Annotated in this window: 36 protein-coding genes; 14 read left to right on the forward strand and 22 right to left on the reverse strand. The window is 55.7% G+C overall.

Features of this window, described 5'->3' with window-relative positions; genetic code table 11:
* Positions 1 to 379: 379 nt before the first annotated feature.
* The 13 genes from cas4 to rlmN form a co-directional block, all read right to left on the reverse strand.
* Positions 380 to 988 (reverse strand): CRISPR-associated protein Cas4, encoded by a 609-nt coding sequence (cas4, locus tag VAE57_RS12660; RefSeq protein ID WP_322822236.1) that lies wholly within the window; start codon positions 986 to 988, stop codon positions 380 to 382.
* On the reverse strand, positions 975 to 1,232 hold the full coding sequence (cas2, locus tag VAE57_RS12665; protein ID WP_322822237.1) for a CRISPR-associated endonuclease Cas2: 258 nt from the start codon (positions 1,230 to 1,232) through the stop codon (positions 975 to 977). The genes cas4 and cas2 overlap by 14 nt, the downstream gene beginning before the upstream one ends.
* 11 nt (positions 1,233 to 1,243) lie before the next feature.
* The gene (gene cas1, locus VAE57_RS12670; RefSeq protein WP_322822238.1) at positions 1,244 to 2,257 is read right to left on the reverse strand and encodes a CRISPR-associated endonuclease Cas1; all 1,014 of its coding nucleotides are present in this window, start codon (positions 2,255 to 2,257) and stop codon (positions 1,244 to 1,246) included.
* A gap of 324 nt (positions 2,258 to 2,581) precedes the next feature.
* On the reverse strand, positions 2,582 to 3,583 hold the full coding sequence (gene cas6 / locus VAE57_RS12675; RefSeq protein WP_322822239.1) for a CRISPR system precrRNA processing endoribonuclease RAMP protein Cas6: 1,002 nt from the start codon (positions 3,581 to 3,583) through the stop codon (positions 2,582 to 2,584).
* A gap of 2 nt (positions 3,584 to 3,585) precedes the next feature.
* Positions 3,586 to 6,018, reverse strand: a complete 2,433-nt coding sequence (gene cas3, locus VAE57_RS12680; RefSeq protein ID WP_322822240.1) for a CRISPR-associated helicase Cas3' — start codon at positions 6,016 to 6,018, stop codon at positions 3,586 to 3,588.
* Positions 5,996 to 6,733 (reverse strand): type I-B CRISPR-associated protein Cas5b, encoded by a 738-nt coding sequence (gene cas5b, locus VAE57_RS12685; RefSeq protein WP_416208453.1) that lies wholly within the window; start codon positions 6,731 to 6,733, stop codon positions 5,996 to 5,998. The genes cas3 and cas5b overlap by 23 nt, the downstream gene beginning before the upstream one ends.
* A 10-nt stretch (positions 6,734 to 6,743) precedes the next feature.
* Positions 6,744 to 7,835 (reverse strand): type I-B CRISPR-associated protein Cas7/Cst2/DevR, encoded by a 1,092-nt coding sequence (cas7i, locus tag VAE57_RS12690; protein ID WP_322822242.1) that lies wholly within the window; start codon positions 7,833 to 7,835, stop codon positions 6,744 to 6,746.
* 23 nt (positions 7,836 to 7,858) lie between these two features.
* Positions 7,859 to 9,346 carry a type I-B CRISPR-associated protein Cas8b1/Cst1 gene (locus VAE57_RS12695; protein WP_322822243.1) on the reverse strand — a complete coding sequence of 496 codons (1,488 nt, stop codon included), beginning with the start codon at positions 9,344 to 9,346 and terminating at the stop codon, positions 7,859 to 7,861.
* Positions 9,347 to 9,417: 71 nt separating this feature from the next.
* Positions 9,418 to 10,380: a WYL domain-containing protein gene (locus VAE57_RS12700; RefSeq protein ID WP_322822244.1), complete on the reverse strand. Its 963-nt coding sequence runs from the start codon at positions 10,378 to 10,380 to the stop codon at positions 9,418 to 9,420.
* Between the two features lie 62 nt (positions 10,381 to 10,442).
* Entirely contained in the window at positions 10,443 to 11,492 is a 1,050-nt protein-coding gene (locus VAE57_RS12705; RefSeq protein ID WP_322822245.1) for a DUF4352 domain-containing protein, read from the reverse strand.
* A gap of 112 nt (positions 11,493 to 11,604) precedes the next feature.
* Positions 11,605 to 11,814 carry a helix-turn-helix domain-containing protein gene (locus tag VAE57_RS12710; protein WP_012258795.1) on the reverse strand — a complete coding sequence of 70 codons (210 nt, stop codon included), beginning with the start codon at positions 11,812 to 11,814 and terminating at the stop codon, positions 11,605 to 11,607.
* Positions 11,815 to 12,294: 480 nt separating this feature from the next.
* The gene (gene hisS / locus VAE57_RS12715) at positions 12,295 to 13,611 is read right to left on the reverse strand and encodes a histidine--tRNA ligase (RefSeq protein ID WP_322822246.1); all 1,317 of its coding nucleotides are present in this window, start codon (positions 13,609 to 13,611) and stop codon (positions 12,295 to 12,297) included.
* Positions 13,612 to 13,656: 45 nt separating this feature from the next.
* The gene (gene rlmN, locus VAE57_RS12720) at positions 13,657 to 14,787 is read right to left on the reverse strand and encodes a 23S rRNA (adenine(2503)-C(2))-methyltransferase RlmN (protein ID WP_322822247.1); all 1,131 of its coding nucleotides are present in this window, start codon (positions 14,785 to 14,787) and stop codon (positions 13,657 to 13,659) included.
* A gap of 108 nt (positions 14,788 to 14,895) precedes the next feature.
* On the opposite strand from rlmN, the gene VAE57_RS12725 reads away from it, so the two are divergent.
* Positions 14,896 to 15,273 carry a hypothetical protein gene (locus VAE57_RS12725; protein ID WP_322822248.1) on the forward strand — a complete coding sequence of 126 codons (378 nt, stop codon included), beginning with the start codon at positions 14,896 to 14,898 and terminating at the stop codon, positions 15,271 to 15,273.
* 80 nt (positions 15,274 to 15,353) lie between these two features.
* On the opposite strand, the gene rocF is transcribed toward VAE57_RS12725, so the two are convergent.
* Positions 15,354 to 16,262: an arginase gene (rocF, locus tag VAE57_RS12730; protein ID WP_322822249.1), complete on the reverse strand. Its 909-nt coding sequence runs from the start codon at positions 16,260 to 16,262 to the stop codon at positions 15,354 to 15,356.
* Complete coding sequence (locus VAE57_RS12735; RefSeq protein ID WP_322822250.1) at positions 16,259 to 17,464, reverse strand: ArsA family ATPase; 1,206 nt, start codon at positions 17,462 to 17,464, stop codon at positions 16,259 to 16,261. Before VAE57_RS12735 ends, rocF begins: the two co-directional genes overlap by 4 nt.
* Positions 17,465 to 17,636: 172 nt before the next feature.
* Between VAE57_RS12735 and VAE57_RS12740 the strand changes: the two genes are divergently transcribed.
* Both VAE57_RS12740 and VAE57_RS12745 read left to right on the forward strand, forming a co-directional pair.
* Positions 17,637 to 18,152, forward strand: coding sequence for a histidine phosphatase family protein (locus VAE57_RS12740; RefSeq protein ID WP_322822251.1), 516 nt, complete (start codon positions 17,637 to 17,639; stop codon positions 18,150 to 18,152).
* An 18-nt stretch (positions 18,153 to 18,170) separates the two neighbouring features.
* Entirely contained in the window at positions 18,171 to 18,935 is a 765-nt protein-coding gene (locus VAE57_RS12745; protein WP_322822252.1) for an NAD-dependent deacylase, read from the forward strand.
* Between the two features lie 382 nt (positions 18,936 to 19,317).
* Here the strand turns inward: VAE57_RS12745 and VAE57_RS12750 are convergent, their stop codons facing one another.
* A complete protein-coding gene (locus VAE57_RS12750; protein WP_322822253.1) occupies positions 19,318 to 19,983 on the reverse strand; it encodes a hypothetical protein in 666 nt (221 codons plus the stop codon).
* 198 nt (positions 19,984 to 20,181) lie between these two features.
* On the opposite strand from VAE57_RS12750, the gene VAE57_RS12755 reads away from it, so the two are divergent.
* From VAE57_RS12755 to VAE57_RS12770, 4 genes are all read left to right on the forward strand, one after another.
* The gene (locus VAE57_RS12755) at positions 20,182 to 20,445 is read left to right on the forward strand and encodes a PspC domain-containing protein (RefSeq protein WP_322822254.1); all 264 of its coding nucleotides are present in this window, start codon (positions 20,182 to 20,184) and stop codon (positions 20,443 to 20,445) included.
* Positions 20,446 to 20,564: 119 nt separating this feature from the next.
* Positions 20,565 to 21,449 (forward strand): fructosamine kinase family protein, encoded by an 885-nt coding sequence (locus VAE57_RS12760; protein WP_322822255.1) that lies wholly within the window; start codon positions 20,565 to 20,567, stop codon positions 21,447 to 21,449.
* Positions 21,450 to 21,563: 114 nt separating this feature from the next.
* Positions 21,564 to 21,983, forward strand: coding sequence for an NUDIX hydrolase (locus VAE57_RS12765; protein WP_322822256.1), 420 nt, complete (start codon positions 21,564 to 21,566; stop codon positions 21,981 to 21,983).
* Positions 21,984 to 22,092: 109 nt separating this feature from the next.
* Positions 22,093 to 22,584 carry a hypothetical protein gene (locus VAE57_RS12770; RefSeq protein ID WP_322822257.1) on the forward strand — a complete coding sequence of 164 codons (492 nt, stop codon included), beginning with the start codon at positions 22,093 to 22,095 and terminating at the stop codon, positions 22,582 to 22,584.
* 180 nt (positions 22,585 to 22,764) lie between these two features.
* Here VAE57_RS12770 and VAE57_RS12775 read toward each other — a convergent pair whose 3' ends face one another.
* The 5 genes from VAE57_RS12775 to recO form a co-directional block, all read right to left on the reverse strand.
* The gene (locus VAE57_RS12775) at positions 22,765 to 23,004 is read right to left on the reverse strand and encodes a hypothetical protein (RefSeq protein ID WP_322822258.1); all 240 of its coding nucleotides are present in this window, start codon (positions 23,002 to 23,004) and stop codon (positions 22,765 to 22,767) included.
* 943 nt (positions 23,005 to 23,947) lie between these two features.
* Positions 23,948 to 26,746, reverse strand: a complete 2,799-nt coding sequence (locus VAE57_RS12780) for a C1 family peptidase (protein ID WP_322822259.1) — start codon at positions 26,744 to 26,746, stop codon at positions 23,948 to 23,950.
* A gap of 74 nt (positions 26,747 to 26,820) precedes the next feature.
* The gene (locus VAE57_RS12785; RefSeq protein ID WP_322822260.1) at positions 26,821 to 27,642 is read right to left on the reverse strand and encodes a purine-nucleoside phosphorylase; all 822 of its coding nucleotides are present in this window, start codon (positions 27,640 to 27,642) and stop codon (positions 26,821 to 26,823) included.
* A 56-nt stretch (positions 27,643 to 27,698) separates the two neighbouring features.
* The gene (locus tag VAE57_RS12790; protein WP_322822261.1) at positions 27,699 to 28,388 is read right to left on the reverse strand and encodes a PH domain-containing protein; all 690 of its coding nucleotides are present in this window, start codon (positions 28,386 to 28,388) and stop codon (positions 27,699 to 27,701) included.
* Positions 28,389 to 28,433: 45 nt separating this feature from the next.
* Positions 28,434 to 29,189 carry a DNA repair protein RecO gene (gene recO / locus VAE57_RS12795; RefSeq protein ID WP_322822262.1) on the reverse strand — a complete coding sequence of 252 codons (756 nt, stop codon included), beginning with the start codon at positions 29,187 to 29,189 and terminating at the stop codon, positions 28,434 to 28,436.
* Positions 29,190 to 29,473: 284 nt separating this feature from the next.
* On the opposite strand from recO, the gene smc reads away from it, so the two are divergent.
* From smc to VAE57_RS12815, 4 genes are all read left to right on the forward strand, one after another.
* Positions 29,474 to 33,034 carry a chromosome segregation protein SMC gene (gene smc, locus VAE57_RS12800; protein ID WP_322822263.1) on the forward strand — a complete coding sequence of 1,187 codons (3,561 nt, stop codon included), beginning with the start codon at positions 29,474 to 29,476 and terminating at the stop codon, positions 33,032 to 33,034.
* Positions 33,031 to 33,651: a hypothetical protein gene (locus VAE57_RS12805; RefSeq protein WP_322822264.1), complete on the forward strand. Its 621-nt coding sequence runs from the start codon at positions 33,031 to 33,033 to the stop codon at positions 33,649 to 33,651. The genes smc and VAE57_RS12805 overlap by 4 nt, the downstream gene beginning before the upstream one ends.
* A gap of 457 nt (positions 33,652 to 34,108) precedes the next feature.
* Entirely contained in the window at positions 34,109 to 35,506 is a 1,398-nt protein-coding gene (locus tag VAE57_RS12810) for a hypothetical protein (RefSeq protein WP_322822265.1), read from the forward strand.
* Between the two features lie 21 nt (positions 35,507 to 35,527).
* Positions 35,528 to 36,133, forward strand: coding sequence for an Eco29kI family restriction endonuclease (locus tag VAE57_RS12815; RefSeq protein WP_322822266.1), 606 nt, complete (start codon positions 35,528 to 35,530; stop codon positions 36,131 to 36,133).
* Positions 36,134 to 36,206: 73 nt separating this feature from the next.
* Here VAE57_RS12815 and VAE57_RS12820 read toward each other — a convergent pair whose 3' ends face one another.
* Positions 36,207 to 36,473 carry a hypothetical protein gene (locus tag VAE57_RS12820; RefSeq protein WP_322822267.1) on the reverse strand — a complete coding sequence of 89 codons (267 nt, stop codon included), beginning with the start codon at positions 36,471 to 36,473 and terminating at the stop codon, positions 36,207 to 36,209.
* A gap of 296 nt (positions 36,474 to 36,769) precedes the next feature.
* On the opposite strand from VAE57_RS12820, the gene VAE57_RS12825 reads away from it, so the two are divergent.
* From VAE57_RS12825 to dnaG, 3 genes are all read left to right on the forward strand, one after another.
* Positions 36,770 to 38,797, forward strand: coding sequence for a PQQ-binding-like beta-propeller repeat protein (locus tag VAE57_RS12825; RefSeq protein WP_322822268.1), 2,028 nt, complete (start codon positions 36,770 to 36,772; stop codon positions 38,795 to 38,797).
* A 1,754-nt stretch (positions 38,798 to 40,551) separates the two neighbouring features.
* A complete protein-coding gene (locus VAE57_RS12830) occupies positions 40,552 to 41,622 on the forward strand; it encodes a deoxyguanosinetriphosphate triphosphohydrolase (protein ID WP_322822269.1) in 1,071 nt (356 codons plus the stop codon).
* A gap of 37 nt (positions 41,623 to 41,659) precedes the next feature.
* Positions 41,660 to 43,627, forward strand: coding sequence for a DNA primase (dnaG, locus tag VAE57_RS12835; RefSeq protein WP_322822270.1), 1,968 nt, complete (start codon positions 41,660 to 41,662; stop codon positions 43,625 to 43,627).
* The last annotated feature ends 497 nt before the right edge of the window (positions 43,628 to 44,124 follow it).

Consider the following 44,124-nt stretch of genomic DNA (forward strand, 5'->3'; position numbering starts at 1 on the left):
TTAAATCAAGTTATTCCTTCTTCATAGCCAGAAAATACGTTTCAGTGCTCTACCGTGAGCCGAAATTGTTGAAAAACCAACCTCTCTATTCCCTCCTATGCGCTGTGATCACTCTCGTTGGACGTTGTACGCATCTCTGGAGCCTTCCTATACATTCATTATATCTGTTCTGGCCGGTTGCGCAAGGGCTTGGTTGGGTCTGTCTTCGCAACTCCAGATTTGTTCTAAATTCCGTTTGGGTTGCGAAGTATATCGATCCGTTTCTGATGCGCTATCTGCTTATTGGACGTGGTGCAACTGAGTACCAATGCGCTGTTGGTGATAGCTTCCGATACTCAGTTGCGAAGCGATTGCGTATATGACTATTTTTTGGGTCGATCTATACGACGTCGTTGCAGAAGCGGCGAAATTCGCAATTGACGCAGAGTGCCCGGCTTGTCGGTGGCGGTGGTAGCGCTTCGGTTTGAATGGCTTTTTGCACCGCAGCAATCGTTTCGATCACGTTTTTGCGTAACTGAGGGCTGATTGGGACTTTTTCCGCTTTCCGTAACGGAATGTGGTATATCCACCCGGTTTCTACCGGTAGTCCCCACGCCTCTTCAATGAGGAGTGCATAGGTGCCTACCTGAAGTTTGAAGTGCGGCCCGGCAGGCTGCTCGCTGTCCTTGTAGTCGACAACAATTACTTTTGCCACCGGGTCTGACCGGTTGGGTACTGCAATCGCCAGATCCAGGATTCCTCTGACGCCAAGTCGCTCTGACCGCAGGTAGACATGGAAGAAACGCTCGCCGTTTTTCAAACCATATGTGCGGAGTGAACGCCGCTCTTCCCGGTCTTCCTCTGCACGGTGACTCGCGGCTCCCTGGCGCATGAGATCTGTCTGTGGGCGAATGGCCGGCAAGCAGTAGGTGTACCATACAACCCGTGGACAATAACGCCACTGTTTGATATCGCTAACTTCAATCGTATCAAGATCAGGCATCGTCATATTGCTGCTCCAGTATGCGTCGATCACCCCAGGTTTTGCTATCGAAGACGAAGAGTTGGACGTTTGCAGTATGACCCTTGACCCGGCGAGTTATTTCGCCAAACAGTGCCCGTTGATGCGTCCGGCTGAGATTCCCGGCGAAAGCACTGTATTGAATGCGTTGTAGTCCATAGTCGAGGCAGGCATCAGCAACTCGCTGTCTTGCCCGATCATTGGGAATGTCGTAGATGACAAGACATTGCATCGCTGTTCTCCTCACCATCCCATGATGAATGGGGTGTAGGATTCACGCTCACCCCGCACATACGTCGCAATGTGGCGCGCCTGACACTGGAGAATATGACGTAGCGGTTGGCGTTTGCCTTCATACGGCTCTGTCGTTTCAAGTCGCTCTAAGACCTTAGTGGCAATGCGTTCACGGGTTGGCTGGTCAAGTCTCCCATCTTCCTCACGCCCGATCTGCCAGCCACGAGTGACCTGGCCGAGGAGTGTCCGATCCACGACTGCTTGCCGGAATTCTTCGATCAGGTCGAGGACCAGGCTGGGCTTGCCTGGACGATCCGCATGGAGAAGGCCGGCATAGGGGTCAAGGCCGGCTAGCACTATCGCATGTTCAATTTGACCATAGAGAACGCCATATCCGTAGTTGAGGACTTGATTGAACGGATCGCTCGCGCCTCTTGTTTCCCGTCCTGGCCAGTTCAGTGCCGGTGGTATCAGTGCTCCAATCGCCTGCCAGTAACGGGCGGCATAACGTCCTTCGATACCCATTAATGCGTCACGAATCTCATCAACGGTCTCGCCATGCAACCGCTCAACGGCAACCTGATAATCGACAACTTCTGCCGCGGTCGCCATGAGCAGTTCATAGATTTCTGGTGCGGTTCCCTTACGGTTCTTCGCGACGTAGCGGAGAAGGTTTGCTTGATTGCCGAGTTTGCCCAATGTGAATGCACGGGCGAGGGCGACACCAGCCGGGCCGTCATACGCACGCAATTGTGCCCGCCGGGTCAGAACGGTTCCGGTGAGGCCGGCACTGTACAGGCTGGCTCGCGGTGTGCCGTTGCTGCTAATGAAGTGAATTGGTATACCCTCTTCACTACACGCCCGGATTGCATCACTACTGATTGCAATGCCGCTGCCGGCGATAATCACCTGACGTAGGTGCATGATCGGCACTTCTTTTTGCCGTTCGTTGTCCTTTGTGACCCGTAAACGGCCTTGATGCTTGCCAATGAAGCTACCTCGTTCGTCGACGATGAGTTCCATGGTGTAACCTTCCTTTCAGGATAGAGTGCTGGTGTCGCCCCAAAAAGGCAATCGAGATCGATTGTTAAGGTTCAGGTGCTCTTTTTCAATATACACATGTTTGCGCATGATGCAAGGAGATACGATACGAATATCTTTGTGCCATCGTGCAATACGTAGACAATACCCCCACCGGAACGTTTCCTGGCGCAGGGTGGTGGTGAGCGTCACTGCCCCAACGTGCAACACGTAGATGCTGATCCCAACGGAACGTTTTTTAATTGTTAAGGTGCAGAAGCAACAAACGCAGGTCAGGCCGGGTTGTCGCCGTTGCCACTGTTGGGGCTACGGCCAGACCGGCATGCCCTGGAGAGTGTACCAGCCATCACCCTTGACTGCATTGCGCCCGACATGGATCAGGCTGCCCCATACGATGAGTTCACGCAATTCCGCCAATGGCCCGCGAAAGGTTGCGCTGCCGATCAGGCCACCAACCGGTGTCCGCCGTTGCTGGCGCGACGAAACGCTAACTACGTCGATCCAGCGCGTTTTGTCGGCGGTGACGGTCACCTGTTCGGCCAGGGCCAGTAATCCGCGAAAATCGATGGCCAGTGGGCCATCACCGTAAGCACGCGACAGATCATCGAGCCGACGCATCAGGCGCTGGATAAGTGGCCGTAAGGCAATGGTTTTGACCAGACGGTCTTGATCGATGAGCCGCATGGGTGTATGGAAGAAGAAGGTGATTTCTTCAGTCGGCAACCGCGCCGCGTAGTCACGTACTGCTGCTACGTCAATCGGCAGACCAGGGAAATACACGGTTCCACCGGGTAATGGGTAGAGCGTTTGTCTGGCTCCACTCAGAGGATGGTACGCCTCAATCGAGCGGAGAGCAATGCGGCCCCGCCGTCGGCGTAATTCGTCTAGTTTGATCCCAATGCCATCACGTTCCAGTTCCCGCACTGCCATCACGATGAAAGGAAACAGATTTTCGGCATGCCCAAATAAGGCCAGGCCAAACCGGATGGTATCGCCGGGCTGGAAATGCATGCTCTGACTCTGCCGGGCGTGCTGATCATCGGCGAGCGGCGGACGAACGACATACGGACGGGGCCGCTGATCACTACCTTTTTCATCTTCACTCCGCATCGGGGCGACCAACGCGGCAACCGGGCAACGACTGTAGAGGGGGCAATCGGCACACGTTGGTGCTTCTTTGTTGGCACAAAAGCGTGTCCACAGTGCATTGGAAACGGCACCGCGTACCGCCGGCCCACTTTGTGCCGCCAAAACAACCGGGGTTTCCGCCGTCGCGGTGAAGATGAGGTGATGTACGATAAGTGTCATACCTAACTCCAATCTGGATCAATGACCATATCGCCAAATGAGAGGCCATTACGCGAGTCGTAAGGTGTTTGCACAACCCAGACCCGTCGCTGACCGGTCTCTTCCGCAGGTCTCACTTTGCCCTGGCTGCGTAAGATGGCAAACCGCTGTTTGCTGATGCTGACCAGATAGTCATTCGCCTCGATAAAGCGCTCTTCGACCAGTAGATTGACGTAGTCGCGCTCGAAGCATGCCGGCACCACGTCTACACCATCAAACATCTGCTCGAACTCGTCTTCACGCTGGGCATCGCTCTGGAATGGGCAGAGGCCATTGACGATCTGTTCGACCTGCCGGCTCATGTTCTGATACGCTGTCAGCCATTGCTGGCGCAGCAACGAGTCGTCATAGATGGTATCCAGCCAGGTCTGTACTGCGGACTCATCGATTATGTCACCATGATGACGTGCGAGTTCGGCCAGCGTGACCCGCACGATGTGACCGGCCTGTTCGGGATCACGATGGCGACCATAAACCCCCTGGCCATCGTTGGGCTGACGGAAGATGTAGACGGGACAGATTCCCTTCACTGCCCGTCGATTAACTCGCCCGAAGCGTTGCAAGAGGGCTTCCAGCGGTGCCGGATCACTGTAGAGAGTGTCCAAATCGATATCGAGGCTGACTTCGACCACCTGGGTTGCCACTAACGCTAACGGTGGCCGCCTGGCGCTATCGCTGCGACAGCGCTCAACGATTGTCTGCTCCAGCCGATTGCGATCACCATAGGTGAAGCGACTGTGGATCAGGATGAGTTGCTCGTCGCTCAAACCAGCCTGCATCAGCAGATCACGCACCATTTGCGCCCGTGCAACCGTGTTGACACAGACCAGAACCTGTTTCCCATCACGTACTGCGGCGACAATCTCGGTGATAATTGCAGGATCGGTCAGCTCGCCATCACGCAGGTACAACTGATGACGACGGAAGCGGGCAAAGATGTCTGGTGTGGCCTGAATGATGGTTGGCGTATCCAGCACATCGCTGAGCTGTTCAAGAATGAGCGTTGGGAAGGTAGCTGACATCACGAAGAAGCGGGCCGCAAAATGCTGGCGCAAATAGCGTATCAAGCCGGTGATGAGAGCCAGCCGCTCTGGTTCATAGGCGTGAATCTCGTCGAAGATAAAACTCGCCCGCGCATAGTCGGTCAGCATGGCCTCGAAGCCGCGCAGTTGAAAGAGAGCTTTGAGCAGTTGATAGGGGCTGAGTACTTTGAGAGGACGGGCATGCAGGAGGTTAAGATTCCTCTCCCACTGTACCTTTCGCACCGTCGTTACCGACCATTCCTCACCATCCCGGAAACGGGCGTAGAGTGCCTGGGCAGCACGCCCGTGTTGAAGACCAACAACATTATTCCCGAAAAGTCCGCGCAGTCGGTCGTCTGGATGCGACTCGCTGCGTTGTGGCTCACAATAGCATCCAACAACATTATTCTCGAAAAGTCCGCGCAGTCGGTCGTACATCGCATTCATGCTGGCCTGGTAAGGAAGTGTGTAGAAGATACGCGCCGGTGGGTTGCTGCCATCACCCAATGCCCAGGCCAGCGCGGCTTCGGTTTTGCCACTACCGGTTGGCGCCATCAACAACACATGCTGTGTACCTGTACCGGCGCTTGCAACCTGATGAGGATATGTCTCCCATCCGGCGGGAATAACCGCTTGCCACGGGTTACGTATCGGCCCCGGTAGCTGCTGGAGATGCGCCGATGCCATGTGATCGGCGGTTGTGATCAGGCCGCGCAACAGAATACCGGGAATGCGGGCAGTTGTGGTGGTACCCGCAGCAGTCAACGAATCGACCCACTGGTGATAGATCGACAGCCAGTGACGGAGGCGTCCGGCATCAATCGGATGTGATTGCGGGTTGATTTTCACAACCACATCTGCCATCCCCAGCCCGATACGCCAGGGATTCGCACACTCGCCAAGCCAGCGATGCAGAAGATCAGCAGTAGCCGGTTGCAGTTCAGCGCAAAGATCGCTTAACGGATCCTTGCGCAACCCGGCAGGGTACAGCTCACGAATTTCCGGCGCATCACGGTGGTGCGACACAATCGCCGCTACGACCCAGCACTGTTCTACATCACTCAGGCCGTGCGCAATTGCATCAACAAAGGCCAGCGAGAGCACTTCGTGACGATGCGACCATGCCGGGCCTCCACGCAACCGTCGCTGAAAACCTGCTGCCGCCTTACCGAAATCGTGGAGAAAGGTGGCCCAGTACAGACAATGCCACAGCCGCACATCGCCTGCCAGGTCTGCGAGGTGCGGTCGTAACCGATAGAGATCGGATAGTCGGCAAAGGACATCCCACGTATGACTCGCTAACGTCTCGCCACCGTACTGCTGGCTCTTAGCCAACAGATCATCCAGCCAATCAGGCCATGGCAAAGGCTTCATCGTCTGCTCCTACGAAGGTGTGAAACCACAAACCGAGTGGCAATCCATCAACAACCGGTGCCGTTGGGTCGCTCCAGAATGTTGCCGATTGCTGACCGAAGCGCAACATCTGCCTGGTTGTAATCCGTTCGGTCAAGACAAGATAGCGGGCAAAGCTGGGCTGCCGACGCTGACGATAGTTAATCCAGCGCGGCATCAGCGTGACGACACCCGCTGGGGCCTGAGTAGCCATGGCAAAGGGCAACAGGGTATGCTCAAAATAGACCTGATCGGCCTGCTGGAGATCGACAATCTCAATATGGGTATAGGCTGCCAGGTCTTGTGAACGACCCAGAACCACCGGGTAGCGCGGAAAACGAAAGGCATCAATCCACTCCGGTCGGTTGAGATAGAGAGTCAACCGCGGGAAGAGCAGGAGCTGGCGCTTGAAGGGATTGATATTCCCTTCAAGCACCTTGGGTTCGCCACCGGGCAATTTTCCCGCTGACGTCGAGAGCACATGAATATGCTCAAGGTCGTGCCCTTCACCGGCAGCGGTGAAATGGTAGGCAAACGCCAGTCCTGCTGGATCGACCCAGTCGCCCAATGCGCTACAGATGTGCCCATAAATGGTTGCCGGCGGTGGCAATGGAAAGCTCGGCTGTACCCCCAACATAAAGTGAGGATAGCGAAAGGACGTTGTCAGGGCTTCGAGCACAATCTTGAGCGCCTGCATAATTCCCCCCCTAATCCAGCCACTCAGGATGTGCATCACACTCCTGAATGAAGGTGGCAAAAGCCTCACGTGGATGGCTCAGGATGATACGTGGCAAACCCTGGGACGAATCTTGTTCATTATGCTGAGCAACAAATTGCTCAAAAGTATCCCGTGCCTCATCGAGATACCCCTTCACCCATCCCACATAGATCGGCGAAAGGATACCATCGGCGAAGACACGCATGGCTTCCCGTAAAGCGTCAATCTTAATCTCTGGTAGACCATTCCGCTGCGCACCGACGGTATGGTGGAAAATGTGATTACCACCCGTGGTAACGGCAAAGATCACGAGCGCCGGGCTGACATCGGTGTAGTGCAGGGCTTGTTTCGCACCACCCTCCAATTGCGCCATCCCGGCGAAGAGAGCCTTCACGCGGGCCAGGCGTTCTTGCTTCGGCAAGCGGTACGACTTCTCGCTTTCGAGATGCTCGACTCCAGCCACGTCCTTCACCAGACGCACCCGCTCATCGTCAAGGTTGCGAAAACCGGTACGATTACGGTACGAGAAGGTACCACATGCCCACAGGTCAAGCGAGAAGAGACCCTTCAGCGTGGTACGATAGAATTGATGCTCATGAGGCACCGGATTCCCTTCGTGACGCGACATCACACCAAAATCACTGGTCGGATTGACCGGTGCAATTGAGACCAGTGTACTCACCCGGAATGGTGAAGCGCGGGTAACTGTATCGGTCACCGGGGTAGATTCTTCCAGAAAACTCATCTGCTCCCGACTCTTCTTCGCCGTCTCACCTTTGCCCGGTGCACGCATATACCCGAACAGATCATCGTCCCAGTAACGAATCGGGTTGGCATCGGTGTAGGCAATCTTCTCCTCGCGGAAGATCAGCGATGAACGCCATTCCGGTACCCGCCGTTCGAGCGTTGTGCGTAGCCAGTAGCGAAACGCCTGTGCCGACACATAGGGAAAATTGCCGGCTTTGGTGGTAATGACTTTGACGCCGACCGTGTTCTCTTCGCGTTCACCTGGAATCGAGCCGAGATTGTTGAGCGCCGACGCCGGAGCATCAATCAAGAATAAACCGGTTACGAAGGCCATGGTTGTTCCTCTCCTTTCTTTAGTTATTCGCTAACAACAACTTCCGCATCATCTGGAACAGCGTCAGGATTACCGGCAATCCAGTCGCGCAACTGTTCGACCATACGGATCAACACCAGATCACGCATCAAACGCCAATCGCTGCGCAACACCTCCTCTCCCTCCATAAAGACGGTCAGAAAACTATCAAGAGTGAAGAGCGTTTCCCGACCCTGCGTATAGCGCGTGTAGTCGATATTCGTCCTGTTGAGCAGGCTCAGAAAATGGTCACTCCGCTGCACCGTGAAGAACTGACGGAAAAAGCGCTTCCCGCCTTGCTTACGGGTGTAGTCGGCGAGTTTATCGCCCAATTCCTTCAACATCGCCACTCGATCATCGGTCATAAGCATTACCTCCTGCACAAAGAGTTCAACCAGCAGCCACAAAACAAGGTCTATCTCACGACGGAGCGAATAGTCGTGACGGGGATCATCGGTAGATCGCTTCACCTCAGGGATACGGAGAAAATAGGTACGCACAAAGCGCGCTGCCTGTGCCGGAAGGGTGAACAAGTCCTCGTATAGATAGTTCACCCGCGGTTCAGCCGGTTCGGCTGCCTTCCCGCGCTTCCCGGTCGGCGTCACGCGCTGCCAGCTTCGGGCAACCAGCTCATTCCAGAGGTTGCGATAGGTCGGCGTGTACACTGCAAGCAGAAAACCGGTAATCTGGAGCGGCAGATGATACAGCTCCAGAAATGGTGATTGACCATTGCTGAAATAGTAGGCCGTGATCGTTGTCCGTCGCATCCCTTCGAGTTGCTGGCGCATAATATCGGCCAGCGTTTCAATCAGCAATGTCCGCAAGCTACGCGGTGAACCGGGAAGTTTCTCTTCACCCGCAGCCTGCGCTTTCGCCACATCGCTCAGATTACGCTGCAAAAACCGATTGGCAAACGCAATGGTCAACCGCTCATCATCACAATGGACGGCAAGCAGACCGCCACCGACCTTGGCACAACCTAACGGCATCGTCTGCAAAGCCAGTATCGCCTCCGGTGCCATTGGCAGACCGGGGTCACCGTTGATGAAGAAATTGATCGAATCATCACCTTGCAACAATGGCATCTGTGCCCGCCCGACCCGTCCAGGTTGCAGTTTGCCCGACAACTCAAATGCCGCCGCCGGCAAACCGGTAAAGAGACAGGTTTCAAGCGCTCTGGCCGACTCTACCCACTGTCGCAGATGACGGTTAGCCCAGTACTCACGTTTTTGACGCGCTTCAGCCTGCTTGTCAGACGACAACCCGGGACGGTCTGGATTAAATGCCGATTGAGCAAACCATGCGTTACTGGTAAATGCCACCGTCAGAAAGCTCCGTAACGGTTGTCGCACATAATTTGCCTCAATGTAATCGGCAATACGCCGAAAATCATCGGCATTGAGATCGGCAACACGTTGCTTCCTGACAAAGGCCGTCATTGTGGCAAAACCGACATCAACGAACGGATGGCCGGTGTAGCGTATCTGATTCATGCATACCCTCGCTATTCAAATCTGCTGCCTCAAGACAAAGTCTATCATCCCAGCCTGCACTATAGTTGCAGTTACGTGTACAGTACTGCGGCTTTTCGCAACTCATCGGCGACCATGTGCATCAGTTCGGGTGGAGATAGCACCCGTGCGTGCGAGCCATAGCCCAACACCCAGCGCTTGATCTCGCCGAGGGCAGCACTCTGAAAGCGCAGGATTACCCCACCATCAGGTTGATCTTCAAGCTGCTGGGTTGCATGCCATTGTCGTTCTCGAATATACGGTGCCTGCTCACGATCAAACGCAATCTCGATCGGCAATGGCTGGGTACCACCTTCAACCATAAAACCGTTGCGAAGATACGCTGCAATGTCAACTTTTGGATCGCGAACAAACCGTTCGTGTCGGCGAACCTGCCATTGTCTGATGCGGTAGAGTGCAAACTGGCGCAGTTCACCACGGAGATGGTCGAAGGCAATTACATGCAGATCGCCACGCGCCAGAAAGAGATGGTACGGCTCTATCAGACGGTGAGTCAGTTCCTGCCGGCTGGCGGTGAAATAAGTAATCTCCACCGGATAGCACTCACAAATACATTCGTGCAACACCTGCACCAGTTCGGGCTCAACCGCAGCCAGTGCACCGGGCTGGAACGTGAGATGAGCCAGCAATGCATCAGGATGAACCGCTATTTGCTCTGTGATATAGGCTTCCATTCGCTGCAAAAGACGACGGAGTAGCACTGCAAATGGGGTTCCCAGATACCGCCGGCTCAATTCGGTGCTGATCAGAAACGCCAGTAATTCACCCTCGCTGACCTGCAACGCCGGCATGACCCATGTCGGATCGCGATAGTAGTAACCACCCTTGCGACGACTGTAGGCTAGCGGTGCCCCAACCCGATCGCGCAGATAGGATAGGTCAGCGAAGATAGCCCGCTCGCTCAGCTCAAAGCGAGTACAGAAATCAGCTACCGACGGGTAGGTGCCGGCTCGGATGAGCGCGTCCATCGTAACCAGTCGTTCCAATCGCGACATTCACACACTCCTTCGACAGGAGAAGAGGGTGGATGCCTCTTCACCTGCCATCGGCACATCAGCTACGGTAAGCGGATTGATACTGGTGTACCACCGATCAGATCAGGATCGAAAACGAAGCGTAGTTCAGATGCATCAGCCGGCACTTCAAAACCGATCTGACCACGCACCGTCTGACCAGCAGGGAGTTCGCCATCAATCCTGCCACCCGTCGCCAGCGAAGTTGCCGTAATATCCCCGGTATAGCGATACCCTTGCGCATCTTTGATCGAGGTTTGAATTGAAGAAAGGAACCGGGAACGATCACCACGATTCTCAATCGTTACGTCAACCAACACAAACCGGTAGCCATCGTCTGGCTGACTGAAGCGGTCACCAGGAGGTGATGTGACCTCATTGACCGTTACGACCAGATCACCGACCTGAACCGATTCACCGACATTGAAGACAGGGATTGGCTGCTCACCAGGATTGGTTGCCGGCGGCTCTTGCGAGACCGGATCATCACCAAGGACAACCGAAACCGTGCCACCGCTGAGCAGGTTGCTATCAAAGGTTAATGTCAGCCCACGTGCATCCTCCGGGATAGAAAATCCTGTCCACCCTCGTAAACGCTCACCAGGAACCAGCACACCACCGAGCTGACGATCACCGATTGCAACCGTCGCACTGAAATCGGGAGTATACTTACGAAACTCAGCATCCTTGAGCGACAACTGCCATACGCCGGAAACCGATTTTGGCGAATCACCCTGATTAACGATCACCATCTCAACGGCAATGAACCGCTGTCCGGGATCAGGCTGAGCAAAGCTGTTTCCCTCCACCACCTGCCAGCCGAGAACAATCAGATTCAGGCCATCAATACCGATAACGTCACCTATGTTGAAGACCTGCGGTTGCGCCGCATCCGCAACAGCGGTTGCCTGTGATGTAGGTTGCACGACATCCGTAACGGCAGTGGCCTGTGACACAGGTGCTGATTGATCTCCCTGGGCGGGTGATGTGGCAACGAGTGTTGGTGCCGCCGCACCGCCACCACAGGCCAGAACTATCATCAGCATTCCCACTGCAAACCCAACGACAGGCCATGAACGGTACCAGGATTTCATTGTCTGCTTCCTTTCCGACTGTGATCCATTATGTTCTCTGATGTGAGTTATAGCACCCGACTCTCCAAAAAATGGCAACAGTATCTGTGTGTTGTTGCAAATACCAGTACAGTCACCACCAGCGTCGAAACATATGCAACCGTCCCTCCTCATCCTCACTCAACAATAATCCTCGTTCTTCGAGTAGCGGCAGATCACGGATCACGGTTGAGCGTGGCACACCCAGGCGATACGCCAGTTCAGCCGCAGTGAGTGGTGTTTCGGCCAGCAATGCTTCATATTGATCGAGACGTTGCTGTTTTCCCTGTTTACTCCCAAACATCGTCATCCTCCGGCGTAAAGTTCATGTCAGCCTGTGATGACCGGAGTTTGTCAGCGACGTGTTGCAAGTACTGCAACAATCGTCGCTTCTATCATAGCAAAATGTCTGTTCACAAATGTGGATTTTAACCTGATAAATTAAAGCATTTTTGGCAAGAGAGGTTGAGACAGGTGAGAGGGTTTCTCACTCAAACTCTACAGAGGCTTCGTTCTGGAGAATAGGACATGCGGGCTGAAGCCCTACCCGACAGCATAGAAGTGCCGACAGGGCTGGCGGCACCGCTCCGCGCCGTCAGGCCAGCCCCGGCGGGGCTTTCACGCATTGAGGCAGGGTTTTACCCCGCCGGGGCATACAGGCTAAAGTCATACCTGACAGCATAGAAGCGCCGGTGGGGTTGGCGGCACTTCTCTGCGCCGCCAGACCAACCCTACCGGCCTTCCATGCATTGAGGCGGGGTTTTAACCCGCCGAGATGTGACACTTACTTACCCTCATTCAATGCCTCAGCCAGCAGACTGATAGCCGCTGCCCGCGGCAGCGAGCGTTGTTCACCGCGTTGTAAATCTTTGATCACAACCTCACCACGAGCCAGTTCGTCGGGGCCGAGGACCAGAGCAAACCGCACCCCACGCCGGTCAGCCTCCTTGAACTGTTTACCGATGTTCCCTGGTTCAAGTGCGATCAGGGCATTGATACCTGCTGCCCGCAGCTCAGCCGCCAGCCTCAGACTCTCGGCAACCTGTTCTGCGCCGAACAACGTCACAAATGCGAGAGCCGTTGTCTGCGGGCGCGGGCCGAGGTTTAGCTCGATCATCACATCGTGCAGGCGGTCAATACCGAAGGCCAGACCAACGGTGGGAATGTTGCGACCGGCAAACAACCCGATCAGGTGATCGTAGCGACCACCCCCAAGCAGTGAACCCTCCGGCCAGTGCGGGGTAATCGCTTCAAAGACGACTCCTGTGTAGTACGAAAGACCGCGTGCCAGACGAGGAGCCACCCGGTACTGTTCTGCCGGAACACCCATCGCCATCAGACCGTCCAGGACGGCACGCAGATTGGCAATCGCTGCCACCGCTCGCTCATCGGCGGCCAGTTTTTGGGCAAGTGCATCCAGAACTTCATCTGCCGTACCATCAATTTGTACCAGCTCCAGAATCTGGTCAGCCGCGGCAGGAGTCACACCAGACTTGATCAACTCAGCCCGTACACCATCAGCGCCAATCTTATCGAACTTATCGATGGCACGATAGACACCACCAGCGGCCTCCTCGGACAAACCGCTCACACGGGCAATACCACCGATGATCTGACGGTGATTTAACAGCGTGACAAAACCGGGAAAACCAAGCGCAGTCAGGGCTTCACACAAAATCGCCACAATCTCGGCATCAGCCAATGGCGAGGCACTCCCGACGATATCGAGATCAAACTGGTAAAACTCTCGATACCGACCACGGGCGGGGCGTTCACCGCGATAGCTCGGCCCATACGCATACCGGCGCCAGGGTAATGTCAATTGCCCGGCGTATTGAGCAGTCACACGCGCTAGCGGTACCGTCTGATCGTAGCGCAGAGCCAGACGACGGCCACCGTGGTCTTCAAACCGATAAATCAGCTTTTCTTCATCACCCAGTTTACCTTCCAGCGTCTCGGCATACTCAATGATCGGGGTTTGTAAAGGCTCGAAGCCGTGACTTTCACTAATGCGCGTCAGCGTATTGACGATGTATTGCCGTAGCATCATATCTACCGGCAGATGATCGCGCATGCCCTTAACATTTTGAATTGGCGCCATACAACTCTCGTCTGTGTACAAAGAGGAATATCGAACTCGCAGGTATCATCCGGTAAGGTTTCGTGTCGGTGTTTCTGGTTCTACCGTGTTCAGTGGCACACCGTGCCGACCGGCCAACTGACCACACGCCGCAGCAATTTCTACCCCTCGCTCAACCCGCACGGTACACGGAATGTCGTAATCGGTCAAAATCTGCTGAAACGTCGTCACACGCTCCCACTCTGAACGGCCAAGTGGTGTACCGGGAACCGGGTTCCACGGTATCAGATTGACATGAAAGAGGAGAGGACCACGTGGTGCTGAACGGCGGAGCAGGCGGGCTAGTGCGATAGCCTGATGCGGATGGTCGTTTTTGCCTTGCAGCAACACATACTCGAAAGAGACTCGCCGGCGCGTTTTGGCAATGTAGTTGCGAGTGGCAGCCATCAGATCGGCGATTGGATAGCGGCGATTGACCGGCATCAATTCGCTGCGCAGAGCGTCATCGGGCGCATGCAGCGAAATCGCCAGATTGATCGGTAAACGCTCATTGGCCAATCGTTCAATCCCCTTGACCAGCCCAACGGTAGAGACGGTCATACTGCGAGCACCGAGATTAAACCCCTGCGGATCGTGCAATCGCTCTACCGCCTGCCACCAGCGGTCGTAGTTGGCGAACGGTTCACCCATCCCCATAAAAACAAGGTTACTGACGCGACCCGTCGGACCGGCCATACCCATCGCACGAAGCTCTTGTGAAGCCCAAATTGCCTGAGCAACGATTTCGCCACTGCTCAGGTTGCGCAGAAGACCGAGCTGACCGGTGGCACAGAAGACGCAGCCCATGCCACAACCGGCCTGCGTTGACACACACACCGTTGAGCGGTCGGGATAGACCATCAATACCGTTTCAACGACAGCACCATCGGGCAAGCGGAAGAGAGCCTTACGAGTCATCCCGTTGTCACCGATCTGCACCTGCTCGCAGCGTAGGGTCGAGAACGGAATCTCGGCGAGCCGGCTACGCAGAGCGAGTGGCAGATCGGTCATCTGATCAACCTGGCGGGCAAGATTGACATACAGATGCCGGTACAGTTGACGGGCACGAAAGGCCGGCTCTCCCCAGCTTTGCAGGAGTTCGGTCAATTCAGACAGGTTGTAATCATACAAACAGCGTTGTTCCATAGCATAGTGCATTGTACCACGTTGCCGTAAGGCGAGCGCAGTAGTTTGTTGCCAATGGGAACCAAATCGCACGTGCCGGCGTTTCAGAGTCGGTAGTTGTTTAGTGAAAGAGGAAAACAAATGTTACGTCGAATCATCTTACTCATTATCGCCGGACTGATGTTGATCCTTACTGCCTGTACCACGGCAACCCCGACACCACGAGCAGGGATCGTAACTATTGAGCGGGTGAATTTTGCAGTGCTCGAATCTAATCCACCCCAGGTGCAGGCACATATTGTCGGGTACCTGGGAGATGGCTGTACGACGTTTGCCGGAATCAATCAACAGCGTGAGGGTAACGTCATCACAATTACGGTCAATGCCGCTCACAGCGGCGCCGAAGTTTGCCCGGCGATTGCGCCGTTGCTCGATCAGCGGATCATGCTGGAAGGGCCTTTTACAGCCGGTCAGTACACCGTAATCGTGAATGGGGTCGAGTATCAGGTGACGATCTAGTGCCTAGACAAATAACATCGGGCGGGTTGGACACCCGCCCGACATTCACCATTGCGACAGTATACACCGGCTCTACAGCACTACAAAATACGTTTACCTAACGCCGACAAAACCAGATCAACGGCCAACTGCGCAGTCGCGTTACGCTCATCGAGGATCGGGTTAACTTCGACCACATCCAGACTACGCAGAGCACCACTCTCGGCAATCAGTTCCATCGCCAGATGAGACTCGCGGGCCGAAATCCCACTGCTTACCGGTGTACCCACACCGGGCGCCTCGCGCGGATCGACAACATCGAGATCAAAACTGAGATGAAATCCTTCAGTGCCGGTCGTGGCAATTGCCAGCGCCCGCTCCACCACAGTTGCCATTCCACAGCGATCAATCTCATGCATGGTAAAGACGGTGATCGATGAAGCACGCAACGCTTCCCGCTCCAGTGGATCGAGATCACGCACAGCAATCAATACGACGTGCGCCGGATCGAAAGCCGGTATGCGACCGGCAAAACCGGTGAGCGTTGGATGCCCGCGTCCGGTTAACACAGCCAGCGGCATACCGTGAATATTGCCACTCGGCGTCGTGTGTTCATCGTTAAAATCAGCGTGGGCATCGATCCAGATCAGGCCAAGTCGTCGCTGCCGCGCACTCCCACTGGCTGACCCGATAGTTAAACTATGGTCACCACCCAGAATCAGGGGCAGCATCCCCTGCTGCACAATATCGGCCACCTGCCGAGCCAGCCGCCCACACATGTCGGCAATCGGCTCAAGATAGCGCAGGCGTGAATCAGGCGGTGGCGGTGGGGTTGTCTCGACCATCGGCACTGTCAGATTGCCGAAATCAACGACCTGATAGCCCAACTCGCTCAGTCTTCGGCTCAGACCGGCGTAGCGAATGGCACTCGGCCCCATATCGACGCCACGCCGTCCGGCCCCAAGATCGATGGGTACGCCGAGAATTGCAATCTGTGATCGACTACTCATGAAGGTGTCGACTCCTCCTGGGCATCCGTCTTCAGCGAGAGGGTCTCTGGCGGGCCGAAGAAGACTTCGAGCACACCATTGCGGAAATAGGCCCGCCGTGCCGGACGTTCGGCCAGTGTCGTCGGCAAGAGCATGTCACGGCGGAAATTGCCAATCTCGATAAACAGCTCATCGCCGCGCTTCGTCATCGATACTTTACCGATCTCGACGTGCGGCAAGGGCAAGCGCAGCACATACTCATCGCCCTGCTTAACAATCTCCTGGGTTTTACCGATGAAATGGACTTTCACCGGATCGTCATCGCCGAACAGACGACGACCGACCATGGCCAAATCTTCAATACCGGCCAGGTCACGCGCAAAGTAGGGGCTTTCCCAAATCGGCAAGGGACGGAAGAGATCGTAGACCATTTGCCGATAACCCTGCTGAATACGGGCCAGCTCCTGCATAAAAGCACCTTCGACCTGATCGACCGGCAGCACCCGATTGAGTACGACTCCATCAACCGGATAGCCAAACAGAGCCAGATAGGTCGAGGCACGTTGCGCTTCTTTAATTACCATCCGCTCAGGGTTCACCACCAGGCGATAAGAGCTGATCTGTGGATCGGTCAGGGTTGCCCGCAGTGCTTCCACACCTTTCGTTAGTCGCTCAAGCTTGGCGAAGACATCGGTTGCCGGGACTAACTGCTTGACCAGTGGACGCGCCACCTTCAATGTCGTCGGCTCCCAATCCATCACCCGCGCTGCGTACCATTGAAAGGTTTCGGGCATCGTCAGCAGGCGAACGGTCTCACCGGTAGGCGCCGCATCCACAATCACCACATCAAAATTACCATCACGCGCCTGGCGGCGAATGTGGAGCAGGCTAACCACCTCTTCCATACCGGGAATGATCGCCAGCTCCTCGGCTGCCACTTCATCAACTCCGCGCCGGCGAAGCAGGTTACTCAAGTAGACCCGCAACTCACCCCAATGCTCACGTACTTCATCGAGCACATTAATCTCTTGCCCCCACAACCGTTCGGTAATCTGGATAGGCAGCGAGCCTAACGGTGTATCAAGTGCATCCGCCAGACTATGAGCTACATCGGTGCTCACGACCAGCGTGCGATACCCTAATTCGGCAGCCCGTACTGCTGTCGCTGCCGAAGTGGTAGTCTTGCCGACGCCGCCTTTGCCGAGATAGAGGATCAGCCGCATTGATGTATCCTTCTGTATCGGAATCTGAAGTAATAGACAACCGGTTCGCTCATTCGTTGATGCGACGCCGCATCAATTGTATATGTTGCAGTACACTCCGTCAATCCTGTATGGTACACTATTAATGATGATATGCGATCATTGTTACTACAGCAAGATGTAAGGAAAATCAGTGCTTTCCGATCTGTTTCTTATTCGCCACGGTCAACCTGTTCACAATCCGTCCATTCCGTACCAGTTGCCACCAGGGCCTGATCTTTCGGAACGAGGGCGTGTGGAGGCGCGCCAGGTCGCGAATTTTCTGGCCGATAAAGAGATCGAGCAGCTTTTGGTCTCACCATTTGCCCGTACTACCCAGACGGCTGAGGTATTGGTTGATGTACTCAACGTACCGGTCGCCTTCACCGCTCTGGTGCAGGAGCATGCACCGGGCGAAACATTCGAGCAGGTGCGGGCGCGGGTACGTGAGGTTCTGGCCGGACTGACCGATTCGCCGTACCGGCGCATTGCCATCATCTCGCACGGTTCACCGATTCGGGCATTCCTGCTCGAATTGAGTCACGATCAGATTGATCTACGCCATCACGTGTACCCCGGCGGAAACCCGGCCCCCACCTGTGGTATCTGGCACGTCACTTTCGCCAACCAGCGGGCCTGCCGATTCGATCTGGTGTTCAAGCCGTCCTGAACGTAGCGGAGGCCGGTCATGAACAATCTCGATGATGTCATCACGATGCTGGCTGAGTCTCTCTCCACGGCCCGTCATGTCACCGTACTCACCGGTGCCGGCGTGTCGGCTGAAAGTGGTATTCCAACGTTTCGTGATGCTCAAACCGGTCTCTGGTCACATTTTGACCCAGAGGAACTGGCTTCACCGGCAGGTTTTGCCCGTAACCCAACGCTGGTCTGGCGCTGGTACGCCGAGCGACGGGTGAAAGCCTGTGTTGCCCAACCAAACCCAGCTCACCATGCACTGGCCGATCTGGCGACTCTGGTACCAAAGCTCACGCTGGTCACGCAGAATATTGACGGATTACACCAGCGGGCCGGTAGCCAGCAGGTGATTGAGCTACACGGCAGTCTCCACCGTGCGCGCTGTACGGTTGATGGTTCAATCCATACTACCTGGGATTACGACGAAGAACTACCGCAGTGCCCCACCTGTGGGGCATTACTGCGCCCTGACGTGGTCTGGTTTGGTGAATATCTGCCACCTGGCGCCCTGGAATCTGCTTACGCCGCAACCCTCGACTGCGATGTCTTCTTCTCGATTGGGACATCAGGGGTCGTCGAACCGGCAGCCTCACTGCCACGCATTGCTCTTGCACGTGGCGCAACCGTGTTGATCCTCAACCTTGAACAAACTACTACGGCTCGCCCACCACTGTTCACCATCTACGGAAAGGCCGGTGAAGTGTTACCCCGCCTGGTGGATGCGGTGCGATCATTGCGTCGGCAGCAGGGTGAATGAATGGCAATACTGGCTGTGTGTTCACCTGGAGCAACCTTCGCTGCGCCGGTATCACGTGTGATGGCAAATACGGCACGTTTCGCACCTTGCCGGGTGTGATTGTCCAAACCTGCCCGTAGGAATGTATAGCCGTGCGCCTCTGCCGGCACACCGGGGCCGGATCAGGGTTGCTGTGACGGCGAGAGTATTACGCTATGGGTAGCGCATCCCGGCATGAGCATGAGTAGGATCAACCTCACCGGGCAACAGCAGTGTAGCACAGACCGAAGCCTGTGCTACACCAAAGCTATACGCCACAGATTGAGACGCCGGTTGGTGTGGGGTGTAGTTCACGTGCAAGGCGTACCGAAGCCTATGCTACACCCTATCTTCTATCTCCTCCCTACTGCATTGCACTCGTCGCCGCCTGGCGGAAGGCATCAACTGCGGCATCAATCACCCGCTGTGGATCACCACCTGCTGAAGTGACAATCGCCCGGAGAGTCTCACCGTTGCGGAGGCGCGAGCGGATAGTCGCCTGATCGAGGCCGGTCTGATCGGCAGCGGTCTGGATCAACCAGCCTAACGTGCTTCGCTGTGAAACCTTCACAGCCTGATTAGCCAGTTGGGTACCCAACGTCGTATCGTTCACCAGCGTTGTTGCCTGATCCCGGATCGAAGTCAAGAGCTGATCGGCTTCCGCCTGCGTCAACCGCCCATTAGCCACCGCCTGGTCGAGCCGGGTCTTGGCCGCATCAACGACTGCCTGCACCAGCGCATCGCCACTGCTGCCATTAGCGGCTGCAATATCGGCCAGGCTCCGCCCATTCTGCAACTCCGTATGAATGGTTGTCGTATCAAGTCCGGTAAGCGTACTGAGCGTGCGCACCAGATAACCAACATTGACCACACCCCATCCACGCCAGCCGCCGCCGCGCCCATAGCCCAACTCTACCGTCGTCGGATTCGCCTCGACGACCTGAGCCGCACTAACCGATACCGGCTGATACCAGAGCAGGGTCAGCGCCAGTGCAGCACCAGCCAAACCGCTTACAAGTGTTCGTTTCATCGTCAAACCTCCCTTTCTATGCTGGGTTGCGGTTTCATCACGCCAGAATGCTCCGGCAACATCTTCAGGGTAGCGCACGACTTTGAAGAACTCGTGAAGTGGCCGTGAGAAGATTGTGGAGACGACTGCAACAAATGGCAATCATTCACGTCGTATACCCAGGAAACAGGAACGGCTTTGACATCAAGGAGGAACATCATGGGAACCAACCGTCTAACCCGTAGCGCAACCGATAGCATGCTCGGTGGTGTATGCGGTGGCATCGCCCGCTATTTCGGCATTGACAGCACCATCGTACGTCTGGTTTTTGTCCTGGCAGTGCTGAGCGGTCTCAGCCCGCTGATCTACGTCATTCTCTGGATTGTGATGCCGAAAGAGGAGCTGGCCTTGCCGTCAACACCAGCTCAAGACCCGACCGGCGAGTGGAAGTATGACCCGTACACAGGACAGAAACTCAACTAGCCGATCTATACGACAACAGCTCTGATGTACCGATACGCCCTTGTGTTGGATTATTGACGCAAGGGCGTCGGTCTTTTATCATTGACTCGTGGTTATGATCAGACACGTATGATACAGATATGACCTCTTTGCCGGCACACGTCACCAACCCAATCATTGCAGCACTTGGGCAACCAATCGAAGCCGTCGAATACCTCGGTGGCAGTTTTGGTGCCCGCCTGGCCCGGATCACTGTCAAAGGTCAGCATTTTGCACTCAAGTGGGCGAACAGTGGGGCACCGGCTGAAATGGTTGCTGCTGAAGCGCATGGCCTGCAAACACTGGCAGCAACCACGACCATTCGCGTGCCGGCAGTTATTCTGGCCTGTGCAGCCGATGGCCAGCAACCGGCAATCCTGCTCAGTGAATGGATCAGTAGCGACGGTCATCCACTCGATGCAACCAGACTCGGTGAGCAACTGGCAGCACTGCACCGTTGCACCGCCGCCGCCTATGGCCTGGAACGCGACAACTTCATCGGCGGGACACCGCAACGCAACGATTGGAAGACTGATTGGATTACATTTTTCCGCGAACAACGCCTCTTACCGCAGATTGAACTGGCAGAACGTAACGGTCTGCTGCCCTTACGACAGCGCCGCGCACTTGCATACATCGTTGACCATCTTGACGATTGGCTCGGTGGTGTCGCTCACGTGCCATCGCTCATCCATGGCGATCTGTGGAGTGGCAATGTGTTGAACGGAGCTGGTGGCACACCGGTACTCATCGATCCAGCTATCTCCTACAGTGATCGCGAATCCGAACTGGCCTTCACCGAACTCTTTGGCGGTTTCTCACCTCGCTTCTACCAGGTGTATCAGGCAGCCTGGCCACTTGAACCTGGCTATCGGGAACGCCGCGATCTCTACAACCTGTACCACCTGCTCAACCATCTCAACCTGTTCGGCGAAGGGTATAGTGACCACATCGACGCAATTATTCACCGCTACGTGAAAGGATAATCAGAATCCCATCATTCCGATTGCCTTCAAAAACGATGTATGATATGGAAATATTTGATGTAGACACATCTACACTATCAAATATGATAATAGTCCAAAAAAGGTTAACTTGACATGGAAACGATCCACGGTGTCGGCGCAGTTGTGTATCGTATTCAACCCGACGGCACTATCGAGATTTTGCTCATTCGCAAACGGAAAGGATTTTGGTCTCTGCCGAAGGGTAAGCTCAAGCGCGACGAACCAGCTCTGGAAGCGATTGTCCGTGAAGTTCGCGAAGAGACCCACGTGACTGCCGAGGTGGTTGATATACTGGGCAGCATCGATTACCTGATCAGCGGACCACGCGGTCAGCGGCGCAAAATTGTTGATTACTACCTGTTGCGTGCGATTAAAGGACGCGCCCGACCAACGGGCGGTAGTGAGCAGATTGTGGCTGTGGATTGGGTTCCACTCGCTGAAGCGATAGAGCGACTCCAGCGTCCACGTTTACGGGCTATCGTGCGTGCAGCACAGACGCTGTTTAGTAGCTGATCGGCATTCCTGTTGCACCGGAAGTGCCAATCTGATTCAGTACCAATGCACAACGAAATGGGGGCCATGACGTGCTATAATCAAGTTACATTACCAAAGGAAGGCACGTATGGATGAAATTACCGCCAGCCAGCTTGCGCGTCGGATCGCAGAGCATCGGCCAGCCCTCGCTAAACGAGTGGCCGGACGATTGTTACGTGCATTCCCCGAATTAACCCACACCCTGCGCCTGGAAGAGAATTACGATCCGGCCGAACGGATGTCTAGTGTGGCAGTGCAACCGTTCGGTGATCTGGTACGGGCAATCTTGTTGTTCAACACCTTTGAGATCGCCGAAACCGAATTACGCTGGGCGCGGGGCGTGTTGCCTCGCTGGGGAGTAGCGTATGAGCATACTACAACCATGATTCGCTGGTATTTTGAAGAGCTGAGTCAGCTCCCTCTCTCACCAGCCGAACGTCTGGTTGTGGTTGAGGTTGAGCAATACCTGCTTCATCTGATAGCACGTATCTATCACTCAAACGAACCAAACCACCATCTGGCTGGTGAAAGCCTGATCGAGTGGGGCACTTCTGCTAGAGCCAAACCAAATCTGCAATAATAGGGGCTGGTTTTCAACCGGCCCCTTTCTTTGTTTACAAATCCATGCTATGACCATTACAGACTGGACGGATAAGACATACAGCAGCAGGACGTTTCGAGACTGTCTAACTGTGCTCCGATAGCTCGTTATAGCTGTACGTTAGACAATCGTCACACCTTGCCATCAACAATGTCAGGCTCAGGCAATATTGGTTGGTTCGTCATGCTGGAGCAACAACAGGCTACCACGGAGTGCGACGAGATCGGCTTCTGACAGCGATGCCAGCAGTTGATCGTGAACTGAGGTCGCGCCATTGAGAAGTAGTAATGCCTTGAAGGCAAGTGGCCACGCCGGATCGGCAATCTCAGCGGGCAGGGAGTGATTACCAGTAAAAGGAATTTGCGGTAACGTGTATGGTGTACGACGAGCAGCGGTCATGGGTTCTCCTCTCAATCTGTATTACTGGTAGTGTAGTCGGAAATGATCTGTACGTCAAGAGTCAGAGTGACACTGCACCATGGAGTATGACGCTGCGTGCGGTGAGGTTACATCACAAAAGCTGGTGTAGTAGAAGTCAGCGCACCCTATCTAACACGTTGCCTCGACACTGCATCTGCGCACTGCACCGCTGTGCGCACGCTGGTATCTTCATATATGCCATCCCACTGGGCTATCGTGCGCCTGTCGTCCAGGCGCATGACCGCGTGCCAGCCCGTGCTGGATGGATTGCCGTACCTGCTCGTGATGCACCTGTCGCCGCGTTTGGAGTGCGGCAGCATAGCTGCCGCAACAGCCGTACTCTCGATCCGGCGCGTGGGACATCGTTACCCCTCCGGGTCACGGGGATGCGGGATGTGTTCGTTTCGTTCATCGAGCCGCTCAGGCCGGCATGCGACACCTGCGCGTAGACGTGTTGTGGCACCGGGTTCGTGCCTGCGCACCAGCAGCCACGGCCAACACCTGACGGCGATGGAGAGGACGCCTACACGCGGAGGAGCGCTTGCAGCCCGGCTAACGCAGCGTGACATGTGGGTAATGCATATCTCCAGCAGGATCAGGCTGAGGTGAGGGCGTGTCGCATACCATCGCTGAGAGCAGCGCACGCCTGACCTGCTTCCAATGATCACTCCGGTGCTGCCCCTAGATGCAACTGCACGTGAAACTGTAGGGGCGACGCATACGTTGTCCCTACGACTCACCGGTAGCACACCTGGTAACGCTTCACTACCAGGATCACACCTGCACGATGCACTGCTGGACAGTAAGGGGCACGGCATGCCGTGCCCCTACAACTCGCGTTCCCATCGGACAACCTGTTCAGACATCCTGGTCATGCGCCAATGGCGCACGCCTCCAGCGTTCTAGCGGAGCCAAGACCCGCTCAGATCGCCAGCCGCGCTGCCGGATCACCGAGCAGCATATAGTTGCGCGCATCATTCCGTGCCATCCAGAGCGTCGAAAGCTCACGCGGTTCGGGTTGCTTGCCAAACTTGATGTTCTCCAGCTCTTCGGCCAGGGTGAGCGAACGGGCGGCCTGGATGATGTTGAACTGATCGGTCGCACTCCCTAGTCGTTTCCCGGTTACCAGACGCCCGATCACATCTTCAAAACTCTGGGTTTGACCACGAGCGCCATCCAGGCTAAACCCATACGTCCAGGCTCGTTCAACATGGCCAACCACACCCAGCGCACCGCGCAACAGCATCTGCTGCGGCAGTTGGGCTACGAACGTGAAGGGGGCAATAATCGGGCGACCTTTTTCGGGGTCGAAAATGAATTCGTCGTGCTGTGGACAACCGGCGCCGTAACAGGCAAAGATCAGAGCAACCATCCCCTCAAGTGAAAGATTGGTCGGCAAGTCTTCCGCCGCAAACCAATGCTCGCGCTTGATCCCACCAAAGCCGGTCCAGTCTTGCGTCACTAACGCACCTTGATAGGGAATAAGCTCGCGATCAGTGGCCGGTAATCCCAGCCCGTGGGTGGCACTAAAGAGGATCGCCGGCGGTTGATTACCATCGCGCAGGGCCAGTTCGAGATTGCTCCGTGTTGCATCACCGGCCAGCAGGAGCCGTTTGGCAAAGCCCTGTTTTTGCGGCAAGCCACGTTCGTGCCATTTAGCCAGCGGGGTCACCAGTTCGAGCGCGCTACGCTCGGTTGATTTATCGAGATCGTGGCGCGTACCGAAATAGACAATCTCGCGCCGCAGACGAACCTCTCGTGCTGCCCGCCGTTCGTAATCAACCAGCCGTTGGGCATAGGTACGATAATCGGCGTAGCGATGATGCCCACGTTCATCCGTAAAACAGAGCCGACCTACACCCCAGAAGATATCGAGTTCATATTGGAAATTGAAACTGATAAACGCCCGGTCGTTCTCAGCCAGTGGTCCCGGACGAGCAGCAATCAGGAGATAGAAAGGCACACCCTGACTCGGTTTGACAGGGCCGGCCATTGTACCGTGGCGGGCCAGCCAGGCGTTCACCCGTTCACCGGGGCGATGCACCAGGACTGGCGCACGCTGCTCCCATGGTTGCTTTGGATCGGCATAGCGTCCGGCCCACTCGGCACAGGTTTCCCCCTGGTGAAAGTCAACTACCGGTAGCACAATGCCCTGCTGCTGCGCCCGATGCTCAATCAACGGCCAGAGCGCCTCGATCAGACGCACATCGTCGGTTGCGCTAACCACTAGCGCCCAACGCGCCTGCGCCAAATCTTCCTGATCGACTTCGGCGACGACACCAAAATGCTTTTCCTCGGCTTCATTGCGGGTTTTGTGGAGTGCGTGCAAGTCTTTCGGGTCTTCACTGTGCTGGGCCAGCTCACTGGCCCGCTTTGCATCAATGCGCAGAAGCAGCTCGCCACGCCGGCCATCGATACCGTTTGGATACAATTCATCGGGACTCTGATCATCGGCCACCAGGATTAGCGGGCTGCTGTAGCCGGTCACCACCGGCACTGTCGGCTCAGCGGGAGCGACCGGCACGGCTTCGGTGTCCGCCGCACTTACCGCCGGCTGGACACCGGCCAGGGCCTGTACCCGCTCGATCAAGGCGTCGAGCCGGCTCCGCAGGGCCTGCATCTCGGTCAGGATGGCAGTGAGTTCGTCAGGTGCAGCCTTGCCCAGCACGGGAGCGACCGGTTCCGGCTGTTCAATAATCACACCCGTGGCAACCAGGGCGGCCAGGCCCTCATCGAAGATCAGTTGGTACGGTACGTAGCAATATCCCGGCCCATCAGGATTCTCACTTGCCCAATCACTACCCCACGAATTACGCACGATGAAGTAACCACCGCCAGGTGCTGTCGGGTCATCGCGATAGCCCAGCGCACACATCGCGTGCCCACCCAGACGTTGCTCACCGGGCAGTGCCCGCCGTACACGCCCGATCCGACGCACCTGTCCACTACTCGTCCAATGCTCACCGATCATCAAGCCGATTAGCACTGGTCGACCGGCAGCCAGTGCGGCTTTAATCTGTTGCACATCGCGCGCCGGCAATTGTTCGACTGCCGCCAGTCGGCGTTGTTTTGCCTCCTGAAACGCAGCCGGACTCGGCCGTTCGTGACCAGGGTTCTGGTTATCAACTGGCTCCGGCCGGTAGGGCCACGTCTCTTCACGACACACCCCCAACTCGGCCACTGCCCGCATCGCGACCAGCGGATTGGTGCCAACATCGCCGGGAATCCGGTCACGATCCTTGCTAATCCAGTAAATAAACTGCTCGGAAAGATCGGTTGGGTCTTTGCTCAGGATTTGCACCATCGCCGCAATGCTAAAGGCGACACACGTATTGCGCGGCCCCTGGCTCACCGGTGGGGGCAGATTCAACAGTGGCGGCACCTCTGCCGGCAGTCCAACTGGTGGACTAAACACCGTCGCATCAACTTCGGGCAGATCATCGAAAATGGCGCCGGTACCAACTGGTTCCATTGCCACATCGACACTGAACGAGCTGGCGTCAGGCACCACATCCAGCGCCGCCATCACCATCGCTCGCACATCATCTTCGCTGCGCCCCAACACCTGCGCTAGCGCAGCCAGACCGCTGCCCAAACCGGTATTGGCGGCCCGTGCCGTCGCCACCAGCTCTTCGACGCTGGTGATCCAATAGGCAGCCAATGCCGTTCGGGTTGCGTCATCAATGGCGGCCACTGCGGTCAATGGTGTGAGTGTGCGCATAGCAAATTCCCATCTCTAGCATCAATCTTCCGGGCAAGCCGTGTCGGGCAATTGGGTCTCGTTATCCGGCAACATTACTCCATCCGAGCCAGGATACCGCGCAGCAGAGCGGCAAATTTTGGTTTGGCCGCTTCACCGGCTTCAATCACCTCTTCATGGTTAGCCGGCGGGCCATCTGGCAAGGCCAGATTCGTTATCAAGGAAAAGCCCAGCACCCGCATTCCGCCGTGTATCGCCACAATAATCTCCGGCGCAGTTGACATACCGACCGCATCGGCTCCCAATGTGCGCAGCATCCGCAACTCGGCGGCACTCTCGAAATGAGGGCCACTCAGCATACAATAGACACCCTCGCGCAACGTGATGCCCAGATCGGCTGCTACTGCGCGGGTCAGCGGCACCAGATCATTATCGAAGGCGCCGACCATCGCCGGAAACCGCGGCCCCAGCCGCTCGTCATTCGGGCCGCGCAGCGGATGATGACCGGCCATCCCTGGTAGAAAGATCTGGTCACTGATCCGCATAATATCACCAACCTGCCAGTCGGGGCGTAACCCACCGGCAGCGTTGGTGACAATTAGCGTCTCGCAGCCGAGGGCACGCAGCACCCGCACCGGAAAGGTCACTTCCTGCATGCTGTAGCCTTCGTAGAAATGAAACCGGCCACGCATCGCTGCTACCGGTTGACCGGCCAGCATCCCAACCGCCAGCTCACCACGATGACCAACGACTTTCGTCTCGTGAAAGCCGGGAATGTCGCGGTACGGAAGCACAACCGCATCAGTCATCTCATCAGCCAGCGCACTCAAGCCGGAACCAAGAATAAGGCCAACCCTTGGCAAGAGGCGCAGCCGCGGGACGATGGCTGCGCAAGCCTGTTCGATATCGTTGTACATTGACCACCTGTCGCTATCTACACCGATCCCGACGGGATCATGATCGAAACAATAGATCAAATACGGCTAAGCAAATCACGTTTCTTCGCCTCAAACTCTTCAGGCGACAGAATCCCCCGATCCCGTAGACGGGCCAGCTCTTCCAACGTGCGCTGAATATCAATCACCCCACCAACCGGCCGCCCGGGCACATAGCCATCGGTTTCCAGATAGCCATACCCACGTTCGAGATTGTGCTTCGCTTCCAGCAATGCCCGCTTGAATTCCAGTGGCGCTTCAATCCGATCCATCAAGTTCGCACCGTCGCTGCCGGACGCAGTGAGAATCTCGATGGTCCCGAAATTGAAGATGCGACCGAAAATGCTCTGGCGCAATTCAATATCGTTAATCTTTTCGAGTGAGGAATCAATCACCCGTTTGTTAAAAATCCCACGTACCTGCAAAACCCGGCGGTCAGTAATAACAATTTGCTCCGAGTTCCAGCGTAAAAAGTCGAGAAAACCACTGATCAGGACAATCACACTGATCACAATACAGATCAGCAAAATCAGATTGCTGATGCTGATAGATCCAATCATTGCTGTCGGATTATTTCGAAACGCCATATTTGAGGCGACACCGGCAGCAACCAGGACGGCAATCAACGACAATTCGGTCAAGATGTTCACAATTAACACAAAAATGTGCTGGCGGGCAATGTATAGAATTTGCTCTCCCCGCCCGAGCAGGCTTTCTACGTAACTCATGGCCCGCCCTCCTCTAATGTCGGCAGTGTCGTAACCATACCAGTACTACTGTGATGATAACAGATGATCGAGAAACCCGGCTGATTTAAGATCACGTTCGAGCAGCAGGCGTAAGCTGGCCCGCAAGAGCGTGGCGGCTTCTTGACGAGTCGCTGGTGAAATACGGAGTGCTTCAGCGACCGTTACGGGTTGCGCTTGCAGGTAGCGAAGCAGGCGAAAGGTCGGCTCGTTCATTGCGAGAGCGGCTGGATCGGCGGTGCGATCACGGGGGCAAAGCACACCACCGAGCGTCGGGCTATACCGGTCGGCAGCCGGTGTCAACAGCTCATTACACACCACGCAATAGTGCAATTGCGGACGGTAGCCAAGGATGTGGAGCAGGTGTAATTCAAAGCTCCGTAGTGTCAGTTCAGGATTGGCGCTGCAATCCAGCGCTTGCAGGGTTTCAACCAGAAGCTGAAACAGGAGAGGGTTTTCTTCCGACTCAGCAGCCAGGCGGTCGTACAATTCGGCCACGTAATACCCACACCCCAACCGTGTCAGATCGGCACGTAAGACCGGAAAGGCATGCACAATCTGACTTTGGGTGACAATATCAAGATTACGCCCCACAGCAAACATCATCTGCGCGTGGGTGAAGAGTTCAATGTGGCCGGCCAGCCGACTCTTCATCTTGCGCACACCTTTGGCGATAACCCATCGCTTGCCGGTTGGCGTAGCAATCAGGAGCAGACGATCGGCTTCGGCAAAATCGGTACGACGAAGAATAACCGCTTCGCTGCGATACACTCGCTCTCGCATGGAACCTGTCGCCATTACGCGCCGTCGGGCTGTACCGGCGATGCGCCTTGCGCGGGTGTGGTTGATGCAAGTCCCCGTCTGTAACACTCGTTGACTTGTCAGTCTGACCCGCAAAACAATTACCGTACTGTCGTTATGCACTCATGCACAATGAATGCCATATCCTTGCACGCTGTATTATAGCCGCTCGGAGAAGGCCGATCAAGCGATGTTTCACTTTACCACTTCGCCGGTCTGAAGTACAATAGTTCGTCGGTGTGCAAGTATCAGACAACGAAGGATCGATGTACCTCAAACGACTGGAAATTCAAGGTTTCAAGACATTCGCGACCCGTACCGTCTTTGAGTTTCAGCCCGGGATTACGGCTGTTGTCGGGCCAAACGGGAGTGGCAAATCAAACCTGGCCGATGCAGTGCGCTGGGTGCTTGGTGAGCAGAGTATGGCTGCACTCCGCTGTAAACAGGCCAGTGAGTTGCTGTTTGCCGGCGGCGGTAAGCGGCCACCGGCAGGACTGGCCGAGGTGGCGCTGACGATTGATAACAGTGACCGCCTCTTGCCCCTCGATTTCGACGAAGTGACAATTACCCGGCGCGTGACACGCACAGGCGAGAATGAGTATTTCATCAACCGCGCCCGTGTCCGACTGCGCGATCTGTTGGCCGCCGTCGAACCACTCGGCGGTTCCTATACGATTATCAATCAGGGTCTGGTTGATGCCGCCCTCACCCTGCGCCCGTCCGAACGCCGCCGGCTGTTTGAAGATGCAGCCGAAATCGGCGGGTTCGAGCTACACAAAGCCGAAGCCATCCGTCGCCTGCGCGAAAGCGAGACCAACTTGCAGCGTGTCGCCGACCTGCTGGCCGATCTCGAACCCCGCTTGCGCAGCCTGCGCCGCCAGGCCGGTCAGGCCCGCCAGTACCGCGAATGGCAGGCCGAACTCCACACGCTGCTGGCCCGCTGGCATCACGCCGGATGGCGCGAAGCGCAGGCTCAGGAGCAACAGGCCCGGCTGCAAACCCAACAGGCTGAAGACGAACTGGCCCGCCGGCGGGCCGTGCATGCCGGTGCAATGACCGCTGTTCAGGTACACCGGGCTGCCCTACGCGAACGACGTGAAGCGCTCGGCGAGTTGCATCATCAGGCGGCACTTCTGCATCAGCAGGCAGAAACGATCCAGCGCGATCTGGCAATCGCACAAGAACGGCTGGCCGCGACAATCCGGCGCAGTGAAGAGGTCGAACGGCAACTGGCCATGCTGAGCGACCGTCGCCAGGCGACAACCGATGAGCGTGATCGGATTGCTGCCCAACTGTCCCAGATTGAGCAAGAACTGATGACCATCCGGCAGCAGCTTACCATGGCCGAACGCGAACAACAGGCAGATGCTCAGACACGAGCGAATCTCGCCGCCGCACTCACCGCAGCCCAGGAACGCGCTTTGCAGGCGACACGCGCAGAGGCGCGTGTGCTCAGTCAGATTGATCAACTGACGGCCCAGCATGAACGGTTACATGGTGAAATTGAACGACTCGCAGCGACGTTACAGCAGGCAACTATCAATGCCACTACCGCCCAGGCCGCGGCTGCCAATGCGCAGATGGCTTTAACCGCTGCCGCGCAAGAATATCAGGAAAGCAGTGCAGTTGTCCAGACCACCAGGCAAGCCGTCGAACAGTTACGTCAAGCGCGTGCGGCACTCGATGAAGAGCGGGCCGGCTGCCGCCACACACTAGCTGAACGCGAGGCCCGTCTGGAAGCACTAACCCGTCTGGCCCGTTCCCATGCTGGAACATTTGCCGGCGTGCGCGCCGCACTCGAATGGGCTGAACGTCGCGGTCGCCGGTTCACCCTGGTACAGCAACTGATCCGGGTACCGCCCGAACTGGAGACTGCCATCGAAGTAGCGCTGGGTGCGCGCCTGCAACACATCGTGGTTGAGCAGTGGCGCGACGCCGAAGATGCCATCGCCGAACTCCGCCGCACCGGCGTGGGCCGGGCAACCTTTCTCCCGCTCGACACCCTACGCCGTCCGGATCACAGCCGTCGGCCTGCCTTCTCGTCCCAAGTCATTGGCGTGGCCTCAGAACTGGTCACCTGCGATCCCGATTACGCCATCGTCGTCGATCAACTCCTCGGTCGCACCCTCGTTGTCGCCGACCTGGCAACGGCACGCGCCGAAGTGCGCAATCTCCCCCCGGGCTGGACGATCGTCACCCTGGCCGGCGACCAGGTGCAGAGCGGCGGTGCAGTCACCGGCGGTGCGCCAACCAAAGAGAGCGGTGCCCTGCGCCGCGAACGTGAATTGCGCGAACTACCGGAACAGGTTGCCACCGCCCGATCAGCCCTGGCTGCCATTGACGAACGGCGCCAGGCACTTGATCAGGAGTTGCAGGCAACCATCACCCGCCTCCGCAACGCCGAACAGGCCGAACGCGAAGCTCAACGGCGACGCGATGCAGCCCGCAATGCACTGGAGCAGGCGCAACATCGTGCCCGCCAGAGCGAGCAAGAGCAGCAATGGCTGGTGAGCCAACAGGAACGTCTGCAACAGGAACTGACATCGCTAGCCGCCCAACTCACATCCCTGCGCGAACAACAAACCACATTGCGCCACGAGCGGTCAGTTGCCGAAGCCGAACTGGCGGCATTGCGCGAAAAGCAAGAACAGCAGGCACAGGCAGATCGGGCCGGACAAGAGCGGCTGGTCAATCTACGGGCCACGCTGACCGCCGGCGAAAGCCGGCAGCGCATGCTCGCCGAATTGCTTGCCGGCCACGAACGCACCCTGGCCGATCTCACGCGCCAGGCTCATGACCTCGAGGCGACCCTGAACGCACTTCATACCGAACGCATTGAGCGTGAAGCCGGTTACGCGACCATGATCACCCGGCAGCAACAGATCTTGAGCGACCTGCAAACTCTGCGGATTCACATCGAACCGCTGGAAGCAGAGATCAGTGCTGCGGAAGCCGAACTATCTCAGCTTGAAGCAGCCGAGGTTCAGGCAACCAACGACCTGCTGGCTGCGGAAGCCGAACACAGTCGGCTTGTGCGGGAAGCGCAACGCACCAGCGACCGGCTCGAAACGCTCTTCGAGCGCGCCGCTGCCGATGGAGTCGATCTGACAACTCCACCGCCAGCAGAGGAAGGACCACCGCTGGCCGAACTACCGGCAGCCATCGAATCGTTACGGGCACGCATCCTGCGCCTTGGCGTCGTCAATCCACTCGCACTGGAAGAGTATGAAGAAGCGGCCAACCGCCATGCCTTCCTGACCAGCCAGGCTGCCGATCTGCACGCTGCCAGTGCCACCCTGCACCAGCTCATTGCCGAACTCGACGAAGCAATGCACACCCGCTTCGAGCACACCTTCAATGCAGTAGCCGGCGAATTCAGTGCCGTATTCCAGGAACTCTTTGGTGGTGGCAGTGCCCGCCTCGAACTCGTCGAAAGCACCGACAGCGACGAGAACAACGGCAAGCGCACTGCGCCAGGCGTAGAGATCATTGCCCGTCCACCGGGCAAACGACCGCAAAACATCGCCCTCCTCTCCGGCGGTGAACGCACACTCACGGCAGTGGCGCTCCTCTTCGCCATCCTGAAAGTCAACCCCAGCCCCTTTTGCATTCTCGACGAAACCGACGCCGCACTCGACGAGAGCAACATCGGGCGATTCCGCACCATGCTCCAGCGCCTCACCGACCGTACCCAGTTCATTGTCATCACCCACAACCGTGGTACGATAGAAGTAGCCGACACCCTGTACGGCGTGAGCATGGGTGACGACGGAGCATCGCGGGTTGTCTCGCTGCGTGTCGCCGAATACGTGGGAACAGCGCCATGATCAATGCTGCCGAATTAAGCGACATTCTGAGTGGTCGCGTCGGATCAATCACCATCACCCCCACCGGTGAGCGGCGGATCGACGATCCGCCGCCGGGGGCAATCCTGCCCGGCAGCTTCAACCCGTTGCACGCAGGCCATCTCGGCATGCAACGAGCCGTGGTTGTTATGACCGGCAAGCCCGTCCACTTCGAGCTAACAGTGCGAAACGCCGACAAAGGCGAACTCGCGCTTGAAGAGATTGAACGTCGGGTCGCTCAATTCCAGCACCGCCACCACGTCATCCTCGCCGCCGCCCCCCTCTTCGTCCAGAAAGCTCGCCTCTACCCCGGTCGGGCATTCGTCCTCGGCTACGACACCGCCCTGCGCCTCGTCACCCCTCGCTACTACGGCGACGAAGCGGCCATGTTCGCCGCCTTCGCCGAACTGGCTGCTGCCGGATGCCGCTTCTTCGTCGCCGGACGCCAGATCAACGGGCGCTTCTACACCCTCGCCGATCTGCAATTGCCGGCAGGCTACGAACAGCTCTTCACCCCCATCCCCGAAGACCTCTTCCGCCGGGATATTTCTTCGACGGAGTTGCGGGAACGGCGAGCGCGGGAGCGGGGCAGCAATTGAAATCTGGTAAATAATCCAGAACTTATTTCATAAAAAGCTGTACTGTCGCACTCTAATAACCATCTCCGGTGTCATCACACGCCGGATTGGTTGCCTTGCTCGCTCATCATCCACCTATTGCGCAGTTTGGCGTGCGGCAGCCATGCTGCCGCGCCAACCATGCTCACGATCCGGCGCGTGGCATGCCATTGACCCGGCTGGTCACACGGATACCAGGTGTGCTCGCCACGAACAATGGAGGCGGTCGGCAATGAATGAGATACCTTCATAGTAGATGTTTTTTGAAACAGGTTCTAGTTCCCATCGACGTGCTACGTCTTGTCTCAGGGTGGCAACTCAGGGTTATTCGCATCCTCTGTGTTCTCCGTGCCTCTGTGGTGACAAAGGAGCAACCCTGGGTGTATACTGATGAAAAGTTTTTGCCATAGCCACGGTACTCTGCAAGGGAGGTTCTGTTGTGCCGACTCAGCTCACCCTCAACTTACAAACAAACACTCTTGAATCTGATCGAACAGTGACCTTCCGCGACTCAGCCTTCGAGCAGAATAAGCAAGATCCCATCCACCGTTGGGTACCCTGGATAGCAGGCTTTTCTGCAGGTTTTGTTAACGATATTCTTCAACACTATCTTCTGCCGCAACAGAGGCACCACGTGCGCATCCTTGACCCATTTGCCGGGGTAGGTACGACCCTCGTGGAAGGGTTACGACGTGGGTATAACGTGGTAGGCTTTGAGATCAATCCATTTGCCGCCTTTGCATCAAGGGTAAAATGTTCGGCTTTCAAGATTGACCCCCAGGATCTGAGAAATACGATACAAGAAATTGTTGAGAAAGCAAAAGAGCGTACTGCACCGCTTGATGATGCGTTTGTGAACGGTGACGATCCGATCCGCTGCTCACCAGAACCAACATCGCGTCCGCCCGCACATTTCCGTACCCGCGTTCCGTTCTTCAGCCCATTCGTTGAACGTAAGGTTCTGCATTGTCTTGACATCATTCATGAAATCTCTCACCTATCGATTCGCGAGTTAGCACTTCTGGCATTGGGTTCCATTCTCGTACAGGTATCAAATTATTCCTATGAACCAAGTCTTGGATCACGTGTTGCAGCCGGTAAAGCCAATGTCATTAACGCAGATGTTACCGGTCTATTGGCGGCAAAGCTTCGTATGATGCACGACGATATCCTCGTGTATCGTGGTGACATGGCACGATGGACACCATTCCCAACAGCCGAGATCATTCACGATAATGCGCTTCAACTTCAACACACACTCCCGGCCGAATCTATTGACATTATCATTACTTCACCACCATATCTCAACAATTATCACTACATTCGCAATACACGACCACAGTTGTTTTGGCTCAACTTTGTAACAAACCCTACCGAACTCAGATCATTCGAGCAAAACAATTTCGGTAAATACTGGCAAACAGTACGAGACACAGATCCATCGAGGCTTACATTCCCTTTATCCGAACTAGAGTCAATAATCGATCAAATTGCAACGAGAAATACCGATAAAGGATCGTATGGTGGAAGAGGCTGGGCAAACTATGTGGTAGCGTACTTCAATGATTGCTATCGGATGTGTATGAATATGCAGTATGTGCTTAAACCAAACGCAGTAGCCGTTTTTGTTTTAGGCAATTCTATTATTCAAGGAATTGAAGTGCCAACAGATCGCTTCTTTGGTGAAATTGGCATGCTCTGCGGATTGCATCTTGAGCGTATTCATCTTCTCCGTGAGAAACGGGTAGGGAACAGTATCATCAACTCATCAATTCGTAACGGACAATCAAAACAGGCTACTTTGTACGAAACTGCTGTCATACTCCGCAAAGGATAAGAAACGTCAGATTTGAATACTATGGAGCCATTCAACCCATTGGGTAAGAGAAATCTAGCCATAAGTATTGCCCAGGCTCTGCTTGCGAAACAAATGGAACCGCTCCCTCCAGCCCAATCATTCACGGGAGCCGGTATCTATGCCATCTATTACACAGGTCAACACATGCCATATCCACTCTATGAGCCTGTAGCCGTGAAGGAAGTTGCCAACGAAAACGTAGAACCAATCTACGTTGGTAAAGCCGTACCATACGGTACAAGAACAGGCGGATTACAGACTTCACCGGGCACGGTTTTGTTTCATCGTCTGCGCGAACATGCGATATCGATAGCGCAAGTTACCAATCTTAGCCTTAACGACTTTCTATGTCGCTATTTAGTGGTTGATGATATCTGGATATCATTAGGTGAAGCCTTACTCATCGAGAGATTTGCCCCAATATGGAACACAACACTTTTTGGGTTTGGCAACCATGATCCCGGTAAAGGACGCTATAATCAGCAACGTTCGCCATGGGACACATTACATCCGGGACGTCCGTGGGCTGACCGATTGCAGCCGAATGCGAAAAGCGTCAATCAAATTGAGGCTGAAGTGCGAGCAGCGATATCCAGGCGAACATAGCAATCGAACATTCTTCCGGTCGGGCATTCATCCTCGGCTACGACACCGCCCTGCGCCTCGTCACCCCTCGCTACTACGGCGACGAAGCGGCGAACTGGCCGCCGCCGGATGCCGCTTCGTCGTCGCCGGACGCCAGATCAACGGGCGCTTCTACACCCTCGCCGATCTGCAATTGCCGGCAGGCTACGAACAGCTCTTCATTCCCATCCCCGAAGACCTCTTCCGCCGGGATATTTCTTCGACGGAGTTGCGGGAACGGCGAGCGCGGGAGCGGGGATGGTGAGAGCATAGCGAGGAAGGTAGGTTGGAAACGGAAGATAACCGTTTGTATTTGAGGCACAGAACGAGGATTTCAGCATCGATTCTAACACCATACACTGCATCCACACCTGATCACCTGAAGCAATCCATCCAGCAACGTACTCGCTTATGCATCCTGACCACAACACCCCACTTACTATATCACCGCCCTATTCCTATACCACGCTTTGCCCTTTTTTCCTATTTCCCCCCTCTTCCCGCAATGATACGATCACATTGACTGCGCCGACTCCATCGCGACGGCCAGTGCCTGCACGATGACAATTGCAATCTTGATGTTCAGACCTTCACCCGCAAAGGAATAGAAACACCACTATGAACATCACAGCTCGTGCCCTCATTTTGATCATCTCCCTGGTGACGCTAAGTGGAACAATCACCGCCCATCTCCCGCACCTCCGCGCCCAAAGTTCAACGGCGCTAAACATGGTACACGTGCCCCTGGTGATGAGTTCAGGACCTATCGGCAGCTCTTCCGGGGAGTGGAGCCAGCACGCCCACAACGCCCAGCATACCAGCTATACAGCGCAGGTTGTGCCACCCCCCTGGCGGTTGCGCTGGATCTGGAATGGTGTCGATGCCAGCGGTCGCGTGCGCAAAGTAACCAGCACCGGCTCACTGCCGCGCAACGTGCAGCCAGTGACCGGCGGTGGACGGGTCTACATCGCTGCTGGCGCTGATGGCGTCTTTGCCCTCAGTGAAAGCAGTGGGCAGCAACTCTGGCAGCGCAGCGGCATTGGTACTGTTACCTCGACAGTGGCTTACGATCACGACACCCAATCAGTCTTTGTCGTCTCGGCCAACGGCACCCTCTACAAACTGCGCACCAGCGATGGCGTTGTGCTGAGTCAATTTGCCACCGGTCAGAGTAGTACGCTGTCGCTGCCGCCAGCTCTTCTGCCTGATCGGGTACTCTTCGCGATGGGCAACTCGGTCTACGCGATCAACAAGCAGACGATGAAGCAGATCTGGGTCTACAACGCCGGCGCGACCGTGGCCGTACCTCCCGCCTACTCCTCTTCACGCGGCCTGGTCATCGTCGCTACCGAGCCAGACCTGTACGTACACGCTATTCGTAACAGCGACGGTGGACGACAATGGCGTATGCGCCCCGTGCATACGAGTCGTTCCTTCGCCGATCCCACCAGATACCGGTACGGCTGGCCGGTCATTGCCGACGGCGTCGGGTATGTCCTGGTGAAAGTGCAACTGGACTGGCACACCCTCTGGCGCGAATGGCCACAGACCAATAGCGCTATGCGGCAGATGCTGAGCCAGAATCCGGGTGATCAGGCGCTCTTCGTGCTTGATCTGGACGATGGAACAGTTCCTTTTATTGCCAATGTTGGCCACGGTGGCTACGGCGACAATGATTATATGCCGATGGGACCACAACCCGTTGTCAAACGATTACCCAACGGCAAAGAGGTCGTCTACATCATCATCCGCGCCCGCCATACCCACGATGCCCGCTGGGACTCCCACTTCGGCGAGATGGTGCTGGATAACACGACCGTGAGTGGGCTTACCGGCGGTGATGTGCGCTTTATCGCCTTCGACTGGCCACCCGGTGAGGCCAATCCGTACCTGCTCACCGATGAACAGCCCAATGTTTCAATGGCGGGGGATATTCTCTTCGGTGGGCATTGGGAGGCCGGTTTTGCCCTACGTATCCTGGATCGCTCGGATGCACGCGGAAGTTTCACCAACAAGATCACCAGCCAGCGCCTGCCCACAGTAGCCACCTCGCACGATAACCCGGGCACATGCTCTTTCAGCACTTCCCACTACTGCGCCCGTGGTCTCTACAACACCCGGCCCTATGACTTCGGCTTCTACATTTACTACAACCAGGGTACGGTATACGATAGATACTGGAGTGAATACGCGACCTGGGTTGTCAGTAACGAGAACCTCTATTTCCGTAGTGCCGATGGTGCAATTGTGGCGCTAACCGCCGGGAATCCGACAAGTGGATGGAATAATACGCCAATGCCGACGGTTGCCGACACCCCCCAAACCATTCCGGTGACCCATGAAGCGATCGTCATTCCACATACCGCCACTCGCGAATGGGCAGGACATACGGCTACGGTCACCGGTACGCTTCAGTATGTGGTTAACAACGGCAAGCAGGTGCTGCTCGGCTTCAGTAATCCCCACCAGGGAACCTTCAAAGCCATCATCCGCAAAGCGTACTGGTCACAATTCAGTGTATTGCCGGAGCAGATGTACCATATCGGTCAGCAGGTTGCCATCGTGGGTCAGATATCGTGGTATCAGGGCGATCCGGCGATCTTTGTGACAACGCCGGCCCAGATACAGGTGTTAGGTGCGGAGTGAGGGGAAGGAGGTACAGCTCGCATATTACACCGCTGCGGAGTTACGGGTGTGATGATTAGTTTACCCCCAATCCAGATCGCATTCAGCAAGCACTCTCGCCGATGAGACAGCGACTATTATAGCGCTTGCCGCTCTAACACGACAATAACTGTCTGAAACACGATACCGGTCGGGGTCGGTGAAAGAAATGCCTTCGCCGACCTCTTAGTAAACTCTGGAGAGGTTTTTCGGATTGGTAAGCAGGTTCATCGACACAGCAAGCACGGCACCGGATGGCACCACTTCCAACCGCCAGTTGCTGATACTCTGTACAACCTATGCACCTCTACACGGCGTTGCGATGCTTGACACAACAACCTCAGATAGTTAATCACCCTGATGATTCTTTGGGTGGTAGTCCTTGCATTAGATAGGGCCAACTGTTCCAAAGCGGGGCGGTTGAAAAGGAGTAAAAGGCACTCTTCCAACTTCTATGCAACGATGCGCGATCATCAGCAGCACTGGTAATGTACAGTGTTATCAACATTACCAACGCCTGAGCAACTCTGTTCAGTACCGTCATTAAGCAAGATTTTTCACTATCCCTGGTACTAGAAAGTGATTGACAAATAATTGCACAATGGAATATAATACATGCACTGAATCGGTCTTACTCGTAGAAAAATATGAATCTATCTAGCATTACAAATTTCCTTATCTCCTCATGCGTTGCTATACTTTTAGGTGTTATTACAAACTGGATTTCCGATGTGTTAAAAAGGAAAGGTTATCTTCCCGATCAACTAAATAACAAAACCTTCATCATTCTCGTTGTTTGTATTGTTACTCTAACCGCAATGCATTTTTATTAACACCACAATTTATTGATAAAAGAAATCCAGAATATTTACAACAAATAATACGAGACATCGACAGCTCTCAATCGGAAGAAGAGCGAAATCAGATTTCTCCTTACAGTGTTCTGCCTAATAGCCAAAGTGGGATTAGTGGAATACATGGACCAACAGGCGTAAATATACCACCCAACTGCTACGGTTTAGCCTGGAATGTTATAATTAATGGCGAAAGTTACAATGATAGTGTTGTGGTCATTTCACAACCAACAAATCTTGACATATTAGATGATCCTGTATATAAGGGGTATTACATAACGGTTTGTCACAAGAGGAATGTATTCTTGTCACCCGCAGCAATTGGCATGATCCAGGCCGCAATTATGGACAAAGCATATCCTTTGGGTAATAGCAGAAGATGGACCTGGTTTGTTCTTTATTAAACATAGGTAGAATCATCAGTGGTACTGTAACGTTCTGTAACTACTACGTATTACCCTACCGCTGATGTGTTCACCGAACAAGGCAGTCTTTAAACACTGGCACTTTTTGACATACCTCCCTCAACGATACCGCACACCCGACACCCTACGCACGGTAGTAGCAACGGCCCTGCAAAGTTATGCTGACGGGCACGAAAGAGCGCATTTTGATCCTGCTGCGCTTGCGACCTTTGCCAGTTATATGCGAGAACGGCTGATACAATCATAAACATTCGCAACCAGAGATACACGGCCAACGTCTGCCCAGCATTGGCTACATCACGAGCAGCGGATAGCGATATTGAAACAGGTTTCACGCGATACCACCTCACTGTGCCACCTCCCCGCCACTACCACCGAATGTATGTTAAAGTACAGCCGATCGCACCTGCTCACTCAAACTCGCGTCAGGCAAATACCGTATCAACGGAGCAAACTCATGTCGTACCCATCGATACGCGAAATGCGTGAGGCACTCGAAGCCCAAACCCTCTCGCCATATGCCGCCAGAAGTGCTGATGCCGTGCACGATGTTCCCGAACCTCCATGCCCCATCCGCACGGCATATCAACGCGACCGTGATCGGATTTTGCATTCCAAGCCGTTCCGACGTCTTAAGCATAAAACCCAGGTCTTTATCGCGCCACTCGGCGATCATTACCGCACCCGGCTTACCCATACGCTTGAGGTGACGCAGATTTCACGAACGGTTGCCCGTGCCTTGCGGCTGAACGAAGATTTGACGGAAGCCATCGGTCTGGGGCATGACATTGGTCACGCTCCGTTTGGTCACGCCGGTGAGAAGGCGTTGAGTCGCATCTGTCCCGGCCATTTTCGTCACAACGAGCAATCTCGTCGCATTGTTGAAGTACTCGAACAGAATGGAGCCGGCCTCAATCTGACGTTCGCTGTGCGCGAGGGGATACATTTCCACTCCAAAGCCCGGCGCGATATTACGGCAACTGCCTGGGGCACTGCCAGTACCCTCGAAGGCCAAATTATTAAGCTGTGTGATAGCGTGGCCTACATCAACCACGATATTGATGATGCGATCCGGGCCGGATTGCTGCGCAACGAAGACCTACCGGCTGAATGCGTGGCTGTGCTGGGCAACAGCCATAGTAAACGGATTGCGACTATGGTCAGCGATTTGATCTATCATAACTGGTGGGCTACCGGCGAAGGGGCGCCACCTGATCCGCCTGTGCTGACGATGAGTCAGCCCATTTTGACCGCAACCAATACGTTGCGCGAGTTTCTGTATCAGCACGTCTATCTTCGCCCTGAAGCCAAAGCCGAAGATGAGAAGGTGCGCTTTATTATTGAAACACTTTATCAACATTTCAACCGCCATCCCGAAGAGATTCCCGCCGAGCTGCGCACTATTGTCGAGCAACGCGGCGAGCCAATCGAACGAGCGGTGGTTGATTATATCGCCGGTATGACGGATCGCTATGCACTCGATACATTCAACCGCATCTTCGTCCCGCGTCTGTGGCACGTGCTATAACGCCTCTGGGCAGTAATCTGTCGGGTTGAGGAGGGTTATGAGCGTTATTGACGATATTAAAGCCAATATCGACATCGTTGACCTGATCAACTCGATGGGGGTTGGCCTGCGACGCAGCGGGCGCAGTTTTGTCGGTTTTTGTCCGTTCCATCCCAATACGCGCACACCAGCCTTTCACGTATATCCCGACACTCAGAGTTTCTATTGCTTCGGGTGCCACGCCTCCGGTACCGCCTTTGATTTTGTGATGCGCAAGCAGGGGTTGGATTTCAAAGGCGCCCTGGAGCTGCTGGCTGCAAGGGCCGGTATCCGGCTTGAGCCGAAAAATGATGCCCAGCGCCAGGAAGATGCGCGGCGGGCACGGTTACTTGAGATTAATGGTATCGCCGCTCGCTACTTTAACTATGTATTACTCAATCTCAGTCGCGGTGAACCTGGCCGCGATTACATCGCCAGGCGCGGGATCAACCAGGACGCGATTGATGCTTTTCAGATCGGTTATAGTCTCGATGACTGGAGCCATCTCTTTACCTATCTGCACGAAAAGAAGGGCTACAGTGTCGAAGACCTGATCACTGCCGGGCTGGTTATTCCCGGTGAACGTGGCCCCTACGACCGCTTTCGCAATCGGATTATCTTCCCAATCCGTAATATTCGCGGTGAGGTGATTGGCTTTGGCGGTCGCGCATTGGGTGATGCCCAACCCAAATATCTCAACACCCCGGAAACCCCGCTGTTCAAGAAGAGCGAGGTGCTGTACGGTTTAGACCTGGCCCGCGACGCGATTCGGACGGCCAACCGGGCGATTGTGGTTGAGGGGTATGTTGATGTGATTACCGCTCATCAGCACGGCTTTCGTAATGTGGTGGCGCCCCTGGGAACAGCCCTAAGCAAAGCTCATATCAACCAGCTTAAACGGCTCACCGATCAGGTCTACCTGGCGCTTGACGCCGATGCCGCCGGTCAGAAAGCAACTCTTCGCGGACTGGAAACCATCCGCACGACGAGCGAAGAGGAAGGCGAAGGGCGCATGGTGACCACGGCTCAGGGCATCGTTCGCCTGGAGAACGATGTAACCATCCGGATCATTCGCTTGCCGGCAGGACGTGATCCCGACGAGGTGATTGCTGCCGATCCCCAGCTCTGGCAAACCCTGGTCGATCAGGCTGCACCGGTGATGGATTTCTACCTTGAGGCGTACACTGCCGGTCTCGACATGCACGATCCGACCCAACAACGGCAGGCGCTTGAGCGGATCATTCCCCTCCTGAGTGAGCTTGACGGCGCTGCCCAGCGAGTCTATGTTGCTCGGGTCGAACAGCTTACCGGTGTCCGCAGCGAGTTAATCGTTGATCTCATTCGGGCACGTCTGCAACCGCCACGACGGAGCGAGCGTAACCGCACATCGCGGCCATCAGCACCGCCGTTACCGGCAACATCTCCGGTAAGCACTACACCACTCGATGAACACCGTCGCCACACTGAAGCCTACTTGCTGGCCCTGGCCCTGCGCTACCCCTCGGTGAATCTGGCCATCGAAAATCTGCTGGAGAATCTCAAAAAACAGCACCGCGACGCAGGTGCACTCTTTGGGGCCGGTTTGGAAGACCTGCTTGAAGAGCCACTGCATCAGGCGATCTGGCAGGCGTATCTGGCCACACCGCTTGAGTTGCGGCCAACCGACCCGGAAAGTTTGCAATTCTGGGTAGATACGCTCGGCGAGCCGTTAAGCAGCGAGGCCAAAGCCCTGCTAGAGATTCTGAACCGTCGCCCTGACGATGTCCGTTTCAGGCACGAAGCCGAACAATGTGCCCGTCTGTTACGCAAGGCGCAAATTATGGCTCGCATCCGTCGTTACAAAGAGCGGCTGGATGAATTGACTGATGAGGAAGAAATCCAACAGGTTTTGCAGCACATTCGCGATCTGAGCAGCTACGCCGAGCAGATCACACGTCCACGCCAATCGAGTACGTTTCCCGATTTACGCAATCTGCTCGGACAGTGAGGAGGGAGAAGGTAGGAGCGAGAAAATAGCAGCGAGAAGATAGGAAAGATGGTCTGTCCACATGTAGTGAGATCACGTTTCGGAGAGGACACCATTTACAGACAAAGGTGCCCGCATCGCGTAGTTTGGCGTGCGGCAGCCATGCTGCCGCGCCAGCCGTACTCACGATCAGGGAAGAGATGCAGTGGTTTCCCCCCCGGTCACAAGGCCAGTGCGACAGTCACACTTCCACAGGACTATTGGTAATAAAAAGCACACGCGGGCGAGGGGAGAGACACGCCCTCACCCCCAGCCCCTCTCCCGCACGCGGGCGAGGGGAGAGGCACGCCCTCACCCCCAGCCCCTCTCCCGCACGCGGGCGAGGGGAGAGACACACCCTCACCCCCAGCCCCTCTCCCGCACGCGGGCGAGGGGAGAGGCACGCCCCCAGCGGAGGCCACCCCCTTATCTCCTCCCCCCAGCGGAGGCCACCCCCTTATCTCCTCCCCCCAGCGGGG

Origin of the sequence: Chloroflexus sp. (assembly GCF_034434295.1) — a bacterium.
Taxonomy (GTDB): domain Bacteria; phylum Chloroflexota; class Chloroflexia; order Chloroflexales; family Chloroflexaceae; genus Chloroflexus.

Coding starts and splice junctions, on each gene's coding strand:
- cas4 (WP_322822236.1), bottom strand. CDS start 988: ATGACGATGCCTGATCTTGATACGATTGAAGTTAGCGATATCAAACAG.
- cas2 (WP_322822237.1), bottom strand. CDS start 1,232: ATGCAATGTCTTGTCATCTACGACATTCCCAATGATCGGGCAAGACAG.
- cas1 (WP_322822238.1), bottom strand. CDS start 2,257: ATGGAACTCATCGTCGACGAACGAGGTAGCTTCATTGGCAAGCATCAA.
- cas6 (WP_322822239.1), bottom strand. CDS start 3,583: ATGACACTTATCGTACATCACCTCATCTTCACCGCGACGGCGGAAACC.
- cas3 (WP_322822240.1), bottom strand. CDS start 6,018: ATGAAGCCTTTGCCATGGCCTGATTGGCTGGATGATCTGTTGGCTAAG.
- cas5b (WP_416208453.1), bottom strand. CDS start 6,733: ATGCAGGCGCTCAAGATTGTGCTCGAAGCCCTGACAACGTCCTTTCGC.
- cas7i (WP_322822242.1), bottom strand. CDS start 7,835: ATGGCCTTCGTAACCGGTTTATTCTTGATTGATGCTCCGGCGTCGGCG.
- VAE57_RS12695 (WP_322822243.1), bottom strand. CDS start 9,346: ATGAATCAGATACGCTACACCGGCCATCCGTTCGTTGATGTCGGTTTT.
- VAE57_RS12700 (WP_322822244.1), bottom strand. CDS start 10,380: ATGTCGCGATTGGAACGACTGGTTACGATGGACGCGCTCATCCGAGCC.
- VAE57_RS12705 (WP_322822245.1), bottom strand. CDS start 11,492: ATGAAATCCTGGTACCGTTCATGGCCTGTCGTTGGGTTTGCAGTGGGA.
- VAE57_RS12710 (WP_012258795.1), bottom strand. CDS start 11,814: ATGTTTGGGAGTAAACAGGGAAAACAGCAACGTCTCGATCAATATGAA.
- hisS (WP_322822246.1), bottom strand. CDS start 13,611: ATGGCGCCAATTCAAAATGTTAAGGGCATGCGCGATCATCTGCCGGTA.
- rlmN (WP_322822247.1), bottom strand. CDS start 14,787: ATGCACTATGCTATGGAACAACGCTGTTTGTATGATTACAACCTGTCT.
- VAE57_RS12725 (WP_322822248.1), top strand. CDS start 14,896: ATGTTACGTCGAATCATCTTACTCATTATCGCCGGACTGATGTTGATC.
- rocF (WP_322822249.1), bottom strand. CDS start 16,262: ATGAGTAGTCGATCACAGATTGCAATTCTCGGCGTACCCATCGATCTT.
- VAE57_RS12735 (WP_322822250.1), bottom strand. CDS start 17,464: ATGCGGCTGATCCTCTATCTCGGCAAAGGCGGCGTCGGCAAGACTACC.
- VAE57_RS12745 (WP_322822252.1), top strand. CDS start 18,171: ATGAACAATCTCGATGATGTCATCACGATGCTGGCTGAGTCTCTCTCC.
- VAE57_RS12750 (WP_322822253.1), bottom strand. CDS start 19,983: ATGAAACGAACACTTGTAAGCGGTTTGGCTGGTGCTGCACTGGCGCTG.
- VAE57_RS12755 (WP_322822254.1), top strand. CDS start 20,182: ATGGGAACCAACCGTCTAACCCGTAGCGCAACCGATAGCATGCTCGGT.
- VAE57_RS12760 (WP_322822255.1), top strand. CDS start 20,565: ATGACCTCTTTGCCGGCACACGTCACCAACCCAATCATTGCAGCACTT.
- VAE57_RS12765 (WP_322822256.1), top strand. CDS start 21,564: ATGGAAACGATCCACGGTGTCGGCGCAGTTGTGTATCGTATTCAACCC.
- VAE57_RS12770 (WP_322822257.1), top strand. CDS start 22,093: ATGGATGAAATTACCGCCAGCCAGCTTGCGCGTCGGATCGCAGAGCAT.
- VAE57_RS12775 (WP_322822258.1), bottom strand. CDS start 23,004: ATGACCGCTGCTCGTCGTACACCATACACGTTACCGCAAATTCCTTTT.
- VAE57_RS12780 (WP_322822259.1), bottom strand. CDS start 26,746: ATGCGCACACTCACACCATTGACCGCAGTGGCCGCCATTGATGACGCA.
- VAE57_RS12785 (WP_322822260.1), bottom strand. CDS start 27,642: ATGTACAACGATATCGAACAGGCTTGCGCAGCCATCGTCCCGCGGCTG.
- VAE57_RS12790 (WP_322822261.1), bottom strand. CDS start 28,388: ATGAGTTACGTAGAAAGCCTGCTCGGGCGGGGAGAGCAAATTCTATAC.
- recO (WP_322822262.1), bottom strand. CDS start 29,189: ATGCGAGAGCGAGTGTATCGCAGCGAAGCGGTTATTCTTCGTCGTACC.
- smc (WP_322822263.1), top strand. CDS start 29,474: ATGTACCTCAAACGACTGGAAATTCAAGGTTTCAAGACATTCGCGACC.
- VAE57_RS12805 (WP_322822264.1), top strand. CDS start 33,031: ATGATCAATGCTGCCGAATTAAGCGACATTCTGAGTGGTCGCGTCGGA.
- VAE57_RS12815 (WP_322822266.1), top strand. CDS start 35,528: ATGGAGCCATTCAACCCATTGGGTAAGAGAAATCTAGCCATAAGTATT.
- VAE57_RS12825 (WP_322822268.1), top strand. CDS start 36,770: ATGAACATCACAGCTCGTGCCCTCATTTTGATCATCTCCCTGGTGACG.
- VAE57_RS12830 (WP_322822269.1), top strand. CDS start 40,552: ATGTCGTACCCATCGATACGCGAAATGCGTGAGGCACTCGAAGCCCAA.
- dnaG (WP_322822270.1), top strand. CDS start 41,660: ATGAGCGTTATTGACGATATTAAAGCCAATATCGACATCGTTGACCTG.